Genomic DNA, 57671 nt, shown 5'->3' on the forward strand with positions numbered 1-57671 from the left:
TTTTTCACCGGAATTTTTCTTTTACAACTTTTCATGTAGCTGCATTAAAATATAAAAACGATCAGGACTACTTTGCCCTTTTGTGTCCCCCGAGGCTTTAGGAGTACGAAATTTACCACCCCGAAGTATTACTAACAGATGATTGTCAAAATGAAAAACGATCAGACTTCTTCACGCTTTCGCACCTTTGCAAGACGATCGCAACAATCTTTGGATCTATTGCATGCCAGGATTCATAAAAATACCTGGCTTCAGATTTTTACCGCTTTCACCCGGTGTATCCTGGCTATTGGCTTTATTCCAGCCAGCTTGCCAAAAATTCTGCATAAACCATTTACCAGTATCAGTGCTATGGATCCGGTTGGGGCTTATTTCAAGGCATTATATGAGACAGGGTATTATTATGATTTTATAGGGTGGTGCCAGTTGACTGCCTCCATTTTATTATTATTGCCGCGTACAGCTCATGTAGGGGGCGCTATTGTTTTTTCCTATTATTTTAAACATTACCGTACTGACCAATTCAGTTGGGTTTAAAGGTACATGGTTGGTGACCATCATGATGTCAATAGCCAATTTGTACCTATTATGTTGGGAGTATGACAGGATCAAGTCATTGTTTATTGATCGTAGAACCAGTTCAAGTCATTTTGATAAAAATATGCTTGGTTGATCCCAGCCATTTTTACGTTGGGTGGTTTGGGTGTGATGGTCATGATGTTGATTTTGGGTATTGCCAGGTATGATCAAATCTCTTTGCGCAGTATCCTACCGCTCATGGGTGCTGGCTTGATTTTTTGGTTGTGTTGTTTACCTGCATTATCGTAATATGAAGGTAGGACCTGCTAAGCCGGATGGTATAGAAATTATGGATTAGATTATATTCGATGGCGGATGCCTTTAGCGATTGAAGAAAACTAGGGATCATATCATCGAGTTTAATTGCCTGTTTAAAAAGTTTTTTCTGCACCGGGGCAATGATCTCAAACTCAATGTCATTTTTATCGACAGCTTTTGACTTAGCATCCTCTTTTACTTTTACACTGAGGAGCTTAAATTCGCTGAGTCGGTTGCCAAGTGCTTTCCATCCTTTTACATCGATATATTGGCTGATCTTAAAGTCTTTGGTAAACTTTTGATTTTTTGATTTCCAGCTGTATTCCACGACGGGGTCTATTCCACAATGAGCATATAATAATTTTGAATCTTTGTGGTCAGTGATAAATTTGAACCGAGTAGAGGTAGTCGTGGTTTCTATCAAAAATCGTTTGACCATCGTCCACTTTTTATCTCCATCATAATAGATAGCGTCTATCGGCCAGGTAGGCTCAAATTTGCCTATCCAGATCAGTTCGTCCACATTAAACCTAAGGCTCATCTCCACAGTATTGAGTTGGTAAGATCCATCATTCCAAAGTGACAGGATCAGATCGCCGGTATCAAATTCGCCAAGGGTGATTCCCCTCAATTCGGAATTGAGCCTGCCGGTGGACTCATCCAGCCAAAGTGGTTGTGCCCCCAAAGAACTCTTGCCTTTCTCCAACAACTCAACTTTGCGTATCGGGTATTTAGTCACGGTATTGCCTTTAGAGGTTTTTCCTTTGATTTCCATAGTGGCAAAGTCAAATTCAAACTGTTTTTTCTTGGCAGTGCTACCCTGGGAAAGTTGGATCTGCACGATCTCAGATTCTCCATTTGGATTAGCGCTGATGTAGATGAGTTTGGAGTCTTTGTGATCAGAAGCGATAGCATATTCTTTGTCTCTGGTTACGCCGCCGATCTGAAATCTTTTGGCAAACGCTTTGCCACTATCGCCATCTACATAGATTACATTAAAGACGGTGCGATCATCTGTTTTTTTCCACACGTTGGCATAGCGAAGGTCTTTGCCCATAAATACTTTTTCGCCCATTTTGGAGACTTTCATTTTGCCATCTCTGCGGAAAGCCACGATGTCATCGATATCACTGCATTCTCCCACCAGGGTAGAGGTATCTTTTTTGAGGCCCCAACCTATGAATCCTTCTTTCTCATCGACATATAGCTTTGTATTGTTGGCTACTACTGTATTGGCCTGGATGGTTTCAAATTCGGAGATGGTCGTCTTGCGGTCTTTTCCTTCACCATATTTTTTTCTAAGATGCTCAAACCAGGAGATGGTATATTCCGTCAGGTGATGGAGATCATGTCGTATTTGTTCCAGGCTTTTTTCAGTCTCCCGGATTTGTTCGTCTGCTTTGAAGGTATTGTATTTTGAGATTCGTTTGATTTTAATCTCCGTGAGCTTGGCTACATCTTCGTCTGTGATTTCCCTGGAGAGTTTTAACCTTTGTCTTTGGCTGAAGCTTTTCCGAAGGAGTAGATATATATTTTTTAAGCTCCGTATGTATGGTCTCGATGACTTCCTCCCAGCTTTCACATTCCTCTATTTCGTGGTAGATTCTGTTTTCAATAAATATTTTTTCAAGATTGGCAAAGTGCCAGAGTTCGTTGAGTTCAGCATTTTTGATCTCCAGCTCTTGTTTTAACAACTCTTTGGTTGAATCTACCGTGCTTCGCAGAATGTCGGAGACTGTCAAAAACATTGGTTTTTTGTCCACAATCACACAGGCATTGGGAGAGACGGAGAGCTGGCAATCGGTGAAAGCATAGAGCGCATCTATTGATACATCCGGAGATACTCCCGGCTGTAATTCGATGGCTATCTCTATCTCCGCCGCGGTGTTATCTGTGATTTTTTTGATTTTGATTTTTCCTTTTTCATTAGCTTTGAGGATACTTTCTATCAGTGAAGTCGTCGTCGTACCATAAGGAATCTCAGTGATGATCAGATTCTTTTTGTCTACAGCTTCTATTTTGGCCCTGATCTTGACTTTGCCTCCGCGCTGGCCGTCATTGTATTCATTGATATCGATACTACCTGCAGTCTGAAAATCAGGGTAAAGTTTAAATCTTTTACCTTCAAGATATTTGATGGCTGCGTCGATGATTTCATTAAAATTGTGAGGAAGAATTTTCGTAGAAAGTCCTACCGCGATGCCCTCGGCACCTTGAGCAAGAAGAATAGGGAACTTCGCAGGCAGTGTGACAGGCTCTCTTTTTCTGCCGTCATAGGACAATAGCCAGGAGGTGGTCTTAGGATTAAAGATGACTTCCAAGGCAAACTTGGTAAGTCGGGCTTCGATGTATCTGGGTGCAGCCGCAGAAGCTCCGGTCCGAGCATCACCCCAGTTGCCCTGGGGATCGATAAGAAGCTCCATTTGACCAAGGTTGACCATGGCATCCCGGATGGCCGCATCGCCATGTGGATGGTACTGCATCGTCTGGCCTATGACATTGGCTACTTTATTGTACCGGCCGTCATCTATCTCGTAAAGGGCATGCAGGATACGGCGCTGCACCGGCTTGAGGCCATCTTCCATAGCCGGTACTGCTCGCTCTAGGATGACATAAGAGGCATAGTCCAGAAAATAGGACTCATACATACTGTTCAAACTGGTGATCTTGATGCCTTCTGAGCCTTTAGGGACAGGTATGAATGGTGGATTCTGCTTTTTAGCCATGTATATTTAATTTTCCGGGGCAAACATATTAAGAAAAATTGTTATCTGAAAAATTTAATGAGAAACAGATCATGGAGAAACCCCTCTGAGCTACCCCCCAGTTAAAATATATCATTGAAGTAATGATTGATTTACGCCATAATAGTCGCTGATGTATTGTTTTTTGGTTAAAAAGATAGCTAATGTGCTGTGTTGTCACCAAACCGCATTGGGACAATCATTTTTATAAGAAATGATAAGAAGTATTCATATGACTTGATTTTGCCTAAAAGGTTAAATTTTTTAAAAATCTAGCAGCATGCATCTGGGATCCACCGTTTAACCTTAACTTGGATCTACTAAATCCAAGGGTCATGGATATAACTATTCCTATCGAGTCAGAAGACGATTTTATTAATGCTTGTGTTCGCAATGAACGATGGGCTCAAAAAAAATTGTACGAAGACTACTACAGCAGCATGATGGGGCTGTGCTTGAGATATGCCAATACGGACGAAGATGCGATGGATATCCTTCACGAGGGATTCATCAAAGTCTTCAGACATATCAGCAAATACCAGGCAGGCACCTCACTTTCAGCCTGGATCAGGCGCATCATGGTCAATACTTCGATAGATTATTATCGAAAAGAGACCAGGAGGCGCACTGAAAACATCGACAAAGCCTATGCCATCAGTACAGCTGATGTAGATGCAGTGAGTCGATGTGGTGAAAGTGAAATACTCAAATCTATACAGCAACTCACTTTTGCTTATAGATCAGTATTCAATCTATATGTAGTAGAGGGATTTTCTCACAAGGAGATCTCCGAACAATTGGGGATTACAGAAAGTACTTCCAGATCCAATTTAGTAAAAGCCAGGATTAAGTTGAAGGAGATATTGTTGGGTAAAGGCAAAATACATGGAGAATAATTCATTTGATAATTTTATAAAACAAAAGATTGAACATCCTTCCGTTGAGATGGATGCTCGTGCATGGGATTTATTCATGCTGACGGCCATTGAAAAAGGGGAAGAAGATATATTTGAAGATGCTTCTGCGGATGCATTGGTGAGAGAAGGATTAAAAGATTTTAAAGTAGCCTATGATCCCACGAGTTGGGATGTGCTGGCTGATAAAATAGATACACCTGAGGAAGAACCGGTAGTTGTTCATCAAAAATTTGACAAAGAAATCTCTAACTCCCTAAGAGACCTCAGGAGGAAATATGATGCGGCTTCCTGGCCAAAGCTAGCGGCACGCCTTGATGCCGAAGAGCGATATATCAGGCATTATTATCGAGCCAAATTTGTAGAAGCAGTAGTGTTCTTTTTACTGGTCATCACTTTATTTCAGATGAGTCAATCCAGTAAGGTGAAGTCAGAAATCGAAAATATAGCCACTCCAAAAATCAATCAGGAAGTCGCTTCCAGGGATCTCGCTGGACCGCAAGTATCGGGTTCTACCGCCAAAGCCCAAACCTATCATTTGACTACACCTTTGAATGGGTCAATTAAAAAAGGCGATTTCAATACAGGCAGATTGACTGAGAGCCTGCCGACTAAAGATTCACCTGCGATGATAGATGCGGTAGTCAATTTTTCAACATCGGGTACTGGTTCAATTCGCGACATTTTTAACCTGGCAAGTTTAAGAAGCGATATTGATCGAACATCTGCTGCTCGTAAGATTTCAGAGGACAAAATCAATCTTAATGTGATATCTGCTGAAAATAGTATACTCGGACAGGATCTGGCTAGTACTTTATTTGACGCCATCCCAGGAAATGTGCCTGGGGTGAGTTTCTCCAATCAATCCTTGCCTTCCATGACGATTAAGTCTATCAAAAAAGGTGTTTGGAAAGTAGGTATGTATACCCATTTGGATTATAATCAGATTTATTTTCCTGATCAGATAGTGTCTGTATTGGGTGAGCAGGCACCTTATAAAGCGAAGACGGTACATTCTTCGGGATATGGCGTCGGGTTTAAAGCATTATATAGCAAGAAACAATTTGGGTTGGAGACAGGTATAGGATATGCCAATCGTGCTTATTCTCCCAATCGTAAATATTATATAGACCCGTATTACAATGCAGATTTTGCTAATATTGAGTATGAAATCGTAGAGATGCCCCTATCGGTTAGGTATGCTGCAAAAAAGGATAGCCGTGTTAGGCCCTATGCTCAAGTCGGGTTGAATGCTAATTTTATCACGAGGGCCAATTATGATATCGTAGCTGAATCCAAATTGGCCAGAACTTTCACTTCTAAGAATGCTGATTTAACTGCTCAACAAGAATATATACTGAGTAAAGCCAGGGATCAGTTTACAAAATTCGATAAAAGAAGGGTGTTAGTTTATGCCCAGGGTTCCACTGGTTTAGAATGGAAGATTAACTCTACCGCAGATATATATTCTCAGATTACTTTTGGTCAGAGATTATTGAGCAGACAGTTTGGTCCCAATTTTGATCAGTTCAAGACACTATCTATGGAGATCGGTCTGAGAACTAAGATTTAAAATAATATAAATCAGAAAAACAATCTGCTCTTTTACACCAATTCCAATTGAGCAGCAGCCATCCGTAAAAAATTAGGCAATACAGTTGATCTTGTTCGTGCGAGTTTGAGTGGATCTCTCAGATGATCCATCATTTCGTCATAACCTAGCTGTCCTACATTTTGAATAATGGGTTGTTTTTTTGCGCCATTAAAATGCACGAGCATACCGGCAGGATCAGCCTCAGGGTGAAATTGAGTACCAATAAAATAATCTGAAAATCGAATCGCCATCAATGCCCGGTCATGGGTATCCGGAGCAGTCGTGGTCTCTTCTGTCAATAAGGTAAATCCTCGTCTATCCATGATTTCCACATCTGGCCTGATGACCTGGTACATACGAAAATCTGCAGCATAAAAAGAGTCAGGGAGATGGTCAAATATAGGCTCGGACCTTCCTGATACCGTTAACTTGACAGGCATGATACCATACGAAGATGGGTGCCGCTGGCTGATCTCTGCAAAATCATAATGCCTGCAAATCATCTGGAATGAATGACAGATAAAAAAGACAAACTTTTTAGAAGTATGGGCCAACTTATTTGATGCCTCAATCGAGTCTATGAGTTCAAAATATTTGCTATCCCACGGCATACCCTGGGTGTCCAATGGGCTGCCCGGGCCCCCACTACTTATATATATGTCATAAGATAAATCCGGTACTTCCTCCTCATACCTGATCGCAAAGGTATCTGTGACGATCTCCATGTCTACTTCCCGCGAGAAAGATTCTATAAGGTCATAGATACAGCGTATGCCTTCGTTAGGCTCCCCATTGTATAAATCCAATATGGCTATTCGTATGCCTTCACGGTCTAATGCCAGCATCAATAATTTAGGTTGGTGAATCTATGCAAAGATAAGTACAAGGATAGTAATTTAAACATATGAAAATCTGAATTATATATATGTGTTAAATGTAATATATTAAAATTTGCAACTGCTGGCATCGTTTCCCACATAATAATTTTTATAGTTTTTGGCAGAAGGATCCATGCACCCTTTTAGATTTAATAATTTGATATCCCTAAACTCCACCGGCTGGCCTTCACTTTGTAGTGCTATAAATCCTTCTTTCAAAGGTTTGCCTGGATTCCAGAAGGCTGGATCATACCGATTGACTACTCCACCCCCCATGGATGGATGACTATATTCCAGCACTACTTTGCCATTGACTATGTGTTGGATCAGGGAGTCACCATATACAATGAGTTCGGCCTTCACCCATTCGTTTTTATCGATGGTAGGACTGGTCGAATTGAGGCAATGACCAGGATATTTTTGGCCTTGGTATTCTATTTCGGTACCAGGTGAACACATATTACAGGTAGGTCTGGGCTTTCCGTCACCTAAGCCGGCCAGAAATTGCATTTCAACTGAGATGGGCCAGTCTTGCTCCTTTGGTATGCTAGCCGGATCTTGGGAGTGGTACATCACTCCACTGTTGAGCAAGGTAAAATCAGGTGCCCCGGGTTGCAAGTCCCCATAAAACCGATATTCCATGCTCAGATGGAAGTAAGCAAAGGGAGTCTTATAATACAGATGTCCATATTGCTCATTAAACTCACCATATTGATCATAGCTCACCTTGATTTTTTTCTTTTCTACGCTGAATGTATTGCCGTAGTTTTCATTATAATCATGATGATGGATTTTGACTATCCAATCCTGCAGGTTGCGACCATTAAATAGTTTTTTCCAGTCCTTTTTTGATTGAGCCTGGGAGGTATAGCTGACCATTAAGATCCAAATACCGAATAATGCTTTAAGATTCATGAGTATGAATTTAGCTTATTAATTGAACAGGCATTAAAATAAAATGGGTTATTCTCACTAACTGGGTCCTTCGGGTTCGTAAACTTACTACCTGAAATTTGCTATTAACATTGAACTACTTCAGAGCATTAAGGGTCTACCTTCAGTATAGCTGTCCTGCTTGCGGTCATAAGGAATAATATTATCCCATTCTTCGGCAGACGATCGGGCTACAAAGGCTACGACGGGTTCCGTATCACTCATATTAAAAACTTCATGGGGTACCCCTGGTTTGATGTAAATAAAATCGCCTGCTTCGTTTTCGATTATTTTTTTGAGGCCAGGGCCAAACTCATGTCGCACTCTTCCCTGTATAATGTACAAGATCAATTCAAAATCTACGTGAATGTGCGCATAAGCCACGCCACTAGGTGGTATCGTCGCTATATTGGCTGAGAGTTTGGTTGTGCCAACATTTTTTGCAGACATACCTTGTTTGTAATGAATGCCATTCCAATCTCTCCGTGGGCCTCCACCTCTGATAGTGAGGATGCCATCATGATCTTCAACAGCATTTTTTTGGATCTGATCTTTATCGTAATTCATATATCATTAAATTAGAGACATTATTAGATTGCCATCTACACCAGGTTTTTTCATGTGATTATATATTTGATTCTCCTGAGCTTGCTTCATAATTGAACAGGAGAAAATCAATACAGATTAAAGTGGTACCTGTCCAATACTTTGTCGGATATATTTACCCCAGGTCAAATTGTCTACCCCAGGCTTATGTTCCTGAGCCCGTTCCACAGCATATTTGGCAGCGTGTTCGACGACCCAGTCCCAGTTCTCCTGCCCGACAGAATGTAAATCTGCATCCGGAGCAGGATTGCAAAAATCAATGGCGTAAGGAATACCATCCCTGACTGCAAACTCGACAGTATTAAAATCGTAGCCGAGGTATTCATTCAATTTGAGCACATAGGATTTGATGAGTTCTATGAGTTTAGGATCATCGGGCATCCTGGCATCATAACGTAGATGATGAGGATTGCGAGGTTCGTAAGGCATGATTTTGACATATTTTCGACCGATGCAATAACATCTATAGTAGCCTTCAAACTGAATTTCTTCCTGGAGCAACATGACCAACTGGTTGGTCTCACCATATTTTTCAAAAAAATCGTCTTTATCGTTGATCTTGTACACATGTTTCCATCCTCCGCCGGCAAAGGGTTTCATGTACGCCGGCCAACCAATATAATCAAACATGCCATCCCAATCCAAAGGGAAGGCGAGGTTTCTAAAAGAGGTCTCCTGCGTATCTGGCGGCCGTTCTTTAGATGGCAGGATCACGGTTTTTGGCACGGGTACCCCTATCTTGACAGCCAGGCAATTGTTAAAAAATTTATCATCAGCACTCCACCAAAATGGGTTATTGATCACTGCTGTGCCGGTGATGGCAGCATTTTTGAGCATAGCCCTATAGAAGGGTACATCCTGAGATATTCGATCTATAAGGACATCGTAACCCTGAGGGGAAGCCTGCGCCACTTTATCTATACGCACAGCTTCTGCGGTGATGCCGGGTATATTCATTTGATTGACTCTATCCACAAAAGCTGGCGGAAAACTACTTTCCATGCCGTGCAGTATACCTATCTTCTTCATAATTTTGTAATTTGGTCCAAAATAATTAATTATTACGGCCTTGCATTCAAGTAATCATCTTTTTCATTCTAAATTTTTGGATCGGGGGTAGATTTGAGTTTTTACAATGATACTTCCCATCGTGCTACTTATACCCATTTGATCCTGGTCAATGATGGACAGGACCTCCACCAAATGGGACTTCACGAAGCATTGAGAGGGCAATCCGAAATAAGCGTGCACAATACCCTGGTGGTAGGCTGTGCGGCTGCTCCTGGCGAAATGCGAAAACAAGAATACGGCGTGCAATGGGCCTCTGATTATGCAGGGAGAGGTAGCAAAGCTGGCCATTATTCACAATTTATCTCTGCAGAACTCATGCCATGGATAGCACAACAATTTCCCTTAAGTGGCCAGGTGCAATGTGCTATCGCCGGTTGGAGCCTCGGAGGACTCAGTGCCATCGATATAGCCTGGCATGCTCCGCATTTGTTTCACAAGACTGGCGTGTTCTCAGGTTCACTTTGGTGGCGCAATCCTGACCTGATACAGGATGATCCACATCACAGACTGATGCATCACAAAGTAAGGCATGCCCCTGTCAAACCAGCTCTTAAATTTTGGTTTCAGGCAGGGACTGAGGACGAAACCGCTGATCGGAATAATAATGGGATCATCGATGCGATAGATGATACACTTGATCTGATAGAGGTCTTACATGCAAAGGGGTATCACAAAAACCGGGATATGCATTTTCATATTGAAAAAGGTGGTCGTCACGATGTAGAGACCTGGTCGCGGGTGATGCCTTTGTTTCTGAACTGGATGGTGGTGAATTAGACGATCATCCGGTATCCAACCCACGTGAGCAATACTCCTCCAATCAGACTACTCAGCACATAGGTCAACGCCATGGGCAGATGCCCTCGTTGCAATAGTAAAAAGGTCTCCGCTGAAAAACTGGAAAAAGTCGTAAATCCACCACAAAATCCGGTGGTCAAAAACAATCGGGTCTGCATCGAGCTATCCGATTTGGTCAACCAAGGTACAAGCATACCTATCAACAGGCAGCCTGTTAAATTGGCGATAAAGGTCGCCCAGGGAAAACGATCCGGCACCGGTTGAATGGCGAAGGATAGCAGGTATCTTGCCACGCCGCCCAAAGCTGCACCAAGCGCTACGGATAATAAATAATTAAAGTTCATATTTGATTCAGACTGAGCAGCACGAAAATAATTACTTTATTCGCTTATAAGCTCTATTTTTAGGAATATTAGAAAAAGTGTTTTCGAATGGTAAGTGATACCCTTAAATCCCCGGCATCCGATAATTTAGATCCGTCTTATAAATTTTCAATATTGATTCCAACCTGGAACAATCTGGAATATCTCAAATTATGTATAAAAAGCATTAGGGAAAACTCATCCTACAAACACCAATTCATCTTACATATAAATGACGGATCAGACGGTACGCTCGATTGGGTCAAAGCTCAGTCCGATATCGAATATTCTCATTCCGATACCAATGTTGGCGTATGCACCGGGCTCAATCGGTGCAGTCTCTTGAGCTGTACGGATTACATACTGTATATGAATGATGATATGTATGTGTGTCCCGGATGGGATCAGGTCATCAGCGATGAGATCCAATCCATAGGGCACAATGATTTTTTTATTTCATCTACTTGTATAGAATCCCAAACAGATAGTAATTGTGTGATCGAAAAGGATTATGGTAGAAATATTGGGAGTTTTAATGAAGCAAACTTACTGTCAGGTTACGATGCCTTATCAATGAATGATTGGAGTGGTGCTACCTGGACACCCAATATTGTGCACAAAAGCTGGTGGAAAGCAGTAGGAGGTTATAGTGAGGAGTTTTCTCCAGGCATGTATTCTGATCCTGATTTTTCGATGAAATTATGGGTACATGGAATGCGCTTATTTATTGGGTTGGGCAAAAGCAAAGTGTATCATTTCGGTTCTACTTCTGTCAAAAGAGTGATTAAAAATCCAGGTTATAGAAAGTTTTTATCCAAATGGAAAATGACCTCCGGTACTTTTATCCGGTATTACCTTAGACGCGGATTTAAATTTAGTGGAGTCTTGCCAGAACCTGTCATTCCTCACTGGATAAAAGCAAAGAATTATTATAAAAGATTCGCTTATTCTGTTTTTAATTCAAATGCCATTTTATGACGATCAACCAACTTCAACACGAGGTAGATGTATGGATAAAAACCTTTGGTGTCAGATATTTTTCTGAACTGACCAATACCGCCATCCTCGCTGAGGAATGCGGAGAAGTAGCCAGGCTCATGGCACGGATATACGGCGATCAATCTTTTAAAAAACCAGAAGATGCGGTTCACGCAAAAGAGGACCTTGCCGCTGAAATGGCCGATGTACTCTTTGTATTGACTTGCATAGCAAATCAATGCGATATCGATCTGCAACAAGCCATCGAAGACAATATGAAACATAAAGGCATCCGTGATCATGTAAGACATCAATCAAATCCTAAACTGAAATGATAAATCGCATTAAAATTTTACTGATCATCCTCGGATGCAATATACCTGGTATAAGCCAGGAGCAGGTACTTTGGTATCGCACACCGGCCAGCCACTTTGAAGAAGCATTGCCTATCGGAAATGGCCGTATCGGAGCTATGGTGTATGGGGGCATCGACACAGATCGACTTTCGCTCAATGATATCACCCTATGGTCGGGGGAGCCTGTAAATCCTTATAACAATCCGGAAGCTTACAGACACCTTCCTGCAGTGCGGGCAGCATTGTTCAATGAAGATTATGCTGCAGCAGATACCCTGGTGAGAAAATTACAGGGGAATTTTTCCAGTGCTTACGAACCACTGGGGAACCTTTTTCTACATTTTGACCATAGAGCTTCTACGACAGATTACAAAAGGACCCTGGATCTTGCAAAGTCACTTGCTGCAGTGACTTATAGGGCAGGTACTACCAGCTATTCACGATCTTATTTTGCCTCCAATCCAGATCAATTGATCGTAATCAAACTGGCTTCGAAAGGTCCTGACAAAATGAATTTTAGTATCAATATGAATAGTTCACTTCAGTACCGTACTAAAATGGATCAGAATAGTTTGATCTTACTGGGAAGAGCACCCGTAAGGTCTCAACCCAATTACTTACAGGTCAGAGATGCTGTAAGTTATGTAGAAGGCCGGGGAACGAGATATACAGCCCAGGTCCAAATCACTTCTAAAGATGGAAAGATTGATTATCAGGATTCTACTATCGTCGTGACGAATGCTTCTCAAGCTGAGATCCGCTTGAGCATGGCTACCAGTTTTAACGGATTCGATCAGGATCCTTTCAAAGCCGGCAAAGATGAAGTAGGGCTAGCTAAAAAATATTTGCAAAATGCAAGTCAATACAATTATAAAACCCTCCTCAAGCGACACCAGGCGGATTATCTTGCTTTGTATGACCGCGTACAGCTGTCCTTAAATGCCGCTCCCGCTCCAGGCCTGGATATATATGACAGAATGCGCAAGAACACGGCTACTTCTACCGATCAGGGCCTCATATCTTTATACTTCAATTATGGTCGATATCTTTTGATCAGCAGCTCCCGTACCATGGGAGTACCTATCAATCTTCAAGGACTTTGGAATGAAAATGTAAGACCTCCATGGAGTAGTAATTACACCGTAAACATCAATACTGAAATGAATTATTGGCCGGTGGAGGTCTGCAATCTGAGTGAGCTACATCTTCCGTTGCTGAGTTTTATCTCCAACCTGGCAGAGACCGGCAAGGTCACAGCAAAAACATATTATAATACCGGTGGATGGACTTGTCACCACAACAGCGATATTTGGGCCATGACCAATCCGGTTGGCGATTTTGGCAATGGAAGTCCGCAATGGGCCAATTGGCCACTCGGTGGAGCCTGGTTATCCACCCATTTATTTGAACATTACCAGTATACAAAAGATGACAATTATTTAAAAAAGACCGCCTATCCACTACTCAAAGAGGCTGCCAGGTTTTGCCTACAGTTCCTGGTACGAGATCCGAAAGGGTTTTTAGTCACAGCCCCATCTACTTCACCTGAAAATGTCTATATCACCGATCAGGGATTAAAAGCGTCCACACTCTATGGTGGTACTGCCGACCTGTCGATGATCAGACAATTGTTTGACGATGTGATCAATGCATCAAAGATTCTGCAAATGGATAGAGGCTTCAGTGACTCCTTGTCTGCTGCTTTGACTCAAATCTATCCCTATCAGATAAGTCAAAGAGGTTATTTGCAAGAGTGGTATCACGATTGGGATGATGCAGAAGTCACCCACAGGCATCTATCTCACTTATTTGGAGTATATCCGGGCTATTCGATCACCCCGGATAATAAAGAGTTGTTTGAAGCGGCCAGGCAGTCTTTGATTCGGCGTACAAATAATGGTACAGGTTGGTCTATCTCCTGGAAGATCTCCATGTGGGCCAGGCTACTGGATGGAGATAAAGCCTATGATGCGATTCAAAAATTACTGACCTACTATCCGGCAGATAAAAACGAAATCAAAATGGCTGGTGGAGGCACTTATCCCAATCTTTTTGATGCGCACCCCCCATTTCAGATAGATGGCAATTTTGGAGGCACTGCCGGTATCGCGGAAATGCTTCTGCAAAGCCACCAGCATGAGATCAAGTTGTTGCCTGCCTTGCCTGCTGCCTGGCAGGAGGGATTTGTAAAGGGGCTCAAAGCAAGAGGCAATATCACTGTAAATTTGTACTGGAAAGCAGGTCGCCTCGTGAAAGCAAAATGCAAATCAGCGATCAGCCAGGAAAAGACCTTCCAATACGAAAACACGCCTAAACTAGTTAGCTTGCCAGCCAATAAATGGATTACAATTACCTTTTAACCGTTTTGCCTTCAATTCAATGCAGTTGCCACCTATGACCCGATGGCTCTTAAACAGGGTGTTGATGATCATTCCCGTATTATTGATCATCAGTATTCTGGCGTTTTTATTGATGCGATCTATGCAGACAGAGATAAACCTGCTCAAAGCTGACCAGCTGGGACGAAATGGAAATATTGCTAAAACCAGAGTTGCTGATGATAACTTACCACTTTTTTATTTTTCAATTCTTCCATCCAATTATCCCGACACGATATATAAGATAAGGCCTAAAAGTACTAACCAAAGAGCCATCTCTTTTTTGCGACAAGGTACCAAATGGGAAGATCTACAGAAATATCTTTTACTGGAAAAAAATTTGAGTAGGTCTGAGAACCAATCTCTCCAATCTCTAATCTGGTTGATCAATCAGTCTAATGATTTGCATGAGATTAAGTCGGCCACCCAACATGTCTCTGACTCATTAAGAAACTATCCTGACTTTCAATCCTGGGTGGGCCAACTCGACCGTTGTATAGCAGGTAGCAATAAGCTTCAACTTTATTTTCCATCTATCTATTGGTATGGCATGGAGAATCAATACCACCGGTGGATCAGCAGGATCCTACATGGAAATCTTGGCAATTCTATTGTCGACAACAGACCAGCCTGGACCAAGATAAAAGAAGCTTTAAGCTGGACCTTGTCATTCAATTTAATCTCACTTCTCCTGATATTTTTATTGGCCATCCTGGCAGGAGAATATTTATACAAAAATGTAAACAATAAAAAAGGTAGGTTCCTTGAAGCATTATTGTTGTTTTTCTATAGCATCCCGAGGTTTTTCTTTGGTATCATATTGATCTACTTGTTTGCCAGTGATACTATTTTTCCTGCCTTGCATATATTCCCAACGCCAGGATTTATGAATGCACCACCGGAAGCTTCTATATTTCAGAAGTGGGCTGGTTTTGGGATTTATTTGGTATTACCGACCATCGCGATGGTCATTCCTTCACTAGCTTATATTAGTCGATTATACCTTTCCCGACTACTGGAAGAGGGCACCAAACCTTATGCTTTTTGGGCCTGGAGCAGAGGCGTCCCCCCTGAGCATATTATCAAGAAGCATTTAAGAAAAAATGCATTTATGCCCATCTTGGCTTTAATCGGAATGGAACTGCCTTTACTTTTAGGCGGATCTGTGGTCATTGAAGTATTGTTTAATATTCCTGGTATGGGGAGATTGATGATGCAATCTATTTTATTGCAGGATTGGATAGTCGTATTTAGTATTCTTTTTCTGACAGGGGTACTTACTGTGCTTGGAAAATTAGTGACAGATATCATGATTGGATCAGCGGATAAAAGAATAAAATGGGCTTGATCACCGGTACGATAATAAAACTAAAGCGATTATCATTCATTAGAAAGATATGCCTGGCGATCATAGCATTGAATATGGTCCTGGCATTGGGCGCCAATATCATAGCCAATGATAAGCCACTTTATTGTAATTGTGATGGTCATTCGCTATGGCCTGCCTGGGAAGATTATCTTTCCTGGTTTTACTCAGATCATCAACAGCACTTGACAGACTATACTCATTGCACGCGGGTGATTATGCCATTGATTCCTTTTCACTCGACTTCAATTGATCCTGCCAGTAGCGGATATTCTGCACCCTTAAAAAAAAGTAGTACAGTAGGAGCTACTCATTGGTTAGGGACGGACGCACTGGGTCGAGATGTGTTGGCGGGACTGATACACGGTGCCAGGTTTGTATGGATCCTTGGGTTGCTATCCACTATTATAGCCGCGATACCTGGCATAGGCCTTGGCATGTTGATCGGATATTGGCAGAATAAGAGATTAAAGTGGTCTGTGGGTCAAATATTAATTCTATTGATTTGGTGGTCACTTGCACTGTATGAAGCCATGGTGCTCAGTTGGCATTTTGATGGGGTGTCCTTCGGTTTGATGATGTTGTCATTGTTGATTGTTTGGTCATTGACGAGTAAAATATTTTTTAGAAGTTTTCAAATTATAGGTCCTAAAATATTTGTGCCTGTAGACCATGTAGTGATGCGTGGCATAGATGTATTTGAATCATTTCCAAAAATGTTTTTGTTAATGGGTTTGATGGTGGTGATGACCCGACCTTCTGTATTCATGTTATCTGTAATGGTGGCGATCATTCGATGGACTTTATTTGTACAGGTGGCCAGAGCTGAAACTTTAAAAGAGCGTGTGGCCAATTATGTCATCTCTGCAGAAAATATCAACCTACCCTGGTGGAAAATATTGATTAAGCATATTTGGCCTAATATTAAAAGTTCGCTGTTGGTGACTGCCATATTTTCATTCAGTGCTGCGATATTGGTAGAGGCCTCTCTTTCTTTTATTGGACTGGGACTTAGGATAGAGGTGGTGACATGGGGGAGTCTGCTCAATGCAGGCAGACAATATATGCCCGGGTGGTGGTTGTCCTTGTTCCCTGGTCTTGCTATTTTCTCATTGCTGTTGTCACTCAACTGGTTATTTATCGATAGATCAAAATTGGCTGGTCAATATGAAAAAAGCTGAAAGGTAAAGCATACTTCTTGAAGGATTAAATGCGGATGATTTTCGATAATCACATTAAAAAAATAAATAATATGTTTTATATTTGAAAGGTTAATCTTCGACTGTAACTTATATTTGAAAACATGAACAAAACTGATTTAATAGAACTAATAGCAAAAGGAGCATCCATCTCCAAAGTAAAAGCTGAATCTGCCATCAATATTACCCTCGAGTCAATGCGAAAATCGCTGAAACGGGGGGAAAAAGTACAATTAATGGGGTTTGGCACTTTTTCAGTGACCAAAAGAGCCGCTCGTACCGGTAGAAACCCCCAGACCGGTAAACCTATCAAAATCGCTGCCCGCAAAGTAGCAAGGTTTAAACCTGGCAAGGAATTGATCGCAGCAGTGAAATAAACTGATCTTTTAAAAGTGTAATATGCAAGACTTGCCAAGCTACATTGCTCAAGTATTCTTGATCACTACTTTGGTAGCTGTGCTGCTGTTTTATTTGGCAAGTCATAGATCAAGGACTACTCTGGTTGTAATCATTATTTGGATATTGGTGCAATCTACCTTAGGATTTTTCGGATTTTATGTGCATGCTGCTTCCAATCCGCCAAGGATTTTACTGTTAGTTCTTCCTCCTATACTCCTGATTGTAGGCCTTTTTAACACCGCGCCTGGCAAAAAATATATTGATCAGTTTGATACCGGCATATTGACTTTACTGCACGTAGTCAGAATCCCGGTGGAAATCGTTTTATTTTGGTTATCTGTGCACAAAGCAGTACCAGAACTCATGACTTTTACTGGTCGAAATTTCGATGTATTTTCTGGCTTGACAGCACCCCTGATTTTTTATTTTGGGTATTTTGAAAAAAAACTAAGATCTCCATTGATTTTAATCTGGAATTGTATTTGTGTTGGCCTTCTTTTAAATATTGTGTGTTACGCTGTTTTATCAGCCCCATTACCAATACAGGCTTTTGCTTTTGACCAGCCCAATGTCGCTGTGCTTCATTTTCCGTTTAATTTATTGCCGGCATGCATGGTGCCCTTGGTATTATTCTCCCACTTGGTTTGTATCAGGCAAATCATTTATCCGCCAAAATTGATCGTCAAAGGAAGTGTTATATCCTAAAGGACGGTTAGGAAATATCGATAGAACTTAAACAGCACCACTAATATTTTGCATTGATTTCAATAAAAGAGTAATAAAACCCACTTTTTTGACCTATTCTCCGGTCATATCTTTTGTTCTTCACTGAATTATATATTTCTTTGCGTCGCCAATCCAAATAGTTCAGTCATTTTTGGCAGAACAAATAAGGTATGGTTTATATTATTTGATACAATGAAAAAGGACCTTGATTCTTTGAAAGCAATGGCTTCGCAGGTGAGAAGAGACATCGTGCGCATGGTTTACTATTGCCAAAGTGGTCATCCGGGTGGATCCCTGGGATGTACTGATTTTTTAGTTGCTTTATATGGCGAACATTTAAAGTTTAAGCTTCCATTCGATATGAAAGGCAGGGGGGAAGATCTTTTTTTTCTTTCCAATGGACATATTTCTCCGGTATGGTACAGTGTACTTGCTCATAGTGGGTTTTTTCCAAAAGAAGAGTTGACCACTTTTAGAAAACTAAATACCAGGCTCCAGGGTCATCCTACTACCCATGAGGGATTGCCAGGCGTGAGAGTGGCATCCGGCTCTTTGGGCCAGGGTCTTTCTGTTGGCTTAGGAGCAGCCATGGCTAAAAAATTAGATGGGGATGAAGGCATCGTCCATGTACTGACAGGCGATGGCGAATTGGATGAAGGCCAAAACTGGGAAGCTATCTTGAGCGCAGCCCATCATAAAGTGGATAATTTGATCGCCACGGTTGATTGGAATGGCCAGCAAATAGACGGCCCGACCGAAAAAGTCATGAATTTGGGTGATCTGCCTGCAAAATGGACTGCTTTTGGCTGGGAAGTGATCATATGTGAAAACGGCAATGACCTGCAGGATATATCTGACACGCTGTCTGCTGCCAAATCAAAACTCCACCGGGGTGTGCCAATCGTTATTCTGATGAAAACCAATATGGGGTATGGTGTTGATTTTATGATGAATAGTCATAAATGGCATGGGGTAGCCCCCAATGAAGAGCAGTGTAAAGCAGCTCTGGCTCAGCTTCCGGAAACCCTTGGAGATTTTCCTTTTAACCCAGATTACAAATACAATTAAGCAGACAGTATGATCAATGTAAATAATCTCACCGTATCAGGTAAAAAAGCCACAAGGGATGGATTTGGAGCAGGGCTGCTCGAAGTAGGTCGTACCAACAGTGATGTGCTGGCACTTACTGCTGATCTGTTAGGATCTTTGAAAATGGATGACTTCAAAAAAGAATTTCCTGAGCGTTTTTTTCAAATGGGTATCGCTGAAGCCAATATGATGGGGGTCGCCGCAGGCATGGCTACGGTTGGTAAAATTCCTTATACAGGCACTTTCGCCAATTTTTCTACAGGAAGAGTCTATGATCAGATCAGGCAATCCATAGCCTACTCCCATAAAAATGTCAAAATATGTGCTTCGCATGCCGGGCTCACACTTGGTGAAGACGGTGCTACTCACCAGATCCTCGAGGATATAGGCATGATGCGCATGCTTCCGGGTATGTCTGTAGTCGTACCCTGTGATGCACACCAGACTAAACTGGCTACCATTGCTATAGCCGATCATTACGGGCCGGTCTATTTACGGTTTGGACGACCTGCCTGGCCGGTTTTTACAGAGAATATTCCATTTGAATTGGGTAAAGCCCAGATATTAAATGAAGGATCAGATCTCACGATCATTGCTACCGGTCATCTCGTATGGTTTGGAGTAGAGGCAGTAAAACTGCTTGCTGCCGAAGGGATATCCTGTGATCTGATCAATGTCCATACCATCAAACCACTCGATACGGAGACCATCCTCAACAGTGTCAGTAAGACCCGGTGTGTGGTCACCGCCGAAGAGCATCAGATCTATGGAGGACTCGGAGATATGATCGCTGGTCTGTTATCCCGCAATGAGCCTGCTCCGCAGGAATACGTAGCTGTCAATGATAGCTTTGGTGAAAGTGGAAAACCTGACGAACTCCTGACCAAGTACGGTTTGAGTATAGACAGCATCGTACGGTCTGCCCATAGAGTTTTGAAACGAAAATAGATACTACATACGGGCAGCAGGCATTATCTTGCAGGGATGCAAAACTTATTTTTCAAGGCTTCGGTAAGTTGGAGAATTTTGGTCCTGGTACTGGCCTTCTTTTTATTGAATTTGTCTTATTCGGCCCTAGCCCAGCGACCCTTTCAAAACGAGATAGATCAGTTTAAAAAACAGGACCAGGTATCACCTCCGATTGCGGGACAGATTTTATTGGTGGGTAGTTCTTCCTTTAGACGGTGGACCAATGTGCAGGGTCGATTTCCCGGATATCCTATTCTCAATCGTGGTTTCGGTGGTTCTACCTTACCGGATGTAATAGGTTTTGCTCAAGACATTATCATCCCATATCATCCCAAACAAGTAGCCATCTATTGTGGTGAAAATGATCTTGCTGCCGATAGTACGATCAATGGCAAAACTATATTTAAACGATTCAGGACACTGTCCAAAATTATCAGGAGTGGTTTGCCTGGTTGTCCGATATTATTTGTGGCAGTCAAGCCCAGCCCTTCCCGTGCTCGTGTGTTGGATAAAGTGATCGATGCCAACGCTCGTATCTCTCGTTATTGCCGAAACCATAAAAATTATGCTTTTGCTGATGTATTCACACCAATGTTGGGACCTGACCACAAACCTATGGAAGATTTGTTCGTAGGGGATATGCTGCATATGAATGAAAAGGGATATGATATCTGGACGCGGGTGATTCAACCATATTTGCTTAAGTAAATATGGGCTTTGTGTCGTGTTTTGGAGCAGTTGAACTGCGACATTTTTGAGGAAGCGTCGGAGGAAAACTCCTCCTAAACGGGGTGGTAGGGGCGTTTTGGGGCCTCTAATGAAGTGTTATGGAAGTTTTAGAGCACTAGAACTGCGACCTGGTTACACCTTAACCACATTTAGATTCAATTCCTTCAACTGTGCCGTATCAAGTTCTGAAGGGGCATCGATCATCATATCCCTACCCATATTGTTTTTTGGAAAGGCGATATAATCCCTGATCGAAGTCTGGCCTTGCATGACAGCACACAACCTATCAAATCCGAAGGCGATACCTCCATGCGGCGGAGCACCATATTCAAAGGCATTCAACAAAAATCCAAATTGGTCCTGGGCTTTTTCAGGTGTGAATCCTAACAGAGCAAAGTTTTTAGATTGTAATTCCCGATCATGAATACGAATAGAACCACCACCGATCTCCGTGCCATTGATCACGAGGTCATAAGCGTCAGCCCTGATACTACCCAATATAGTTCGATCGGAGCTGGACATTTTTTCGATATCGGCTGCTTTAGGGGAGGTAAATGGGTGGTGCATAGCAAAATATCTGGCGCTATCCTCATCCCACTCCAATAACGGGAAGTCCAATACCCACAATGGTTTGAAATCACCCGCTTGCATCAGGCCATGCCGCCGGCCAAGCTCCAGGCGCAATTCGCCCAGTTGCTTGCGGGTCTTTTCCTGTTCGCCACAAAGGATGAATATGATATCTCCTGGTTGGGCTTTGACCAGCTCTGCCCAGGTTTTGAGGTCTTCCTGGCTATAAAATTTATCAACACTGGACTTAAAAGTGCCATCCAAATTATACTTGACCTGTACCAGTCCTTTGGCACCGATCTGCGGCCGCTGGACCCATTCGGTGAGCTCTTTGATCTCCTTGTTGGAGTAGGCGTCTGCTTTGCCTTCCAACGCCAGGGCTGCGATATAAGGCACACTATCAAACACATTAAATCCTTTTCCTTTGGCTGCATCATTCAGCTCCTGGATCTGCATACCGAAGCGCAGATCCGGCTTATCGATCCCATAAAATTTCATGGCGTCGTCATAACTCATCCTGGGGAAGGCATTCATCTCCAGGCCTAGCATGACCTTAAACAGATTGACCGTCAAGCCTTCAAACATATTGAGGATATCCTCTCTGTGCACAAAGGACATCTCGCAGTCGATCTGGGTAAACTCCGGCTGGCGATCTGCCCTCAGGTCTTCATCCCTAAAACATTTTACGATCTGAAAGTATTTGTCCATCCCTGCCACCATCAGTATCTGTTTGAAGGTCTGAGGCGATTGAGGCAGGGCATAAAATTGGCCTGGATTCATCCTGGAAGGCACTACAAAGTCCCGGGCACCTTCCGGAGTGCTTTTGATTAAGAAAGGAGTCTCTATCTCGGCAAAACCCTGGTTGGACAGATATTTACGTGTCTCCAAGCCTAGTTTGGATCTGAATAGTATTTTTGATTGTACGGCATTCCTTCTGATATCGAGATATCGGTATTTGGCGCGAATATCCTCGCCGCCGTCCGTGTCATCGGTGATGGTAAACGGAGGTATCTTGGATGCATTGAGTACGAGCAGTGATTTGGCCTCTATTTCTATATCGCCGGTAGGACGCTTTGGATTTTTGGCACTCCTTTCTCTGACCTCACCGGTGACTTGTATTACAAATTCCCGGCCTAGTTTTCTAGCCTGATCGCACAAGGCAGGATCTGTGTCCATATTGAATACCAACTGGGTGATCCCATAGCGGTCTCGCACATCCATAAAGGTCATACCGCCAAAATCCCGACTGGCATCTACCCAGCCGCTCAAAGTCACTGATTGTCCAAGGTGTGACATCCTCAACTCTCCACAATTATGCGTCCTATACATATATATATGATAAATTTTTGAGCCGCAAAGGTAAGCTAAACAAGGAGATTGTGATTCTCAATCGTACAGCATTATTGATTGACAGCGATGCACCCAACCCTCGCAGGCCAATAAAGGTGTTAATCCATCCAGATTTTCTAAAGGTGCATGTTCGAGCCAATGCTTGAGCTTGGTAGAGCCGGTCAATCTTACAAAATGGTCTTCTCCTGTCCTGTTGACATGAGTAGGATAGGGCATCCATCTAAATTGATCGGCAAAAAGACTTTTTATCATCGCCAATAGGATCATTCCACAATAGACCGGGCGGAAAAGATTTGGATCAGTGACAACCAATTTAGCGCCAAAGCATGTTTGCTGGTTAAACTTATTTCCTTTTGCGATTAATACTGATTCATCGAATCGCAAGCCTTTGATATCAAGTTTTTCAAGATTGGAAATCAACGATTGGATATGTATCCATGGTGCCACTGCTACTTTAAAAGATTTTTCTGTACCGCGACCTTCTGAGATATTAGTAGCCTCCAGATAACAAAGGGCCGGATAAGTAAATATGGTATCCAGATCAGTAATCGCCGGGGAAGGTGGGACAAAAGGATATTGATATTGTGCACAATTCATATACCTTTTCCAATGGGCGGTAGGGATGATTTGCAGATCCAACCGGTGCCAGCCTTTTTCTTTTTTTATTAATAAGGCCAGTTCGCCGAGGGTCAATCCAAATCGGATAGGAACATTCCAGGAGCCAATAAACGATAAAGATGCTGGCTGCATCATGGGACCCTCTGACATGCTGAGGTCGCCACCCAATGGATTAGGACGGTCCAAAAGGATTAAAGGTTTTTGGTATGCTACGCATGTTTCCATGACATGCATCATTGTCCAGAGATAAGTATAATATCTGACGCCGATATTGGGCAAATCAAGGATCAGTGCATCAAGTTGCTTTAATGATTCCTCCGAAGGCGAAAGCTGATCGCCATACAAACTGACGATTGGTATATTTAAACGAGCATGTTGCCCATGAGGCTGAAAGCTTCCATCAGCTCCGTTGGCTTTGAAGCCATGTTCAGGTGAAAAGATGGTTTTGATTTTAAATTCCAGATCAAGGAGCACTTTTAATATTGGAGTGCCCTGATCATCAACGGCAGATTCGTTGGTGATCAGCCCATAGTGTAGGTGCAGATCCATCTTCGATGAGTCTATTTTGAGGCGGTCTATACCGCATTTTATGGCTACCAACTTGTGACGGTTTTGATTATAGTTTGATTGCGAATTCCAGGACACTAGTTATTTTTTTTCAACCTTACACGCTCTCGATGTTTATCCACTATATGTTGAAATAGGGATTTAACGCCCTGGTATTCTTCGGGCAGAAATTCAGTTTTATTGACAGAGAGCAGCGTGTTGATTTTTAATTGGCCTTTGATGCCATCTTCGCACACCATGGTATATTTGATGGTTTTATCATCTGCCTGGATCAAGGAAGAAGCAGGTATGGAATCCAACGAGTAGGATTGTGAAAAGTTGATTTCAATATTAGTAGTGATCATCCAGGGGTAACTGTATTGAATTGGAACATTACGGGTGATGGCCTGAAATGGGTTAGCAGTGAGCACATCCAATAAACCGGGTCCAAAAGACAAATGGTTTCCAACAGTATCCTTTTCAGTTTCTATGTGAATAATCGAACTGATAGACAATTCTTTTTCCCTGTCATTGAACCCTTCGACTTTTCGATTGGTGAATGTGATGCCGGGGTGATTTTTTTCGAGATAGTCAAAATAATAGTCTATGCCGTTAGAGTCTATTAATTCACTTCTCATCTTGTAGGCTGCATAACTATACAACCGCTCAGTATACTCCCCGGTGAGATTTTCGGAAGTATCCAGGTGGAGCTGATAATTGATTTGAGTCTGGCCCAGCTTATTAGCATTGAGTTCTATCCAAAATCCTTCGCGTTCATTGATCAATACTCCAGCAGTATGGACACACTGAGGGGACAATGAAAAGCTGTTGCCATACGGGTCTGAAGCATCCATCAGGTTGATCTTGCCTCCGCTAAAGACAGCAACCACGACATAATTGAGCTTTGAAAGGGTCGGGAATTCTTGAATTAATTTGCCATTATTGGATGTAGTAAGCACTACAGGATAAGCTCTGTAGTCTAAGGCCCTGAGCAATCCCACCAATACCAGATTGATATCAGCCACATTGCCTGTATGCCTGGATATAATTTTATTTAGATGATCACTGGCATAGATACCATACCCACCATCCCACTTGATTTGTGATTGGATGAAGTGATATGCATCCTGGAGCGTGTCAGCACGTGTTTTATCATTGGATAAAAATTCTTTTTTTAAATTCTTGAACAAACCACTCTTTAAAAGCTGATTGCCGAAATACGGATGATTGTACAGGTATTTATTGGCATTCGGCCAGTTGGAGGTATAATCAATGCTTTGATCCGGATTTGGTGCCAACTCAAACTCAAGTCTTCTTCTAAAAGTGTTGGGATATAATACGAAGGGATATTGGATATAAGCGGGTACATTGGTTGAAGAATAGGTAGTCACTAATGCTTCATAGCCATCGATAAGGGACTTATAGAAATCACTGACGATTTTAATGGAGTCATCACCCCAGGCATATACAGGATAGGTTATAAAGTCCGGAATGGTCGTTTCATATTGGCTTTTCAGGACAGGCAACGCTCGCTGAAAATCCCAGCCATGGAAATTGGTCAAATAGTCAGATTCAATCGTGTATTGTACTTCAAGGATGCTGCCTTCGTGTACATTGGGTAAGGTGATTTCCATATCCTGGTAATAACCGTTGCTCGAATATTTGATGGAAGTTTTATCCAGCTTGTTTTCATAAATGATATCATCGGTCACATTAAAAGTGGATGCACGAAGATCCTTCAGTTCTTCGCTGGAAGCGGGTGATTGATATAATGAAAGGTATACTTTGTTTGCATCCGGAGGAAAAGAATCCAATAATTTGATGGCAAAATGTCGTGTAAACTCTACTCTAAGTCCTTGAGGGTTTGTGATGATCCCTGCACTACCACTATCAAACAAATAATAAGCGGTAGCTGTGGTATCAAAAGCACATTTGACCAGATCAAATTCAGAAGGTACATGATTGCCGAAGACCGTTTTTAGCCGGGCTGTTTGAGCCCATATCAAAGTGCCGGAGGATAAAATCACCAAAATGGATATTAACAGTCTAGACATTTGATTATTCATATATATACAAAGCCCAATTTAATCTTTTGAGCTTAATAAAAGGGTACCAAAAGGGTAAAATTTAAAAAAACTCTTTACACCTGCTCTGCAGGTAATCCGAGCGTATGGATCGTGCCTGATGCAGCAAAATGCTTTCCGATGATTCTAAATCGCTGTAAACTATTGGGTGGAAAGTACAAGGAAGTAAGACTGCATTTGCCCTTGTCTGCAAATATTTCGATAGAGTGGTTATCTAAAAAAATGTGCAGGGGTAGCAAATGGCCACTAGTAGTTTTGGCACTTTCAATCGAAGGATAGGATGGATGAAATGACAATGCTTTGCTCGTTCGATCCAGGGACAGTTGATGTTTTACAGGATCCCAAATGAGTAATAGTTTTGCCTTGTTACCAAAGTCAAATTCAAGGGTGCATATTTTATGAGAATCCAACAGAAGCTCAAACTCCATAGATTCAGACAGGGCCAGCTCCCATTCCACTTCTTGAGACATCGGGCTTTTAGCAAACTCCAGGCTTTTAGATCTTAATTTTTTTAATTCAGCTATCGGTTGTTGCAGCAAGGTGAAGGAACCATCTGTGTTTTTCGCCAGGGAGAGTTCTCTGGGGATAGAAATCATTGACTTCCACGAAAGCGTGGGTAGGTGGTCTTTATACGACTCATTCGTGATTGCAGCCACCATGATCTGCCGATGTTCCGGTGCATTTGAAAATACGCGCGGGGCAAAAAGGTCTTTTCCGAAATCTACAGGATTGACCAGATCAAGGGCGTGATCGCACATAAACGCTTTACCATTAAATACGCCTACAAAATATCTGGCACCAGGATAATCATCACCGGTTGTTACGATTAAAACCCATTTTTTTACATCTTGTTGATTGACCACCGACAGTGGAATGATCGTAACTCGTGTCCACTCCTTTTTGAAAGATGGGTGCCCGCCGAAATCGCTGCTAAACTCCCATTTGATGAGGTTTTTAGAGGTATGAATTTGTATTTTGAATTCGTTGATCAAGGAAATCACCATGATCCATCGACCACTCTCCGGATGCCAAAATATAAACGGGTCGCAGAGCTTCGATTTCTTGATGTCCAGTCCTATACTTTGAGGGTAAACCTGCCAGTTCTTCCCTCCATCCAGGCTAAAACTCATAGACCATACCTGTTTGCCCTTGATCTGTTCGCTATATATAGTAACCAGGGGAGATTTGGTCGCCGTACCTAAACCACAGGTGTTCTTATGATCATGTACGATACAACCGGCTAAGCTTTCGTTTGATTTAAAACTCAGACCAGGAGCGTTTGTAATCCAATGGATGAGATCATTAGACTGAATCAGGCAATATTCTGTTTTTGAATCAGACTGCTCTAAAACAGACTGCAGGAAGTACAGCCGATACTGCCCTTTATAATAGATAGGGGCCACCGGCGATAGGATTTGATGGCTTGAAGAAGCATAATGATATATCGGTTTTGAGCTTGCGAGTTTGTCTGTTTTACTTTTCGACATATAAAATGTGCATTATAAAATAAACAGGAGTGGAGTCGACATTACGTTCTAACAAAGTGCGAAAATATTGCTATTTACGCAGTGTAAGGATTTATTTTTGAAAGTATCATGCAGCACAGTATTGTCCTGCCTGCCCGATCAATTTTTATTGATTAAGCCACCTATAGTTCGTCAATTTACCTAAATTTGGTTCTTTAATAAACTCTCTCAAATGAACAAATTAATCAACATTTTATTTGTATTGGTAGCATTTGCCGCCTGTACCACGAGTAAAAAAGCTACAATCACCCCTACAACCAATACTAAAAATGGGACTTCGGGGAGTACAGCAATGGCAGGGGTCAGTCAAATGACCTTGAAAGACACCATTACTCCAAAATCTGATACCGCCAAGCCGGCTGCTGCAAAGTCTACTGATGCTGCCAAAAAGGGGCCTAAACCTTTTAAAGAGGTAATTACTGCCAAAGCTGAATCCAGAGAAGGCATGTTTACTGTACATAAGGTAGAGGACAAATACTATTTCGAATTGCCATATGCTATGTTGGGTAAAGACATGCTGGCCATTACTCGATACAGGCGTACGCCTACCTCCGGTGGTTATGGTGGAGAATTGGTCAATCGTCAGATGGTCAGATTTGAGAAAGGGACAGAACAAAAAGTTTTCCTTAGAGCCAAAGCGCTGGTCAATGCTAGCGCAGATACTTCTGCTCCAATCTACAAGGCGGTATTGAATAGCAATGTAGATCCGATAGCCGCTGCTTTTGATATTGTATCCATTAGAAAAGATACCAGCTTATTGATAGAGGTGACCAGTCTATTTTCCGGTGATGCCCAGATTGTCGGACTCAATAGCACGCTCAAGTCGCTTTACCGACTTGGGGGAATACAAAGTGATCGCTCCTATATCGAGGATATCAAATCCTTTCCAATCAATATAGAGGTCAAGACTGTCAAGACCTTTGCTGTTTCACCTCCTCCCAATGGTCCAACGCCTCCCGGAGCGCCAAGATCTGTGACTTTGCCCGGTGGAGTAGTGTCTGGTTTCGCCACTATTGAATTAAATACCTCCCTGATCTTATTGCCAGAGGTGCCTATGAAAAAAAGATTGTTTGACCCAAGAGTGGGTTATTTTGCCACTGGTTATACTGTTTATGACGACGAAGGTCAACGTACTGAAGATCCTTCTTTCGCAGTGAGGTGGAGGCTTGAACCAAAAAATGAAGAAGATGCTCAAAAACAAAAAAGAGGCGAGCTCATAGAGCCTGCTAAACCTATTGTGTACTATATAGATCCTGCTACTCCTAATAAGTGGAGAAAGTATCTCATCTTAGGAGTCAATGACTGGCAAGCCGCTTTTGAGCAGGCCGGTTGGAAAAATGCCATTCGTGCTGAAGAGTTTCCGGAGAATGACAGTACTATGTCCCTGGAAGATGCCCGATTTTCTGCAATCAGATATTTTGCTTCTCCGGTTGAGAATGCCTACGGACCCAATGTCAATGACCCACGGACCGGAGAGATCCTTGAAAGCCATATTGGTTGGTATCATAATGTGATGAAACTTCTGCAAAAATGGTATCGGACCCAGGCTGGAGCAGTCGATCCCAGGGCCAGGGCTAATGAGTTTGATGATGAGCTGATGGGCCAACTGATACGATTCGTTTCTTCTCACGAAGTAGGACATACGCTTGGCCTTCGACACAATTTTGGTGCATCCAGTGCTACTCCTGTCGAAAAATTGCGCGATAAAAATTTTATAGCCCAGTATGGTCATACTTCCTCAATTATGGATTATGCACGCTTTAACTATGTAGCTCAACCGGAAGATGGTGTCAATGACTTATATCCCAGGATAGGGGACTATGACAAATGGGCTATCGAATGGGGTTACAAACCTATTTATAACACCAAAGATGAAAAAGAAGATCAATTGGTCCTCAATAAATGGTTTAGAGAAAAAGCTTACCCTAACCGAAGGTTATGGTTTTTGACCGAAATCAATCCATATGATCCTCGTAGTCAAAATGAAGACCTGGGTGACAATGCCATGGTTGCCTCTGAATATGGTATTAAAAATTTAAAAAGAATCATATCCAATCTTCCAGAGTGGACCAAAGATGAGGCAAAGGGATTTGATATTCTCAAAGAGTCGTATGAATCAGTGGTAGATCAGTTCAGAAGATATTTGGGTCACGTAGGGAAATATGTAGGCGGAATCTATGAAACTCCAATGACCTCTGATCAAAACAACGTGGTGTATGAAGCTACTCCAGCAGTATTACAGAAGTCGGCTGTTCAGTTTTTGAGCAAAAATATTTTTACTACCCCCACCTGGATCATTGATCCGGTGATACTCAACAGGATCCAACCTGGTCAAGGTCTTGACAATATCAGGGCCCTTCAGGAACCGGTGATTTTTAACCTATTGAACGAAGATCGACTCCAGCGCATGATGGAGACATCTTATGCAGATCCTAAGGCTTATGGTGTGCTTCAACTTCTAAAGGACATGCAATCAGCTATTTGGACAGATCTGGGTGGCTCCGGTGAGATCAATATATTCCGAAGAAATCTGCAGAAAATGTATGTTGAAAGACTTAATGGCATGCTCACTACCCCTGCCGGCCCATCCGGGCCAGTATCCGTGTTTGGTACGACCATACCTGGCAGGATGGATCCAAAGAAAAATGATATACTCAGTATCCTGAGAGGGCATTTAAAAAGTATGAAATCTTTAATTGACACTGCTGCTGCAAGAAGAGGCAACACGATCACGAAGATGCACCTGGAAGATCTTTCTAATCGAATCAAAACTACATTGGATCCTAAGTAAGTGGTTATGCCATGAATTTATTACAACATAGATTTATTTTAAACATATATAGCATTTGTAACATAAATAAATATATGAGCATTAATGCCATTAAATATTATAATCAAAAAAATGAGTTAAAACACTTTTGATATGGTCTATTCCAATTTTTTTGGCAAGAAATATGCAGTATCATTGTCGAAGGGTTGATTGATAATCTTGATCAACACTTTATGAGGTCGGTTCGCTGGGGGGTAAGAGCCGATCTCTTTTTTTTTATATTTTCTGGTCCTCATTCGCCTATACTTGAGCTTATTTAACTGTCATCACTGACGCTTCTATAAGTAAGCTGATCTCCTATATCTGATGGCTAAACCTTGCTCTGGCGATTTTAGTTTGCCATCAACCTACAAAAGGTAAAGTCATTTTTAACTAGTCTTAAAAGCGTACTTTTGCCAATGGATGGTTCGATTTTTCTGCACATGGCTTGGCATCACTCTCTTTTTTTCAGGGAGTGCCCAAATCATTTACACTCGTGAGTTTACCAACAAACTTTTAGCAGCAGGTGCAGGACTCAACATGCCAAAAGAAAGTTTTTATCATGTGATCCCCTGTGAGGATTCAAAAAATATATTTGATCTGTGCCTGGTATCGGAGCCTGATTCTTCAGAACTCAAGTTTGTAGTATTGGATGAAAAAGCAGTCACAAAGATTATTTTTCCGGAGATTCATTTTATGACTAAAGTAGCTTCTCTGGCTACTAATGATGATCGGTATTGGATCAGGACGCGTACGCCTTCTCCACAATCACTGCAAGAAACGATTCATGCAGATTGGGCTGGGGAGATGAGTTTTATCCCCAAAAGTGGCCTGACGGATAAAAAATATGCCAAAGCTTATTCTATCTACCGCCAGGACTATGGCATGCTCTTCGTGATTTTATTTTACAATTTTGAATATCCTGGATTTAACGAACATCTTAGATCAGTTTATTTTCAATCAAATAACTAAACCAATTTTATAAAAGAAATGTTTGTTTACAATATCACCTTGAATATGGAGTCAGATATAGAGATCGAAGCACTCGCATGGATCAAGGAAGAGCTGATACCAAGGATCATGAAAGCAGGCACATTTCATGAGTTTCAATTATGTAAGATAAGGTTTATGGACCAGGACACTCCAGCATATGCCATCCAGTTTTATAGCTCTAATGATATCGAAAAAGATAGATTGCTTATGAACGGTGAATCGAGCTATCTTGAATGGGTCAATGAAAAATTTGGGCTTCAGGTCATGCCATTTGCGACTATTCTGGATATTCTGGAACCTGCCTACCTTTCATTTATTAATAAAAACTGATTTTTGTATTAATTATACAGACTATAAACACTAGCAGTGAATTATTTTGAATTAACAGATATCCAACTGTCTGCCAAAGAAGTGGCCAGAGAGTTTGCACAAACCAGGCTGCTGCCAGGGGTGCTCGAACGTGACAAGCATATGCATTTTCCTGATGAATTGGTCAGCGAGATGGGTGCTCTTGGTCTTCTAGGCATGATGGTGGATTCACAGTATGAAGGTGGAGGGATGGATGCTATGTCTTATGCGCTGGCTATCGAAGAAATAGCAAAAGTCGATGCTTCAGCAGCGGTGATTATGTCTGTCAATAATTCGTTGGTTTGTCACGGCTTGCAATTATATGGCTCCCAGGAGCAAAAGCAAAAATATTTAGGAGATTTGGCTACCGGCAGATTGATCGGTTCTTTTTGTCTCTCAGAACCAGATGCTGGCAGCGATGCTACTCAACTCAAGACACAGGCAGAAGATCATGGTGATTATTATATCTTGCAGGGCACCAAAAATTGGATTACCAATGGTCACCGGTCCAATATCCATCTGGTTATGGCTCAAACCAATCCCGCTCTCGGGCACAAGGGTATCAATACTTTCATCGTCGAAAAAAAATGGCCGGGCATCACTATCGGTCCCAAGGAAGATAAAATGGGGATTAGGGCGAGTGATACCACTTCCATCAATTATGATCAGGTCAAAGTACCAAAAGAAAATCGAATAGGACCGGATGGTCATGGATTTAAATTTGCGCTCAATACGCTTGACGGAGGCAGAATCGGTATTGCAGCACAAGCGCTGGGCATTGCAGCGGGGGCTTACGAACGCGCCCTGATGTATTCAAAAGAGCGAAAGTCATTTGGAAAACCTATTTTCGAACACCAGGCCATCGCTTTTAAGTTGGCCGATATGGCTACCGAGATCGACGGTGCCAGGTTGTTGATCCATCGGGCGGCATGGCTCAAAGATCAGGGCAAAGATTACACCGCCGCCGCCGCATTGGCCAAATATGCTGCATCAGAAATGGCAATGAAACAGACTACGCAAGCGGTACAGATCTTGGGAGGTTATGGATATGTCAGAGAATATCATGTAGAACGAATGATGCGCGATGCCAAGATTACCCAGATATACGAAGGCACTTCCGAAATACAACAAATCGTCCTGTCCAGAGAAATATTAAAAGGCAATCTATACCCCTCGATTTACTAATGTTTGATACCGGTACTATAAAACTCGCCAAAATCGCGGGTATCCCCATAAGATTACATTGGAGCTTTTTGCTCATATTTGTTTGGGTCGGGTATAATGCCTGGCAGGATAATCTTTCGACAAGGGGATTTATATTCATGCAGTTGTATGTTTTGATTTTATTTGTTTGTGTGATCCTGCATGAATATGGCCATGCGTTGGTTGCCCGAAAGTATGGGCACAAGACACGTGACATTCTTCTTACGCCTATTGGAGGTATTGCCCGCCTGGAAAGTATCAGCGAAAAACCGGTGCAAGAGTTCTGGATAGCCATAGCCGGCCCCCTCGTCAATGTAGCTATCGCGCTGATGCTCGGACTGATTATATTGATTACCGGGCAGCGAAATATACTGGATGCATTGAGATATCCGGGAGGTGGTGATTCTTTTATTCATAGTTTTTTGCCTTTGACGATGTTGTCAAATATCATATTGGCGGTATTCAATTTTATCCCGGCTTTTCCTATGGATGGAGGTAGAATACTAAGGGCTTTATTGTCGACCCATTGGCCGAGATATAAAGCCACTTTGATCGCAGCCAGAGTCGGACAGGCTTTGGCCATTGTATTTCTCATCTTCGCTGTTTCGCAGGGCCATTGGATGCTTTGCCTGGTGAGTCTTTTTATCTTCGTAACAGCGGGCAATGAACTCAAACAAGTAAAATGGGAGTCTATTTTGGCAGTAAAACCAGTGAAAGATCTGATCAATACTAAGTATGAGCATATTCAGGCGGGCGACAGCATGCATTTGCCGGTCGAAACTGCCTTGCGGGGAATCGAGAAGAATTATTTGGTATATAATGGAGATGCTTTGATGGGATATCTTTCCCATGCCGCCGTCATGTATGCTTATAAAATGCAGAGGCAAGAAGCGCCGGTAGCCTCATTTACCCGGACGGAAGTACCCCAGGTCGATACAGAGCTCTCTTTGAAAGATGCGTTACATCTGATGCAAAGTACAGGAGCCACTTTGCTGCCGGTAGTGGAAAATGGCTTGATCATTGGAGCAGTAGATGAAGATCAAATAAAAAAATATGTAGAAATTGCGCTCCTGCTCAAAACATAAATCTTATTTTAGTGAAACCTTTGTAATCCTTATAGCAACGATATGGAGACTTATGGTAAAATATTATTAGTAGCGATGCCGGCATTTTTATTGTTGGTCCTCATAGAAAAATTTTATGGTTACTATCGGGGGAATGATACGGTGCGCAACATGGATATGATATCCTCCCTGAGCTCAGGATTTACCAATGTGATCAAAGATGTTTTAGGTATCAGCGTAGCTATCATTGGATACTCCTGGATGGTTGAGCATCTTGCGATCGTGCATATAAAAGCTAATTGGTTGGTATACCTGGTTGCATTTCTAGCCTTGGATTTTTCCGGATACTGGGTACATCGTATCGCGCACGAGTACAATTTTTTTTGGAATAATCATATCGTGCACCATAGCAGCGAAGAGTTTAACCTGGCTTGTGCATTGAGACAGAGCATCTCCGTGTTTGTTAGGATTTTTACCTTCTTTTTATTGCCTGCGGCTTTATTAGGAGTGCCCGGGCAAGTGATTGCTATAGTCGCGCCCATCCAATTATTTGCCCAGTTTTGGTACCATACCCGCCATATCGGACATATGGGTTTTTTAGAAAAGATCATAGTCACTCCATCTCATCATCGGGTGCACCATGCGATCAATCCGCAATACCTCGACAAAAATTATTCTCAAATCTTTATCTGGTGGGATCGGTGGTTTGGCACCTTCCAACAAGAGCTGCCGGAAGTACCTCCGGTATATGGTATCACCCGACCTGTACAAACCTGGAACCCAGTCAAAATTAATTTCTTGCACCTTTGGCTTTTGATTAAAGATGCCTGGAGAGCAGAGGATTTCAAAGACAAATTACGCATATGGTTTATGCCCACTGGCTGGCGCCCGCTGGATGTTGAAAAAAAATATCCTGTCCATAAGATAAATGATGTCTACCATTTTGATAAATATGATACCAAAGCATCCCTCGGATTACATATCTGGAGCTGGTTGCAGCTCCTTGCTATGTTGGTATTGACCAGTTATCTTTTTGCACATATTGCGGAGATACATCGAGCCAATACTTATCAAATCTATATCTATGGTCTGATCTTATTCATCGATGTCTATGCCTATACCGAGCTGATGGACCGTAATCCCACCGCCTGGATAGCCGAAGGACTTAAATGTATCCTGGGTCTGTATATCATCTGGATACAAGGTGACTGGTTTTTATCGGATAGATTTGGTGTATGGATTAAGTATGCAGTAGCCATCTACCTGGTTGGATCATTATTGGTGACTTTGTATTTCGTCGTTAAGCACAATAAGGAGGATAGTGCCCCGGTGAAATCGCTGAGTATTCATTAGCATACCTTATGTTAGGAGGTCAATAGCCTGATAATTATTTTGATTTAGCCTCAAAGGCAAATGACAATATTTTCAAATGACCTCATTTTGCTCAATCACGCTGGCGTACCACCAGGCTGATGCTTTTGGTATTCTCGTTAAATCCTGATCTATATAAGTGATTCCAAAACGTTTGTCGTAACCCAATGCCCATTCAAAATTGTCCATCAAGGACCAGATAAAATATCCTTTGACATCAGCACCTCCCCGGATAGCTTCTTGTATTGCTGCCAGATATCCCTGAAAAAACTGTATTCGTTCGTGATCATCTACTTTTCCTTCGACCAGTGACTCATTAAAAGCACAACCATTTTCTGTGATGATGACCTCTGGATGATCATATCTTGCGTCGATCCACATCAATAATTTTTTGCAACCCCAGGGGACGATCGCCCACTGCATACTCGTCATCTTCCAATCAGGCGATACGGATAGATTGACATCCTGATCTTCTGATAGACCCCCGTTGCCATAGACACTGCCTTTCTCGCGATTATGAGTTGCATCGGCAGCATACATAGTGGTATAGTGATTGAGTCCAAAAAAATCGGACGAACCTTTGATCATATTTTTTTCAGCAGCAGTAAAGGACGGCAGCCTGCTTCCCAGTCGTTCTTTCATACAGGGAGGGTAATCCCCCTTGTAGATAGGGTCTGCAAACCATGCCAGAAAAAACTCCAAAGCTCTTTCTGCAGCCGCTTTATCTGCAGGACTTTCTGTCAGAGGTTCGCGCCAATCACAATTATTGGTGATCCCGATTCTACCATGTTGGGTCGATTGGTATTTTTGCCGATAGGTGGCTACTGCTTTAGCATGCGCTTTGAGTAGATTATGTCCGGCCTGGTATGGGTAATCCATGGATTTTTTACCCGGGGCAAATACACCCAATCCGTATCCCAGGATGGCGACCACCCAGGATTCATTGATGGTGATCCAGTTTTTGACCCTATCTCCAAAGGCAGCAAAGCAGACATCAGCGTACTCAGCAAAAGCATCACTGATCTCCTCGCCCAACCAACCGTTGATCTCAAACTCCAATGCAGCAGGCAGATCCCAATGATACAGTGTCACCCAGGGAGTGATATCATTGGCTACTAATTCATTGATGAGTTTATTGTAGAAATCAATACCTTTTTGATTGACCTGGCCTCTTCCGGCGGGAAGGATGCGTGGCCAGGAAATGGAAAAACGATATGCTCTAAGACCTATTTTTTTCATCAAGGCCACATCTTCTTCAATGCGGTGGTAATGATCACAGGCTATATTGCCATTTTCAAAATGATTGACCTTGCCTGGAATCATGGTGAATACATCCCAGATGGAGGGCCCTTTGCCTTCTTCATTCCATGCTCCTTCGATTTGATAAGAGGAGGTAGCTCCTCCCCAGATGAAATCTTTAGGAAATTTTTTTTCCATGATTGCTCAGATAGTTCTTATTAATCGGTTAAAGCAATTAACTAGTCCTTGGGTAATTTATCAAACCAGGTCTTTTTCAATATCAGGGTGCAGATGATGGCGATACCGATACTGATGGTAAAAGGTACCACTTTTAATAAAACCAAGTAGATTGGAAAAGCTACCAAACAGGTCTGCCAAATGATACCGATCACAATATTCAACATATCTTTTTTGAAATCTCTGTTGGGTTGGAAACCAGGGTCTTCTGCCAATACTTTTTCTTCAATCGGTTTCCAAAATCCCCAGGGCCTTACATTTTTGTAGAATTTTTTGAGGGTGTCTTCATTGGTCGGCGGTGCTGAATAAGTACCTATGATCGCGGCAACTGTAGAGATCAATAACATAAGTGGAAAGGTATACAGATCGAGTACGCCAGGAAAAATAAATCGGAAAGTCAAGGCTGGCACCATCCCTCCGATCATACCCCAGAAAAATCCGTTGCCATTGAATCGCCACCAATACCACTTAAGCACATTGGCAGCTACATAAGAGCCATATGCAGCAGATACGATCCATTGAAGTATATCATTGACATCTTTGGCAAAAAAACCAAGGATAAAACTAAACGAAACCAGCGTCAGACCAGCGATCCAGTTGATTGACCTGATCTTGACATTGTCCGCTTTGGGATTGATAAATTTTAAATAAATATCATTGACGATATAAGCCTGAGTAGCATTGAGGGTACCTGCAAATGTGCTCATAAATGCAGCGATTAAACCTGCCAGCAATATGCCCATGAGCCCGACCGGAACAAATTTGCTAATAGCTTCCGGCAAAATCTGTTCAAAATCAATCTCCCCGCTGGTGACCGATCGAAGATCCAACTGATTGTAAAAGATCAATGCCAGTACAGCAAATCCTGCAATCATAAAATACCTGAAAGGCATCAGTACGACATTGACTGATCCGGACATCATAGCTGCTTCTCTTGGGGACTTGGCAGACAAGATTTTTTGCATATCGTACGTAGGCGCAGGTCCGGCAAAAGATACCAACAACCCTTTGATCAACATCATAGAAAAGAATATGCCAAACAGTGAATACCCATCACTACTGATTTTGCTATTGACCTCAGGTATGATCTGACTCCAGTCAAGATGTAGATGACTGCCGAAAAACGGACTGGACCAGCTCTCAGGCACTACGAGGGCATTGTGCGCTACGGCATTCATAGCGATTATCCCGATGATGATCCCGGCGATAGCCATCAGCGAATATTGTATTACATCGGCCCATACTATGCTAAGCATGCCTCCGATTAAACTATAAAAAATAGCAAAAAGGGTAAATATCACTCCATAAAAATGAGGTACAAACTGAGGGGAGATATCAAAAGGTACATACGCCGACACTGCCTCCCAGGGAATAAATATTTCAATAAATTTTCCAATACCTATAAACCCATAAGCAAGGTAACCTAATCCCAAAATGACGGCAAATATGACTATAACTGCATGGGACATTTGCGCTCCCCTGCCACTAAACCTGGTAGCCAGCCATTCTGCTCCTGTATTGACTCCAGAGCGCCTCAACCAGACGGACAAAAACATCATCAGGAAAACTTGGTTGAATACCGGCCATAACCAGGGAATAAAAATGCTTTTAAGTCCATAGATAAATAATAGAGTCACCAACCATACTGTGCCACTGATGTCAAACATACCTGATGCATTAGACAAGCCAAGCATGTACCAGGGTAGAGTATTGCCACCGAGCATATAGCTTTCTTTGCTTTTAGAGGCTTGTTTTCTTAGTAGTAATCCGATGACTACCGTCGAACTGAGGTAGATCAATATGATGATGAGATCAATGGTAGAAATTTTCATGTAAGGTTTGTTATATCAACACTAATGTAGTCCATACTCTTCAACATCCAAAGTGATATCAATCTTGTGGTATATTTAGATAAATTTGAACTAAAAGCCGATGAAGCCCTCATCGCCACATTTTAATATAATCGTAATAATCTGTACGATCAACTGATATCTAGTAAATGGAAAATGGCAAGATCGGGATCCCTGCAAACGCACTGGTTGTTTAACACATTTTCTTCGATTGACCATAGTGGCAATGGTTTTAAAAATGATAGACAGCTAATATTGAATTTATTCGATTTCGATGATTGGATTTTGGCGGTTTACTCTTTTTGGCCATTGGTATATAGCATGCCCGGCAAAAAAGCTTTTTAGCACCTGCCGATCCCGGGGGTTCTAACCATTTCAACGTTTCTGCATTGTTTATCAGCATTATATTTATCCTCTTAAACTATATTTATTCTTCAATATATGAAAGCACTAACATTCACCGGTATTCAATCCATCACCTACGAAGATATCCCTGATCCAATCATCGAAGATCAAATGGATGTCATCGTCAAGACATCATATTGTGCCATCTGCGGTTCTGATCTGCATATCTATCACGGAAGAGAGCGTGGCATAGACTCTCACACTGCTATGGGACATGAATTTACCGGAGAAGTCGTTGAAGCAGGCAGTGAGGTCACTAGTCTAAAACTTGGAGATCAGGTCGTCAGTGCTTTCACTACAGCCTGTGGGCAGTGCTTTTTTTGCCTTCGCGGTCTTAGCGCGAGATGTATACACAATCAGATCTATGGTTGGAGAGAAAACGGCAAAGGGCTCCAGGGTGCTCAGGCCGAATATGTTAGAGTACCTCTGGCCGATCATACCTTGATGCCATACCTGCCCTATGGTCTTACTGGTTCAGAGGCCATCCTGGCAGGAGATATTCTCAGTACTGGTTATTTTGGTGCTTTGCTTTGTGAACTAAAACCTGAGGATACAGTGGTCATCATTGGTTGTGGACCTGTGGGCCTGATGGCTATATGGAGTGCAGCTCATGCGTACGCTGGCACGGTGATAGGAGTCGATTTGATAGATGACCGGTTGGTCTTGGTCTCCGGGTTTGGGGGACTACCCTTAAAATTAAATAAAGAGACGATAGAGGCCGTGAAGGAGATGACGCAGGGTAGGGGAGCCGATGCCGTCATAGAAGCCGTAGGCAATGAATCAGCACAAAAACTCGCTTACGACCTGGTGCGGCCTGGAGGTATTATAGCCACCATCGGTGTCCATACTACAGATCAGTTTGTGTTTAAGCCGGCTGATGTCTATGACAAAAATCTAACGTATAAAAGTGGGCGGTGTCCGGCCAGATCTCTGATGCCTGTTATTTTGCCTTTAATAGGTAAGAACAAAAAGCAGCTTGCTTCCTTGTTTACACACCACCTCCCCCTTGATCAGGGGGTGAGGGCGTATGACATCTTTGATAAAAAACAGGAGGGCTGTATCAAGGTCTTGCTTCAAGCCTAGCCTTTTCAAAGGGGGGGTTGATCAGCATGAACCCAAGTGCCTATACTCGTTTTTCAATATTCCGGATCACCAGCTTTCTGTAGTGTAACATTCTATGCCGATCCTTCGTCATGCTTGATGTATACGTGTTTATAATATTGAATATGAAAAAAATTTACTTAGCCTCCATTTTATTCTCTTTTACTTTCATACATATTGTTGCGCAGGATACCCTCAGAATTACAGCTGATACAAGTGCCGCCAAAGCATCAAAAGATTCAGTTTTGGAAACTAAGCCCACCGACTATGAAATCAGCATGAAAAACACAGATTCTAAGCCAGAAAAAATAGTGCAACTAAACAATTTATGATATTCCCTTCAGTGGTCACTACTTCGGTGAATATGGTAGCCCCTTTGGGTCAGTCTGGTAGCTACAGTATCTCTGACGCTTCCGGCAAGGTATTTCACAATGGTTGGTTAGGTCCAGGACTCGTGACACCTATATTTGTCGGGAAGCTCAAATCGGGTATGTATTATGTTCGCTTTGATGGAGATGGCCACAGCGAAACCAGGACTTTTATGAAAATGTAAATTTTACTTCGTCTTCATTGAAATCAGCGGATATTGACATCTGCCAGGTGTGGACATTTTTTAAACTTGGGGGTTTTACCTTTAAATTTATTATTGCTTAGATCTAGTTTCATCAGCTTTGGCAGAAATCTAAAATCCGGTATTTTCCCGGTGAGTTCATTGTCATTGAGGGATAAGGTAAGCAACCTGGGCATTTGGGTGAAATCAGGAATACTGCCGCTGAATTTATTGTGATGCAAACTCATTTGTTCTACTTGTGAAAGCTTATTAAAGTCAGGGATCGCCCCATTCAAATCATTTTCGCTGAGGTCGATAGATCGCAATTCCGCCAATTGACTAAAGTCTGGCAATGGCCCAGCAAGGTGGTTCTTTTGCAACCACAGCGTCCTTAATTTTGGGAGTATCAGATTAGGAAGATTGCCACTGAGATCATTCTCCTGTAACATCAATTCTTCCAGCGCATTGAGCCCACTCATATTTGGTATACTGCCTGTGAGCTTGTTTCCTGAAAGGTTTATATTTTCTAACCTGGACCACACAGACAGGTTGGGTATGCTGCCGGTAAGTTTGTTATTGGATAAGTCGAGGTTCATCAGGTTGCTGGCTGAAAAAGACGGGATAGCACCTTCAAGTTGGGTATCAGATATTTTTAAATTATTGAGGGTAGCTTGGTTTTTTAATTCAGGCAATTTGCCGGAGAGGTGGCTGCCACTGATCTCAAGTGTTTGAAGTTTGGTCAATTTGGCAAAGTCCGGAATAGATCCGCTAAAATCTCCGGATAGATACAGATCAGTAAGGTCTGGTATTTTATCAAAATTGGGGATCGTCCCGGTCATCTTGGGAGATGCTATGTCCAGGTATTCCAGGTGGGGACATTTGTCTATATTGACCAGGAGACCACTGATCTGATCTGATTTTATGATTAATGATTTAAGATTCGGTAGATTGATCCAGAGAGGAAGTGACCCGGATATATTTTTATCTTCCATCATCAGCTGGACTAGCGCTGGAAGATTGAGTGCAGGGATATTACCTGATAGATTGTTATTGGAAATTACGATTTGTGACACACATCCTGACTTATTCACAGTGACTCCTTGCCAGGATTCGATGGGAGCAGAAAGGTCCCATTTTGTAAACCACTCAGGTCCATTCATTGAATTGAATATGCTGGCGATCTCGGAGGAATCTTTAAATCTGGAGCAACGGGCTACTACGGGAGGAGGAGTAGACTTTTTTCTGGGCTTTTTTTTGACTTGACCATATACCTCAGTAGGAAGGAGATATATACAGATCAGGCTGATTACCAATAGTATTCTTTTCATCAAAAACTTTACTTTATTACATTTTAAGACTTAACCACTTTTTTATAGATCTGGTTCACTTTTTTTTGAACATCGGATAGTCTATCATCCATCATTGACTCAAAACTCGATTTTAAATCATTAAAGCCAATATGGGCCTTATATTCCCACAGCTCACTGATGAGATGGAAGGGCAATGAATAGGTATCATAAACCGTATTGTCCGACACCAGTTGCAATTCTTTTTTTTCTTTGTTGACCCGCACTCTTTTATATACGATACCATCTGTCTTGTGTATGATGATATAGGTTTTATCATTGATTACATCGCTGAGTTTTTCTACATATTGTCCTATAATAAGGGTACCGCTTTCGACTGGAAGCATAGAGTCCCCCCTGATTTCAAATGCCCTGTAACTCCCCTGGTGCAGCCTCGGAATATAGATCCTTGGCAGTTTTTTGATGTATTGAGGATCTTGAAAGGATTGAAGATAGCCTGCCTCCGCTTTGGCATCGACGAGCTCTATATTTTGACGATTGGCCGGGTCTACCGTAATAGCCAGTATTTTAAAATCTTTGTCTAATGATTTTGGATGTAATTGTTCGAGTTGATGTTTGAGCAAATCATCCAGGTCCACGTGAAAGTACCCTGCGATTTTGCACAACATGGTAATATTGGGCTCCGTATGATTTCTTTCGTAATCTCCGAGGGTAGTTCGGGGTAAACCCAGATCATCTGCGGCCTGCTGCTGCGATATTTTTTTTACTTCTCTGAGGTATTTTAAATTGTCACCAAACATGGTAATCCGAATATTTCGTCAAAAATATTATAATTTTTCGACATAGGCGGACTTAATAAAATCTGATAGCTGCGATATTGTTGTATTGGTTTCATTTGGTTTTAGTAACTTTAATCACTTTTATTAATTAACAAAATACCTTAAAATATGAATCGTCGTCATTTTGTCAAATCTTCAGCCGCTATTGGCGGTACTGGATTACTGCTTGGTAGTGGTCCATTACAAGCCATGGTGCACAACTCAGTCAATGATGTAATAAAAATAGCCATGATAGGCTGTGGAGGTAGAGCTACAGGCGCAGCTATTCAAGCACTCTCTACCAAACAGAATGTCCAGCTGGTAGCGATGGCAGATGCTTTTCCTGATAGAATAGATGAAAGCGTCAAAGCGATCAAAAAAGAAATAGAAGACTCCGGACTGGACAAAAATAAATTTGCAGTCACTCCTGACAAAATGTTTTCGGGGTTTGATGCTTATAAAAAAGTCATTCCATTGTGTGATGTTGTCATCATCGCTACACCTCCGGGTTTCAGACCCATTCATTTTAAGGAGGCTATCGCTCAAAATAAGCACGTGTTCATGGAGAAACCGGTGGCTACCGATGCAGTAGGGGTGCGCAGTGTCCTGGAGACTGCTCAGAAAGCCAAGGATAAAAAACTTAATGTGGTGGTAGGCTTACAGAGGCACTATCAGAAAGTATACCAGCGCTGGGTCGAAGCCTTGCATGAAGGAGCTATTGGTGATATCACTGCTTCCAGGGTGTATTGGAATGATGCAGGCGTATGGGTCAAACCACGCCAGCCTAATCAAACCGAAATGGAATACCAAATGCGCAATTGGTATTACTTTGTCTGGTTGTGTGGCGATCATATCAATGAACAACATATCCATAACCTTGATGTAGGCAACTGGGTAAAACAAGCATATCCGATCAACGCCAGAGGCATGGGAGGACGACAGACCAGGACCGGTAAAGAATACGGCGAAATCTTTGATCACTTTGCAGTAGAATACGAGTATGCAGATGGCTCGAGGATGTATAGTCAGTGCAGACATAGCAAGGGCTGTCTTAATATGGTGACAGAACAATTTGATGGCACCAATGGAGTCGCTCCAAAACCAGGATTGATACAGACCCGCAAAGGATTTGTTCTGCTGAAACACGATGATAAAAAGGATGCCAATCCTTACCAGGTAGAGCATGATGAATTGTTTGCTGCAGTAGCCGCCAATGAATACAAATTTGCAGATGCAGAGAATGGAGCTAAAGCTACCCTCACTGCCATCATGGGCCGTATGGCAGCATATAGTGGTCAGTTGGTAGAGTGGGACAAAGCCCTTAATTCTACCATCAACCTCCAACCCAATGCCTATACCTGGGATACTTTGCCAAAGACCCTTCCTGACAAAGATGGTTGGTACGACATACCGATGCCGGGCAAGACCGTAGCCGTTTAATCATTGAGTTAATAATTTATTTCATCCATATTCCGAAGGCAAAGGTTTTCTTTGCCTTTGGCATTTATAACTGCTTTGAATAGCTGGTTACGAAGATTGATGTTTTCACTATCCCGTTTGCATGCATATTGGATCCAGGGAGTCTATACTTATGGCGTGCTATTATTTTGTTGTGGGTTGTATGGCCAGGGATCAATGTATTCTTTTCAAGATTACAAGATGGGCACTGCTTTTGAAATAAAAATCTTTACCGAGGATACCAGCGATATCTATGCCGCTGTTCAGGCTGCCTGGCATCGAATAGACGAGGTCAATGATATCTTTAGTGATTACAGTACCACCAGTGAACTATACTTTTTGCAACATCAACATGGTATGCCTACGCGGGTAAGCCCTATTTTCAGCGAACTGTTATCAACCAGTCTGTCGTACAGCAGATGTAGCTGGGGAGTATTTGATGTGACCGTAGGTTCACTTTCTCGCCTGTGGCGAAGAGCTATTAAAATGAATGAATTGCCGTCAAAGTCCAGGATAGATACTGCGCTCAAATATGTTGGATTTGATAAAATCAAGTTTGAGGGTACTACTATCACCATTCCTGATGGGGTATTACTTGATTTTGGTGCTATTGCCAAAGGATTTGCGGTAGATGAGGCAGTGAGTGTCCTCCGGTCAAAAGGGTTTTCAGCTATGATGGTGGATGGTGGGGGCGATCTTTATGTGGGCGATGCCCCGACCGGATCTGATGGGTGGAAGGTATTGGTCACCCTTCAATTAAAAAATAGAACCTGGATTGATACCACCATGGACCTCACGAATAAAGCTATTGTAACTTCTGGTGATCGCTTCAAGTTTATCCTCGACGCGAAAGGCCGTATATTTTCACACATCATTGATCCCCATACGGGCTATGGCATTCCAGGACCACATCAGACCACGGTCATCGCTTCGACCGCGATGCATGCAGATGCTTTGGCTACCTCGATCAGTATCCTTTGTCCGGGTAAAATCAGGCAATTTCGCAGGCGATGGAGGAAAGCTTTTCCACTCGATGATTCAAACTGGACCTATTTCAAATCCAAATTAAAATAGGAGCATATCTACTTGTCCGAAATCACCCTTAAGTGTTTTTCATGATTTTGAGGCTGATATCCAACTGGCCGGCAGAGTGTGTTAATGCTCCTGAGGATATGTAGTCTACACCGGTTAGGGCGATTTTTCTTACATTTTTCAAAGTGACCCCTCCGGATGCTTCAGTTTCGAACTTCCCACCATCCGTCTTGCCTTTGACGATGGCTACCGCTTCTTTGAGTATTGGGATTTCAAAATTGTCAAACATGATCCTGGTCACACCACCTACACGCAATACTTCGTATAGTTCTACCAGGTTACGTACTTCAATAGTGATGCCTCGTCGTAATTTATTTTTTTTCAAATAACTTTTGACTTGCAGGATAGCTTGCTCGATAGATCCACAGGCATCGATATGATTGTCTTTAATCATGATCCAGTCATAGAGTCCATCGCGATAATTATAACAACCGCCGCATTTGACTGCATACTTTTCCAAAAAACGCATCAAAGGAGTGGTCTTTCTGGTGTCCAATATTTTTACTGGAAGCCCTTCCACCTCCGCTGCAAAACGATCAGCCATACTCGCGATACCAGACAGCCTTTGCATAGTATTGAGCACAAGTCTTTCGACCAGGAGAAGCTTTCTGGTATTGCAGGTCACTTCAAAAGCGATATCGCCATATTCGACTGTAGCTCCATCCTTGATGAGGGCCTTAAATTTTGATTTGGGATCGACTAGTTTAAAAGCGCGCCGGGCTACAACCATGCCGGCCAGGATGCCATCGTCTTTGATGATACACCTGGCTTTAGAAGTGTCCTTGACACTGATACAGGCATTAGAGGTGTGATCGCCTGGTCCCACATCTTCTTTTAAGGCTAGTTTGATAAAGGTATCGAGTAGTTTTTGTTGCATAAGTTTATTAAAATAACAAGCCTATCTTTAGGCTCAATCCATGGAGCAAAGCTCGTGAATGTTCTGCATATTGTTCATATATATCGTCTGCAGGATCGGTTGTATTGCCCAAAGAGATAAAATTGGATTTGAATCCTCCATTTTTAGTCAGGTCAGTCAGATATTGAATGTATTGAGCACTGAAGTAAATGGCGGCATTGTTAGTGATATTTTTTTCAATACCTACTCCGGTGCCAAGTCCAAATTGAAAACGATGGAGGTCATTAATAATGTTTTCATTTTCTGTAAGGATCTTTTGGTTCCGCAGCGCCCCTCTGGCTTTGAGCATATTGGAAAAATATAAAGTGGGTAGTTCCACAAAAGTCCTGGCTTCTCGTCGACTGTTAAACATTTTTTTTATGCCCAGCGAAACGGACCAAAACTTCATGTTGTATTCCATTACACTGCCGTCAGGGATAGGTTTGGGACCATGATTATACTTCGGTACTTTGAGCTCCGACTCTGGCCAAAAATTCCCACCTGTGCTATAGCTCAACTTGCCTCCCTGGTTGAGGAAAAAAGAAGTAGCGGCTTCCAGTACCCATTGAGGTTTAAACATATAGTCAGCCTGCAATCCCATAGTCACCCCTGACATCGGCGAATGCGATTTAATAGTGACATCATTGGTGGAGATCCAGGTGAGATTGCCTGAAGTGCTGATACCAAACTTAAAAGATTGGGCAGATAACAGGGAAAAAGATGCTAAAAAAAGTACTATTAAAAGGTGTCTAAACAGTTTTTTCATTAAAGCGCGCAAATATCATGAATTTTGAATATAAAAAATCCTTCTATTTTCGTTGATGCCAACAATGTGCCATTCTAAAAATATTAAGGTTTTGTCCTTAGTAACGATTTGTTTTGTCTTTTTGTGTTTATTATTTCAATGCCGCTCCAATATTAACAATGATCTTCCTGGGTCGGTGGATGTTGTGGTAGATCAGTCCTGGATGAATGCCCTTGGTCAGGATCCTCGGGTGATATCCAAACAAATTACGCTAGATACAGCGCTATACCAGATTATTGGTACTGCTATATTAGGGCTCCGGGATAAATCCAATTGGGATTCAGGGATGGTCAGCTATATCAGTGATTCGAACAGGATTCGTACACGGGATAGTGCAGCATTGGCTTTTAAACACTTTGATTGGCAACAATCTCTAAGTGCTCCTTTGGCCAGATATCATAGTGATTTTCCTCAAAAAGAGATTCCCAAATTTTTTATGTTGATTACGGATTTTAATTATGGCATCTTCAATTTTCAGACAGTGGATGGCCATGATGCTATCGGTATCGGTACTGAAATGTTTATGGGCAAAACAGCACTCTATGATCAACTTTCCATTGCAAATCCCAATTTTTCCAATTATCTCAACCGCACCTTCAATACCTCACACCTGCCATCAAAGATCATGTACGCGATAGCAGATGATGCAATAGCTGCACCTGCCACAAACCGCTTTCTGGATAATTTATTGACCCAGGGCAAGAAAATTTTCCTGGTAAAAAAGTGGATGCCAGACCTTTCTGATACGATTTTGCTGGAATACACCGCAGACCAATTACAATGGGTGGAGGAAAATGAATTGGACATATGGCGATTTTTGCTGGCAGACAGACTGATGTACAAAGTCAGTGGCAAAGATGTCGCGAATCTTATCCAACCATCCCCACACAGTCAAGGCATGCCGCCGGATGCTCCTGGTCGTGCAGTAAACTATATAGGATGGAAAATCATTGATGCTTATATGAGAAAATCCAAATCCTCCGATGCAGATCTGGCAGGCAATCAGGATTTTGATCAAATTTTGAAAGTAGCACGGTACCGGCCGGATTGATGAGCAAAATATTGGAAAAATCACCCTTATATATATTTAAATCGCTGATTGGTATAGTATTTGTATATTAGTAATAAAATTAATTTGTATGGCCAGGAAAAGAGCGATCCCACTCGTTGATTTGTCTGATTTTACCAAAGGAGACGAAGCTTCTAAGAAAGCATTTATCAAAAAACTTTCCAAGGCTTTCCATGAGATCGGTTTCGTAGGAGTCGTGAATCATGGAATACCCAAGGCTCTGGTCAATAAATTTTACGCCGAATCGCAAGCTTTTTTTATGCTGCCTACGGAGAAAAAACAAAAGTATGAAGTGCCCGGTTTGGCAGGTCAGAGAGGATATACTTCTTTTGGAAAGGAGCATGCCAAGCAATCCAAAGTAGGTGATCTAAAAGAGTTTTTCCAGATAGGACAGGAGGTCAAAGGTAAAGATCCAATCAAAAAAGAATACCCAAAAAATGTATATGTTCGTGAAAGACCGCAGTATCTGGCTACCGGCATCAAACTTTACCAATCTTTTGAAAGATCCGGTGGCAAACTACTCAAAGCCATTGCTATCCATCTTGGCCTCGGCGAAAAATATTTTGATCCTAAAATCAAAAATGGCAATAGTATACTGCGATCGATCTATTATCCACCGATCACTGCCGAACCCAATTCCGCGATCAGGTCAGAACAGCACGAAGACATCAACCTGATTACTTTGTTGGTCGGTGCTTCAGCCGGTGGGCTTCAGGTCCTCAATCTTAAAGGGGAATGGCTGGATGTAGTCACTGAAAAGGACGAAATCGTCATTAATGTTGGTGATATGCTCCAGCGGTTGACCAATAACTATCTAAAATCTACTACACATAGAGTGGTGAATCCTCCCAAAGAAGACTGGCATAAGCCCCGGCTTTCTATTCCATTCTTCCTGCATCCCAGAAGTGAAATGGATCTTTCCTGTCTCGGAAAAACAGTCACCAAAGACAATCCATTGCATTATCCGCCGATCACCGCAGGAGATTATTTGGCAGAACGGCTGAGAGAGATAGGACTCAAAAAGTAGTCCTGGTCGCTATTTGTTTTCGTTCGCTGAAAGCTAATACATGGTTAATGTTTTCTGCCACCTTAAAATACTTGTATATTTGTCATTCAAAATCAACCAATCAGATATGAATTCTTTTATGCTTTTATCAATGCCCGGCGGTGGCGAATGGGTTTTAATTTTTGTAGTCGTATTGTTATTATTCGGAGGTAAAAAAATACCTGAGTTAATGAAAGGACTCGGAAAAGGTATTCGCGAATTTAATAATGCCCGTACTTCTATCGAAGAAGAAATCCAGGAAGGCATGCGCGAGATAGAAAAGAAAAAAATAAACGATCCTAAATAGGTAAGGCTTTTATTTTAGTGATTGTCATCTTCTAACCCCAATAGAATAACTGTTCTTGAGGGGTTTATTTTTTGTGATCTGTAACTATTTATTTTTTGGTTCGTTATTTATAAAAATTTATTCTCAAGCTATTATGTATAAAATCTTAACCATTGTTTTATTGATATCTGTTTCGTTTGGCGCCAACGCTCAAAAGTTTGGATATCTGAATTCTGCCGAAGTGCTCAGTAAAGTACCTGAAGTAGCCCTGGCCGATTCATTATTAAGAATGTATCAGGATTCGTTGGTCAAAGCCGGTGAACCACTGGTATCTGCATTTCAAAAACATGTACAAGACTATCAAGTGGAATCTCAAAAGGGCAACCTGGCGCCCATAGAAGCTAAAAAAAAGGAAGAAGAACTGACTAAAGAGCAGGATACGCTGAAAGCTTTAGAAAATGATGTAAAGCTTAAATTGATCCAACGCCGCGAGACCTTGTACAATCCTATCATTGACAAAATTGATAGCCTGGTCAAGAAAATAGGTAAGGACAATAATTATACAATGATCTTTGATTCAAGTCAGCCGGGTTATTTGTATTTACCTGAAGGGGACAACCTCGGAGCCCTGGTGCTTAAGGAGTTAGGACTTCAATAATCTAAGCAGTTGGGATTTTATCGACCCTGGTAGCATGTCGGCCGCCGTCAAATTCTTCATATAAAAAGATATTGACGAGGTTGACTGCTACAGACAGATCTATGTACCGAGCAGGGATCGCGATTATATTGGCATTATTGTGTCTCCTGGCTAGCCTGGCCAGGTCTTCGTTCCAACAAATGGCCGCACGAATGCCTTGATGTTTGTTAGCAGTGATGGCCACACCATTGCCACTACCACATACCAATACTCCAAAGTCTGCTGCACCTTTCTCCACCGCATTGGCGACCGGATGAGCAAAATCAGGGTAATCTACACTATCCTCTGTATAAGTACCATAATCTATACAATCAATATTCTGTGATTGGAGGCTTCTGAGTATAGCCTGCTTCACTTCAAATCCGGCGTGATCTGCACCTAAGGCAATCGTCATAAGATATTATTTTTTATGTGGTGCAAATATCGTTTAATTGTCGATATACTAATTCTCTGTGAGGGAGAATTATTAATCCCCTATTGAGCATTAGAAATTCTAATGCTCAATTGATCCCGATGTTGCAATCGGGAAAATTCAAAGGTTTATAAAGAACTTATTAATGAACCTTTGAATTTCAATGTCAAGATTAACCTCTGACGGAGTGACTGATGGTTCTATCAGCATCCCGATATTAATCATCGGGATCTGACACTCATCAGAGTCATCACGACCTGATAAGATATTGATTTTCATATCGATATCTTCATCAGCCTTTTGGGCAAATAGTGCTAATGCATTATTTGGGTTATTTTGTGGTCTATATGCGACTATATTTTCCAAAAAACGGGCTATTCATATTTTTTTGTGCCCTGCTGATCACTTGTAAAACAGAGAAACCAGCAGATACCATTATATATCATGGCAATATCTATACGGTAGACCCTGATCAGCCCCAAGCCCAGGCGGTGGCCATCCGCGATGGTATATTGGTATATGTAGGGTCTGACGAAGGGGTAGCTAATTTCAAAGGAGATTCAACAAGGATGATTGATGCGGAAGGCAAGTTTGTCATGCCGGGATTCATCGAAGGTCATGGACATTTTCCAGGTCTGGGCGGAAGCTTGATGAATCTCAATTTTATCAAGACCAAAAGCTGGGATGAAATAGTGTCCATGGTACAGGAACGCATAAAGACTGCCAAACCTGGGGAATGGATCATTGGCAGAGGCTGGCATCAGGAAAAATGGACTCAACCATTGTTTGCCTCCGTGCACGGCTATCCTATGCATGATGCATTATCCGCCATCTCTCCCAACAATCCGGTCATCCTCGAACATGCCAGCGGACATGGCGTCTTTGCCAATAAAATGGCAATGGATATGGCTGGCGTGTCCAAAGAAACACCCAATCCTAAAGGAGGGGCTATCGTACGGGATGATCAGGGAGATGCCATCGGTATGTTTGAAGAGACCGCCCAAAGTATCATCAACCAGGTATACAATCACTATCTCAAGAACCAACCCCCGGAAGAATTAGAGCGCATCTGGCACCAGGGGATAGAACTAGCCTCACAGGAATGTTTGAGCAAAGGGGTGACCTCTTTTCAGGATGCTGGCAGTAGCTTTCAGGAAATGGACTGGTTTAAAGCTTTGGCGGAGTCCGGCAAACTGAGACTTCGTCTATGGTCTATGCTGAGCCAACCAAAAGAGGATGAATATAATTTACTGGCTGCTTTCCCTAAAATTGGACTGGGCAATGATTTTTTTACTTGTAGGGCTATCAAATCATATGTGGATGGTGCTTTGGGTTCATATGGTGCCTGGTTATTGAGTCCTTATAGTGACAGACAAGACAATTTTTATGGGCAAAATACTGGTGAGATCTCCATCATCAATACCACAGCAGACCTATGCATCCAACATGGACTACAGCTCTGTGTCCATGCCATAGGCGATCGTGCCAACCGCGAAATCCTGGATCTGATGGAACACCATTTTACGGAACATCCCGAGCTTAAAGACTTGCGTTGGAGAATAGAGCATAGCCAACACCTGGATACAGCAGATATTCCCAGGTTTGGCAGACTGGGTGTGATCGCTTCCATGCAAGGCATACATTGTACCAGCGATGCGCCTTTTGTAGTCAAGAGATTGGGTGAGTTTCGTGCGCGCACCGGCGCCTACGCCTGGAAGAGTTTGCTTCAATCAGGGGCGGTCGTATCCAATGGTACCGATGTGCCGGTAGAAGATGTTGACCCAATAGAGTGTTTTTATGCTACAGTCACCCGCACCCGGGTAGACAATGGCCTGGTCTTTTTTCCTGAGCAAAAACTGTCCCGTGCAGAAGCGATATATTCCTATACGATGGCGCCTGCTTTTGCAGCTTTCGAAGAAAAAACGAAAGGATCGGTGACAGTGGGCAAATGGGCGGACCTGGTCGTGCTGTCTCAGGATTTAGCACATTGTCCTGATGAAGACATCATGAAAACTCAAGTGCTTCAGACCATCGTTGGAGGCAAAATCGAATATCACCGATGAGCAGACGCTTAAGTGCTCTTTGTTTGTATTGCCTGCTTAGTGTTGGATTTTTTTTCATAGAATGCAAGCCCGGGCTGTTCCTGGCAGAAAATACATTTTTTAAACCTGGAGAAAATCCTATTCTAAGCGCCGACTCATCCTTTCAATTTGTCGACCCGATCACTAATAATACTGTACTTTGGCAGAAGGCAGATGTTTTTAATCCTGCTGCGATCGTCAAAGACCACCAGGTCTATATATTATATCGATGTGAGGACAATCCAGCTGCCCATTTAGGAGGTCGGACATCCAGGTTAGGTTTAGCCCGGAGTGATGACGGCATACATTTTACCAAACATCCTGTTCCGGTACTGTTTCCCGACGATGATCCTTATAAGAAATATGAATACCCCGGCGGCTGCGAAGATCCCCGATTATGTCAGACCGAAGATGGCAGATATGTCGTAGCTTATACTGCATGGAATCAGGACATAGCCAGGCTGAGCATCGCCTTTTCTACCGATCTGATACATTGGGATAAAAAAGGACCGGCTTTTGCCAAAGCTTACCAGGGCAAATGGCTGAATACCTGGAGCAAGTCAGGGTCTATGATCACCAAAATGAAGGGCGGTCGTCCAGTATTGGCCAAAATCAATGGAAAATATTGGATGTACTGGGGCGAACAATTGATCAATCTCGCCTGGTCTGACAATTTATATGATTGGTACCCTTCGCTGAATGCGGACAGTACCCTGGCTGCAGTCATCAGCCCCAAGCGAGGCTATTTTGATAGTCATTTGACAGAATGTGGACCACCTGCGATCATTACTCAACAGGGCATCACACTATTATACAATGGCAAAAATCTCTCTGGATCGGATGCTAGCCCCGATCTTCCTGCCAATACCTACTCGGTAGGTAAATTGATCCTCGATCCGGGAGATCCGTCTAAGGTCTTGTACCGGTCTGATCGACCTTTTATGCAGCCCAGTTTGCCTCACGAACGATCTGGCCAATACGCAGCAGGCACCACTTTTGCCGAAGGATTGGTCTATTTTAAAAAGAAGTGGTTTTTATATTATGGCACGGCTGACTCCTTTGTGGGTTTGGCGGTGACTCGATGATATTTCCCTTTTTTATTCCCCATATCGGTTTAACCATTCTTCCCTCATCCAAAGTGCTAATGATGGATCATTTGACAAATAAAGCCTCTTTAAAAGATTTCTATTAATTCATCTTTATCAGTCTTCTACAATAAACTTATTTTTGCGGGTCATGGCAAAAGATAAGGCTCAGGATCAGGAGGAACAGGAATACATCGAAGTAGTCGGCGCCAGTGAGCACAATCTCAAGCATGTCAGCCTGAAAATCCCTCGCAATCAGCTGGTCGTCATCACCGGGCTCAGCGGTAGTGGCAAGTCCTCTCTGGCTTTCGATACCATCTATGCAGAAGGCCAACGCCGATATATGGAGACCTTCTCCGCCTATGCCAGACAGTTTATAGGCACTATGGAAAGGCCTGATGTAGAGCTGATTACAGGGCTTAGTCCGGTTATTTCTATTGAGCAAAAGACCAGTGGGTGGAATCCCCGGTCTACAGTAGGTACTATCACAGAGATCTATGATTTGTTCCGCTTATTGTTTGCCCGGGCCGGTGAGGCTTATAGCTATGCTACGGGAAAGAAAATGGTCAAGTACAGTGAAGCCCAGGTCATAGACCATATCCTGACCACCTACAATGAGCAAAAAATAGTCTTGCTGGCTCCGGTGATCAGGGGACGCAAAGGCCACTACAGAGAGATCTTCGAGCAAGCCCGCAAACAAGGCTATTCCAAAGTCAGGGTAGATGGCAAGACCATGGATCTCAAGCCAGGCATGCAAGTCGATCGATACAAAGTACATGACATAGAGGTAGTGATAGACCGCATACAGGTCATGATCAATAAGCGGGACAGGCTCGCCTCCTCCGTGCAATTATCTATGAAAATGGGCAATGGCCTGCTCATGGTTGAAGATGAACACGGCAATGTGGTGCCATACAGTCAGAATCTGATGGACGCTGAGCACGGCATATCTTATGAAGATCCATCACCCAATACCTTCTCTTTTAACTCTCCTTATGGTGCTTGCCCGTCCTGCGATGGCCTGGGTAAAATGCACCAGGTCGATATCGATAAGGTGATCCCTGATGCCAATAAAAGTATTAATGAAGCGGGCATCCTGCCTTTGGGGGAAGTCAGAGAAAATATGACTTTTCAACAATTGAGGGCTATCTCAAAAAAGTATGGCTTCACCTTTAGCACTCCTGTCAATAAAATACCGGCCAAAGCCCTGGAGCTCATCCTGCATGGGGGTGATGACAGCTTTGATGTCAAGACTACTTATTCACAAAATGATTTTGTCTACAACCTGGCCAATGAAGGTCTGCTCAATATGCTGATCAGGTGGCACCGTGACAGTACCAGTGAAAAAATACGCCAGTGGGCGGAAGAGTTTATGACGATCTCCGAATGTCCTGAATGCAAAGGGGCCAGACTAAAAATAGAGGCCCTGCACTTTAAAATCGGGGATCAAAATATCTCTCAACTGGCAGACCTGGACCTTTCTGACCTGGCCAAATGGCTGGAAGAAGTACAACCCAAACTATCCTCCCGTCAGCAACAGATCGGTACGGATGTCATCAAAGAAATCGGACTGCGTCTGAAGTTTCTTTTGCACGTTGGCCTCGACTACCTCAGTATGAACAGACCGGCCAACTCACTCTCCGGGGGAGAATCCCAGCGCACCCGCCTGGCTACGCAGATCGGATCACAACTGACAGGAGTCACCTATATCCTTGACGAGCCCAGTATAGGCTTGCACGCACGCGACAACCAGCGGTTAATCCAGGCACTACGTGAGCTGAGGGACATTGGCAATTCTCTCCTGGTCGTCGAACATGATAAAGAGATCATGCTGGCGTCTGATTACCTCATCGACCTGGGTCCCGGGGCGGGCACCCACGGAGGAGAGATAGTCGCTCAGGGCACCCCCAGGGATTTTATGGATAAGCAGTCCATGACAGCAGATTTTTTGAGTGGCAAACAAAAGATTGAAGTCCCAAAGTCGCGCCGACCGGGCAATGGCAAGTATATTCATATCGAGGGGGCTTCCGGCCACAATCTGCAATCTGTCAACGTGAGTATACCGTTGGGCACCTTTATATGTGTCACCGGGGTCAGTGGCAGTGGCAAGAGCAGCCTGATCAATGAGACCTTGTATCCTATCTTGCGCAAATACTTTTATGGAAGTCTGCAGAAGCCATTGGCTTATAAAAAATTGACCGGGATCGATGAAGTAGACAAGGTGATCGAGATCGATCAGTCTCCCATCGGGCGTACCCCCAGGTCTAATCCGGCTACTTACACAGGCGTATTCACCGATATCCGCAATATCTTCACCGGGCTCCCGGAGTCGATGATCAGAGGCTACAAAGCCGGCAGGTTTTCATTTAATGTCAAGGGTGGCCGCTGTGAAACCTGTGAGGGTGGGGGCATGCGGGTCATCGAGATGAATTTTCTGCCTGATGTGCTCGTCGAATGTGAAACCTGCCTGGGGAGGCGGTACAATCGGGAGACCCTGGAGATCTTGTACAAGGGCAAAAATATCTCCCAGGTACTGGACATGAAAGTAGAAGATGCGATGCATTTCTTCGAAAACATCCCCAATATCCATCGTCGTATGAAGACCCTCTACGAAGTAGGTCTGGGTTATATCTCCCTTGGCCAGCAAGCGACTACGCTGTCGGGAGGTGAAGCCCAACGTGTTAAACTCTCTGAAGAGCTGTCCAAACGCGATAGTGGCAATACCTTATATATTCTGGATGAGCCCACCACAGGCTTGCATTTTCAGGACATACAACACCTTATAGATATCCTCAACAGGCTGGTGGATCGGGGCAATACGGTCCTGGTCATCGAGCACAATCTCGATGTGATCAAAGTAGCCGATCATATTATTGATATGGGACCTGAAGGAGGAAAATATGGTGGTAGATTGGTCGCCGAAGGTCCACCTGAAAAAGTGGCAAAGTCTAAAACCAGTCTGACCGCAAAGTATCTGAAAGACGAGTTGGGTCTAAAATAGACGCCAAAATCTTACTATGAAATATGATACATCCACTTTGCTATTTTCATTGTAAAAATTATAATAATATACTTTGAGCAGGATACAATTTTATAATATATTGTAAATCAATCATAATTGGCAGGGCGACAGAAGAAGTCAAGTTTGTGCAGAAGACATTGGGTTAGTTCTTGACTTCTTGGCGGGCAGAAAGATGCTATCTTTATTTCCGTTTAGGGCTTATACACAAGGAAGTTAAGAGCTTTCGCAGAAGCAGGCTCACAACCAGGTATATTAGCGGTTTAAGCAAAAAAAAAGGTCCGGAACCACCCGGACCTACCTAAAATTACCCTTTATACTAAATACCTACTTGCGCTCTAGAAATGAGCGCAGTTTCTTTATTGTCACCCTTGCGACGCTCTTCTGCCATTGATGGGGATTACCTTTCCCCCGCCTACGGCAGCAGGAGCCTGATTAAAATTGGCCTGCATGATCGGCAGATATTCCAGCATTGTGCCGAACATAGAGGAGATCCCTTCGATATCTCCTTTAAGTTTCCCTAGGTGGGTTGCAGAAGCATTTTGTTCCTGTATAGGCTGAATCTCAGCTACCAGCTCTACCAATTTATCCAGAGACCTTCTTTTGTAATATTTTACCAGTTTTTCCATGACGAGCCATAGATTGGTCTCTGCCCTGAAATACTCCTTACGTTCACCTTTGATATGGGATTTAAATACCAGTTCGAAATCCATCAGGGTATGCAATATAGTATTGACATTTCCCCTGGACATATGCAGATCTGCCATTATAGCTTCTGCAGACATCTGCTCATTCTGAATCAAAAGCAACGCATA

Annotated in this window: 50 protein-coding genes (1 of these 50 running past the window's edge); 32 read left to right on the plus strand and 18 right to left on the minus strand. The window is 42.6% G+C overall.

All coding sequences use genetic code 11. The features are described 5' to 3' along the window. Positions 1–150: 150 nt before the first annotated feature. Positions 151–537, plus strand: a complete 387-nt coding sequence (locus IPJ09_19210) for a hypothetical protein (protein ID MBK7373520.1) — start codon at positions 151–153, stop codon at positions 535–537. Between the two features lie 1733 nt (positions 538–2270). Here IPJ09_19210 and IPJ09_19215 read toward each other — a convergent pair. Next, positions 2271–3563 (minus strand): hypothetical protein, encoded by a 1293-nt coding sequence (locus tag IPJ09_19215; protein MBK7373521.1) that lies wholly within the window; start codon positions 3561–3563, stop codon positions 2271–2273. A gap of 353 nt (positions 3564–3916) precedes the next feature. Between IPJ09_19215 and IPJ09_19220 the strand changes: the two genes are divergently transcribed. Together IPJ09_19220 and IPJ09_19225 are read left to right on the plus strand one after the other, a co-directional pair. Next, the gene (locus tag IPJ09_19220) at positions 3917–4477 is read left to right on the plus strand and encodes an RNA polymerase sigma factor (GenBank protein ID MBK7373522.1); all 561 of its coding nucleotides are present in this window, start codon (positions 3917–3919) and stop codon (positions 4475–4477) included. Further along, positions 4467–6068: an outer membrane beta-barrel protein gene (locus tag IPJ09_19225; GenBank protein MBK7373523.1), complete on the plus strand. Its 1602-nt coding sequence runs from the start codon at positions 4467–4469 to the stop codon at positions 6066–6068. The genes IPJ09_19220 and IPJ09_19225 overlap by 11 nt, the downstream gene beginning before the upstream one ends. A 32-nt stretch (positions 6069–6100) precedes the next feature. Here the strand turns inward: IPJ09_19225 and IPJ09_19230 are convergent, their stop codons facing one another. The 4 genes from IPJ09_19230 to IPJ09_19245 all read right to left on the minus strand — a co-directional run bounded on the left by IPJ09_19230 (position 6101) and on the right by IPJ09_19245 (position 9535). Further along, positions 6101–6934 carry a GMP synthase gene (locus IPJ09_19230; protein ID MBK7373524.1) on the minus strand — a complete coding sequence of 278 codons (834 nt, stop codon included), beginning with the start codon at positions 6932–6934 and terminating at the stop codon, positions 6101–6103. 99 nt (positions 6935–7033) lie between these two features. Continuing rightward, the gene (locus tag IPJ09_19235) at positions 7034–7882 is read right to left on the minus strand and encodes a DUF1080 domain-containing protein (GenBank protein ID MBK7373525.1); all 849 of its coding nucleotides are present in this window, start codon (positions 7880–7882) and stop codon (positions 7034–7036) included. 120 nt (positions 7883–8002) lie between these two features. Beyond that, complete coding sequence (locus IPJ09_19240) at positions 8003–8467, minus strand: cupin domain-containing protein (GenBank protein ID MBK7373526.1); 465 nt, start codon at positions 8465–8467, stop codon at positions 8003–8005. Positions 8468–8584: 117 nt separating this feature from the next. Further along, complete coding sequence (locus IPJ09_19245) at positions 8585–9535, minus strand: hypothetical protein (protein MBK7373527.1); 951 nt, start codon at positions 9533–9535, stop codon at positions 8585–8587. A 93-nt stretch (positions 9536–9628) separates the two neighbouring features. Between IPJ09_19245 and IPJ09_19250 the strand changes: the two genes are divergently transcribed. After that, positions 9629–10354: an esterase family protein gene (locus tag IPJ09_19250; protein MBK7373528.1), complete on the plus strand. Its 726-nt coding sequence runs from the start codon at positions 9629–9631 to the stop codon at positions 10352–10354. Here IPJ09_19250 and crcB read toward each other — a convergent pair. Next, positions 10351–10719, minus strand: coding sequence for a fluoride efflux transporter CrcB (gene crcB, locus IPJ09_19255; GenBank protein MBK7373529.1), 369 nt, complete (start codon positions 10717–10719; stop codon positions 10351–10353). The two genes, IPJ09_19250 and crcB, sit on opposite strands and share 4 nt — an antisense overlap. Before the next feature lie 87 nt (positions 10720–10806). On the opposite strand from crcB, the gene IPJ09_19260 reads away from it, so the two are divergent. The 10 genes from IPJ09_19260 (at position 10807) to IPJ09_19305 (ending at position 20905) form a co-directional block, all read left to right on the plus strand. Continuing rightward, positions 10807–11715: a glycosyltransferase gene (locus IPJ09_19260; protein MBK7373530.1), complete on the plus strand. Its 909-nt coding sequence runs from the start codon at positions 10807–10809 to the stop codon at positions 11713–11715. Beyond that, positions 11712–12050, plus strand: a complete 339-nt coding sequence (locus IPJ09_19265) for a nucleotide pyrophosphohydrolase (GenBank protein MBK7373531.1) — start codon at positions 11712–11714, stop codon at positions 12048–12050. Before IPJ09_19260 ends, IPJ09_19265 begins: the two co-directional genes overlap by 4 nt. Continuing rightward, positions 12047–14431 carry a glycoside hydrolase family 95 protein gene (locus tag IPJ09_19270; GenBank protein MBK7373532.1) on the plus strand — a complete coding sequence of 795 codons (2385 nt, stop codon included), beginning with the start codon at positions 12047–12049 and terminating at the stop codon, positions 14429–14431. Before IPJ09_19265 ends, IPJ09_19270 begins: the two co-directional genes overlap by 4 nt. A 19-nt stretch (positions 14432–14450) precedes the next feature. Next, positions 14451–15797 carry an ABC transporter permease gene (locus IPJ09_19275; protein MBK7373533.1) on the plus strand — a complete coding sequence of 449 codons (1347 nt, stop codon included), beginning with the start codon at positions 14451–14453 and terminating at the stop codon, positions 15795–15797. Beyond that, positions 15788–16996, plus strand: coding sequence for an ABC transporter permease (locus tag IPJ09_19280; protein ID MBK7373534.1), 1209 nt, complete (start codon positions 15788–15790; stop codon positions 16994–16996). Before IPJ09_19275 ends, IPJ09_19280 begins: the two co-directional genes overlap by 10 nt. 122 nt (positions 16997–17118) lie before the next feature. After that, positions 17119–17391, plus strand: a complete 273-nt coding sequence (locus IPJ09_19285; GenBank protein ID MBK7373535.1) for an HU family DNA-binding protein — start codon at positions 17119–17121, stop codon at positions 17389–17391. A 22-nt stretch (positions 17392–17413) separates the two neighbouring features. Then, complete coding sequence (locus IPJ09_19290; protein MBK7373536.1) at positions 17414–18118, plus strand: hypothetical protein; 705 nt, start codon at positions 17414–17416, stop codon at positions 18116–18118. Between the two features lie 213 nt (positions 18119–18331). Then, the gene (locus IPJ09_19295) at positions 18332–19207 is read left to right on the plus strand and encodes a transketolase (GenBank protein MBK7373537.1); all 876 of its coding nucleotides are present in this window, start codon (positions 18332–18334) and stop codon (positions 19205–19207) included. 9 nt (positions 19208–19216) lie between these two features. Then, positions 19217–20176, plus strand: a complete 960-nt coding sequence (locus IPJ09_19300; GenBank protein MBK7373538.1) for a transketolase family protein — start codon at positions 19217–19219, stop codon at positions 20174–20176. Between the two features lie 36 nt (positions 20177–20212). Further along, entirely contained in the window at positions 20213–20905 is a 693-nt protein-coding gene (locus IPJ09_19305; GenBank protein ID MBK7373539.1) for a G-D-S-L family lipolytic protein, read from the plus strand. Positions 20906–21058: 153 nt separating this feature from the next. On the opposite strand, the gene aspS is transcribed toward IPJ09_19305, so the two are convergent. The 4 genes from aspS to IPJ09_19325 all read right to left on the minus strand — a co-directional run bounded on the left by aspS (position 21059) and on the right by IPJ09_19325 (position 27578). Continuing rightward, a complete protein-coding gene (gene aspS, locus IPJ09_19310; protein MBK7373540.1) occupies positions 21059–22822 on the minus strand; it encodes an aspartate--tRNA ligase in 1764 nt (587 codons plus the stop codon). A gap of 57 nt (positions 22823–22879) precedes the next feature. Beyond that, complete coding sequence (locus IPJ09_19315; GenBank protein MBK7373541.1) at positions 22880–24106, minus strand: DUF1343 domain-containing protein; 1227 nt, start codon at positions 24104–24106, stop codon at positions 22880–22882. Then, positions 24106–26061: a hypothetical protein gene (locus tag IPJ09_19320; protein MBK7373542.1), complete on the minus strand. Its 1956-nt coding sequence runs from the start codon at positions 26059–26061 to the stop codon at positions 24106–24108. Before IPJ09_19320 ends, IPJ09_19315 begins: the two co-directional genes overlap by 1 nt. Positions 26062–26147: 86 nt before the next feature. Further along, entirely contained in the window at positions 26148–27578 is a 1431-nt protein-coding gene (locus IPJ09_19325; GenBank protein MBK7373543.1) for a glycoside hydrolase family 32 protein, read from the minus strand. 331 nt (positions 27579–27909) lie between these two features. Here IPJ09_19325 and IPJ09_19330 point away from each other — a divergent pair, with 331 nt between their 5' ends. The 6 genes from IPJ09_19330 (at position 27910) to IPJ09_19355 (ending at position 35387) form a co-directional block, all read left to right on the plus strand. Further along, complete coding sequence (locus IPJ09_19330) at positions 27910–30408, plus strand: zinc-dependent metalloprotease (GenBank protein ID MBK7373544.1); 2499 nt, start codon at positions 27910–27912, stop codon at positions 30406–30408. Positions 30409–30849: 441 nt separating this feature from the next. Then, complete coding sequence (locus IPJ09_19335) at positions 30850–31398, plus strand: hypothetical protein (GenBank protein ID MBK7373545.1); 549 nt, start codon at positions 30850–30852, stop codon at positions 31396–31398. A gap of 45 nt (positions 31399–31443) precedes the next feature. Next, entirely contained in the window at positions 31444–31749 is a 306-nt protein-coding gene (locus IPJ09_19340; protein ID MBK7373546.1) for a DUF4286 family protein, read from the plus strand. A gap of 36 nt (positions 31750–31785) precedes the next feature. After that, entirely contained in the window at positions 31786–32952 is a 1167-nt protein-coding gene (locus IPJ09_19345) for an acyl-CoA dehydrogenase family protein (GenBank protein MBK7373547.1), read from the plus strand. Beyond that, entirely contained in the window at positions 32952–34055 is a 1104-nt protein-coding gene (locus tag IPJ09_19350; protein ID MBK7373548.1) for a site-2 protease family protein, read from the plus strand. Before IPJ09_19345 ends, IPJ09_19350 begins: the two co-directional genes overlap by 1 nt. A 42-nt stretch (positions 34056–34097) precedes the next feature. Continuing rightward, entirely contained in the window at positions 34098–35387 is a 1290-nt protein-coding gene (locus IPJ09_19355; GenBank protein ID MBK7373549.1) for a sterol desaturase family protein, read from the plus strand. Positions 35388–35459: 72 nt separating this feature from the next. On the opposite strand, the gene IPJ09_19360 is transcribed toward IPJ09_19355, so the two are convergent. Together IPJ09_19360 and IPJ09_19365 are read right to left on the minus strand one after the other, a co-directional pair. After that, positions 35460–36842, minus strand: coding sequence for a beta-glucosidase (locus tag IPJ09_19360; GenBank protein MBK7373550.1), 1383 nt, complete (start codon positions 36840–36842; stop codon positions 35460–35462). 41 nt (positions 36843–36883) lie between these two features. Next, positions 36884–38713 carry a Na+:solute symporter gene (locus IPJ09_19365; protein MBK7373551.1) on the minus strand — a complete coding sequence of 610 codons (1830 nt, stop codon included), beginning with the start codon at positions 38711–38713 and terminating at the stop codon, positions 36884–36886. Positions 38714–39172: 459 nt separating this feature from the next. On the opposite strand from IPJ09_19365, the gene IPJ09_19370 reads away from it, so the two are divergent. From IPJ09_19370 to IPJ09_19380, 3 genes are all read left to right on the plus strand, one after another. After that, on the plus strand, positions 39173–40219 hold the full coding sequence (locus tag IPJ09_19370; protein MBK7373552.1) for an alcohol dehydrogenase catalytic domain-containing protein: 1047 nt from the start codon (positions 39173–39175) through the stop codon (positions 40217–40219). 143 nt (positions 40220–40362) lie between these two features. Next, positions 40363–40569, plus strand: coding sequence for a hypothetical protein (locus IPJ09_19375; GenBank protein MBK7373553.1), 207 nt, complete (start codon positions 40363–40365; stop codon positions 40567–40569). Beyond that, positions 40566–40790, plus strand: coding sequence for a T9SS type A sorting domain-containing protein (locus tag IPJ09_19380; protein MBK7373554.1), 225 nt, complete (start codon positions 40566–40568; stop codon positions 40788–40790). Before IPJ09_19375 ends, IPJ09_19380 begins: the two co-directional genes overlap by 4 nt. A 23-nt stretch (positions 40791–40813) precedes the next feature. Here the strand turns inward: IPJ09_19380 and IPJ09_19385 are convergent, their stop codons facing one another. Further along, entirely contained in the window at positions 40814–42115 is a 1302-nt protein-coding gene (locus IPJ09_19385) for a hypothetical protein (GenBank protein MBK7373555.1), read from the minus strand. Positions 42116–42138: 23 nt separating this feature from the next. After that, a complete protein-coding gene (locus IPJ09_19390; protein ID MBK7373556.1) occupies positions 42139–42894 on the minus strand; it encodes a helix-turn-helix domain-containing protein in 756 nt (251 codons plus the stop codon). Between the two features lie 147 nt (positions 42895–43041). On the opposite strand from IPJ09_19390, the gene IPJ09_19395 reads away from it, so the two are divergent. Together IPJ09_19395 and IPJ09_19400 are read left to right on the plus strand one after the other, a co-directional pair. After that, a complete protein-coding gene (locus IPJ09_19395) occupies positions 43042–44352 on the plus strand; it encodes a Gfo/Idh/MocA family oxidoreductase (GenBank protein MBK7373557.1) in 1311 nt (436 codons plus the stop codon). A gap of 75 nt (positions 44353–44427) precedes the next feature. Further along, a complete protein-coding gene (locus IPJ09_19400; GenBank protein ID MBK7373558.1) occupies positions 44428–45444 on the plus strand; it encodes an FAD:protein FMN transferase in 1017 nt (338 codons plus the stop codon). Positions 45445–45472: 28 nt separating this feature from the next. On the opposite strand, the gene nadC is transcribed toward IPJ09_19400, so the two are convergent. After that, on the minus strand, positions 45473–46339 hold the full coding sequence (nadC, locus tag IPJ09_19405) for a carboxylating nicotinate-nucleotide diphosphorylase (protein ID MBK7373559.1): 867 nt from the start codon (positions 46337–46339) through the stop codon (positions 45473–45475). Between the two features lie 7 nt (positions 46340–46346). Further along, complete coding sequence (locus tag IPJ09_19410; GenBank protein ID MBK7373560.1) at positions 46347–47123, minus strand: outer membrane beta-barrel protein; 777 nt, start codon at positions 47121–47123, stop codon at positions 46347–46349. 91 nt (positions 47124–47214) lie between these two features. Here IPJ09_19410 and IPJ09_19415 point away from each other — a divergent pair, with 91 nt between their 5' ends. The 4 genes from IPJ09_19415 to IPJ09_19430 all read left to right on the plus strand — a co-directional run bounded on the left by IPJ09_19415 (position 47215) and on the right by IPJ09_19430 (position 50220). Then, on the plus strand, positions 47215–48213 hold the full coding sequence (locus IPJ09_19415) for a hypothetical protein (protein ID MBK7373561.1): 999 nt from the start codon (positions 47215–47217) through the stop codon (positions 48211–48213). A gap of 88 nt (positions 48214–48301) precedes the next feature. After that, positions 48302–49258, plus strand: a complete 957-nt coding sequence (locus tag IPJ09_19420) for an isopenicillin N synthase family oxygenase (protein ID MBK7373562.1) — start codon at positions 48302–48304, stop codon at positions 49256–49258. Between the two features lie 130 nt (positions 49259–49388). Next, positions 49389–49583 carry a twin-arginine translocase TatA/TatE family subunit gene (tatA, locus tag IPJ09_19425; GenBank protein MBK7373563.1) on the plus strand — a complete coding sequence of 65 codons (195 nt, stop codon included), beginning with the start codon at positions 49389–49391 and terminating at the stop codon, positions 49581–49583. A 133-nt stretch (positions 49584–49716) separates the two neighbouring features. Further along, positions 49717–50220 (plus strand): OmpH family outer membrane protein, encoded by a 504-nt coding sequence (locus IPJ09_19430; GenBank protein ID MBK7373564.1) that lies wholly within the window; start codon positions 49717–49719, stop codon positions 50218–50220. 1 nt (position 50221) lies between these two features. Here the strand turns inward: IPJ09_19430 and rpiB are convergent, their stop codons facing one another. After that, positions 50222–50653, minus strand: coding sequence for a ribose 5-phosphate isomerase B (gene rpiB / locus IPJ09_19435; protein ID MBK7373565.1), 432 nt, complete (start codon positions 50651–50653; stop codon positions 50222–50224). A 365-nt stretch (positions 50654–51018) separates the two neighbouring features. On the opposite strand from rpiB, the gene IPJ09_19440 reads away from it, so the two are divergent. The 3 genes from IPJ09_19440 to uvrA all read left to right on the plus strand — a co-directional run bounded on the left by IPJ09_19440 (position 51019) and on the right by uvrA (position 56838). Further along, complete coding sequence (locus IPJ09_19440) at positions 51019–52734, plus strand: amidohydrolase (protein MBK7373566.1); 1716 nt, start codon at positions 51019–51021, stop codon at positions 52732–52734. Further along, positions 52731–53837 carry a hypothetical protein gene (locus tag IPJ09_19445; GenBank protein MBK7373567.1) on the plus strand — a complete coding sequence of 369 codons (1107 nt, stop codon included), beginning with the start codon at positions 52731–52733 and terminating at the stop codon, positions 53835–53837. Before IPJ09_19440 ends, IPJ09_19445 begins: the two co-directional genes overlap by 4 nt. A 151-nt stretch (positions 53838–53988) precedes the next feature. After that, positions 53989–56838 (plus strand): excinuclease ABC subunit UvrA, encoded by a 2850-nt coding sequence (gene uvrA, locus IPJ09_19450; protein ID MBK7373568.1) that lies wholly within the window; start codon positions 53989–53991, stop codon positions 56836–56838. A 383-nt stretch (positions 56839–57221) separates the two neighbouring features. Here the strand turns inward: uvrA and IPJ09_19455 are convergent, their stop codons facing one another. Beyond that, positions 57222–57671, minus strand: the 3' portion of a protein-coding gene (locus IPJ09_19455) for a hypothetical protein (protein MBK7373569.1). It continues 90 nt past the right edge of the window; the window shows 450 of its 540 coding nt (coding positions 91–540); the start codon falls outside the window, past its right edge; the stop codon is at positions 57222–57224.

The sequence above is a fragment of the Saprospiraceae bacterium genome (genome assembly GCA_016709995.1).
Taxonomy (GTDB): domain Bacteria; phylum Bacteroidota; class Bacteroidia; order Chitinophagales; family Saprospiraceae; genus JADJLQ01.

Excerpts from the sequence above, each read along its gene's own strand:
- IPJ09_19355 (MBK7373549.1), top strand. The coding sequence starts at position 34,098 with ATGGAGACTTATGGTAAAATATTATTAGTAGCGATGCCGGCATTTTTA.
- IPJ09_19275 (MBK7373533.1), top strand. The coding sequence starts at position 14,451 with ATGCAGTTGCCACCTATGACCCGATGGCTCTTAAACAGGGTGTTGATG.
- IPJ09_19260 (MBK7373530.1), top strand. The coding sequence starts at position 10,807 with ATGGTAAGTGATACCCTTAAATCCCCGGCATCCGATAATTTAGATCCG.
- IPJ09_19210 (MBK7373520.1), top strand. The coding sequence starts at position 151 with ATGAAAAACGATCAGACTTCTTCACGCTTTCGCACCTTTGCAAGACGA.
- tatA (MBK7373563.1), top strand. The coding sequence starts at position 49,389 with ATGCCCGGCGGTGGCGAATGGGTTTTAATTTTTGTAGTCGTATTGTTA.
- IPJ09_19295 (MBK7373537.1), top strand. The coding sequence starts at position 18,332 with ATGAAAAAGGACCTTGATTCTTTGAAAGCAATGGCTTCGCAGGTGAGA.
- IPJ09_19265 (MBK7373531.1), top strand. The coding sequence starts at position 11,712 with ATGACGATCAACCAACTTCAACACGAGGTAGATGTATGGATAAAAACC.
- IPJ09_19230 (MBK7373524.1), bottom strand. The coding sequence starts at position 6,934 with ATGCTGGCATTAGACCGTGAAGGCATACGAATAGCCATATTGGATTTA.
- IPJ09_19305 (MBK7373539.1), top strand. The coding sequence starts at position 20,213 with ATGCAAAACTTATTTTTCAAGGCTTCGGTAAGTTGGAGAATTTTGGTC.
- IPJ09_19215 (MBK7373521.1), bottom strand. The coding sequence starts at position 3,563 with ATGGCTAAAAAGCAGAATCCACCATTCATACCTGTCCCTAAAGGCTCA.
- IPJ09_19430 (MBK7373564.1), top strand. The coding sequence starts at position 49,717 with ATGTATAAAATCTTAACCATTGTTTTATTGATATCTGTTTCGTTTGGC.
- IPJ09_19325 (MBK7373543.1), bottom strand. The coding sequence starts at position 27,578 with ATGTCGAAAAGTAAAACAGACAAACTCGCAAGCTCAAAACCGATATAT.
- nadC (MBK7373559.1), bottom strand. The coding sequence starts at position 46,339 with ATGCAACAAAAACTACTCGATACCTTTATCAAACTAGCCTTAAAAGAA.
- rpiB (MBK7373565.1), bottom strand. The coding sequence starts at position 50,653 with ATGACGATTGCCTTAGGTGCAGATCACGCCGGATTTGAAGTGAAGCAG.
- IPJ09_19220 (MBK7373522.1), top strand. The coding sequence starts at position 3,917 with ATGGATATAACTATTCCTATCGAGTCAGAAGACGATTTTATTAATGCT.
- IPJ09_19330 (MBK7373544.1), top strand. The coding sequence starts at position 27,910 with ATGGCAGGGGTCAGTCAAATGACCTTGAAAGACACCATTACTCCAAAA.
- IPJ09_19375 (MBK7373553.1), top strand. The coding sequence starts at position 40,363 with ATGAAAAAAATTTACTTAGCCTCCATTTTATTCTCTTTTACTTTCATA.
- IPJ09_19270 (MBK7373532.1), top strand. The coding sequence starts at position 12,047 with ATGATAAATCGCATTAAAATTTTACTGATCATCCTCGGATGCAATATA.
- IPJ09_19440 (MBK7373566.1), top strand. The coding sequence starts at position 51,019 with ATGCGACTATATTTTCCAAAAAACGGGCTATTCATATTTTTTTGTGCC.
- IPJ09_19280 (MBK7373534.1), top strand. The coding sequence starts at position 15,788 with ATGGGCTTGATCACCGGTACGATAATAAAACTAAAGCGATTATCATTC.
- IPJ09_19360 (MBK7373550.1), bottom strand. The coding sequence starts at position 36,842 with ATGGAAAAAAAATTTCCTAAAGATTTCATCTGGGGAGGAGCTACCTCC.
- IPJ09_19395 (MBK7373557.1), top strand. The coding sequence starts at position 43,042 with ATGAATCGTCGTCATTTTGTCAAATCTTCAGCCGCTATTGGCGGTACT.
- IPJ09_19340 (MBK7373546.1), top strand. The coding sequence starts at position 31,444 with ATGGAGTCAGATATAGAGATCGAAGCACTCGCATGGATCAAGGAAGAG.
- IPJ09_19385 (MBK7373555.1), bottom strand. The coding sequence starts at position 42,115 with ATGAAAAGAATACTATTGGTAATCAGCCTGATCTGTATATATCTCCTT.
- IPJ09_19365 (MBK7373551.1), bottom strand. The coding sequence starts at position 38,713 with ATGAAAATTTCTACCATTGATCTCATCATCATATTGATCTACCTCAGT.
- IPJ09_19420 (MBK7373562.1), top strand. The coding sequence starts at position 48,302 with ATGGCCAGGAAAAGAGCGATCCCACTCGTTGATTTGTCTGATTTTACC.
- IPJ09_19370 (MBK7373552.1), top strand. The coding sequence starts at position 39,173 with ATGAAAGCACTAACATTCACCGGTATTCAATCCATCACCTACGAAGAT.
- IPJ09_19225 (MBK7373523.1), top strand. The coding sequence starts at position 4,467 with ATGGAGAATAATTCATTTGATAATTTTATAAAACAAAAGATTGAACAT.
- IPJ09_19335 (MBK7373545.1), top strand. The coding sequence starts at position 30,850 with ATGGTTCGATTTTTCTGCACATGGCTTGGCATCACTCTCTTTTTTTCA.
- crcB (MBK7373529.1), bottom strand. The coding sequence starts at position 10,719 with ATGAACTTTAATTATTTATTATCCGTAGCGCTTGGTGCAGCTTTGGGC.
- IPJ09_19300 (MBK7373538.1), top strand. The coding sequence starts at position 19,217 with ATGATCAATGTAAATAATCTCACCGTATCAGGTAAAAAAGCCACAAGG.
- IPJ09_19290 (MBK7373536.1), top strand. The coding sequence starts at position 17,414 with ATGCAAGACTTGCCAAGCTACATTGCTCAAGTATTCTTGATCACTACT.
- IPJ09_19235 (MBK7373525.1), bottom strand. The coding sequence starts at position 7,882 with ATGAATCTTAAAGCATTATTCGGTATTTGGATCTTAATGGTCAGCTAT.
- IPJ09_19320 (MBK7373542.1), bottom strand. The coding sequence starts at position 26,061 with ATGTCTAGACTGTTAATATCCATTTTGGTGATTTTATCCTCCGGCACT.
- IPJ09_19390 (MBK7373556.1), bottom strand. The coding sequence starts at position 42,894 with ATGTTTGGTGACAATTTAAAATACCTCAGAGAAGTAAAAAAAATATCG.
- IPJ09_19240 (MBK7373526.1), bottom strand. The coding sequence starts at position 8,467 with ATGAATTACGATAAAGATCAGATCCAAAAAAATGCTGTTGAAGATCAT.
- IPJ09_19380 (MBK7373554.1), top strand. The coding sequence starts at position 40,566 with ATGATATTCCCTTCAGTGGTCACTACTTCGGTGAATATGGTAGCCCCT.
- IPJ09_19350 (MBK7373548.1), top strand. The coding sequence starts at position 32,952 with ATGTTTGATACCGGTACTATAAAACTCGCCAAAATCGCGGGTATCCCC.
- aspS (MBK7373540.1), bottom strand. The coding sequence starts at position 22,822 with ATGTATAGGACGCATAATTGTGGAGAGTTGAGGATGTCACACCTTGGA.
- uvrA (MBK7373568.1), top strand. The coding sequence starts at position 53,989 with ATGGCAAAAGATAAGGCTCAGGATCAGGAGGAACAGGAATACATCGAA.
- IPJ09_19245 (MBK7373527.1), bottom strand. The coding sequence starts at position 9,535 with ATGAAGAAGATAGGTATACTGCACGGCATGGAAAGTAGTTTTCCGCCA.
- IPJ09_19445 (MBK7373567.1), top strand. The coding sequence starts at position 52,731 with ATGAGCAGACGCTTAAGTGCTCTTTGTTTGTATTGCCTGCTTAGTGTT.
- IPJ09_19285 (MBK7373535.1), top strand. The coding sequence starts at position 17,119 with ATGAACAAAACTGATTTAATAGAACTAATAGCAAAAGGAGCATCCATC.
- IPJ09_19410 (MBK7373560.1), bottom strand. The coding sequence starts at position 47,123 with ATGAAAAAACTGTTTAGACACCTTTTAATAGTACTTTTTTTAGCATCT.